Source organism: Nonomuraea sp. B19D2, assembly GCF_040137845.1.
GTDB lineage: Bacteria > Actinomycetota > Actinomycetes > Streptosporangiales > Streptosporangiaceae > Nonomuraea.
On the sequence record NZ_JBEFAK010000065.1, the window covers coordinates 1 to 47,448 of the forward strand.

Consider the following 47,448-nt stretch of genomic DNA (forward strand, 5'->3'; position numbering starts at 1 on the left):
GGACTACGGTGAGCACGGGTGTGCCTTCCCGACCGACGTTGGCGCGTCGGTCATGCTTGGTGGAATCACATGATCATCGGGAAGGTACACCCCTTTCCCGATGATCCACAGATCTCAAGCATTGCTCCCAGGCGACTTGGAACCGCGCTGCTACTTCGCTGATCGGCCACCCGTCGTCTACGTACAAGGCGAGCCACCTTGAGCCGGTGGCGCGGCGTAAGGGCGGCGTTGGGATGAGACATAGGTGTGCCCTCCTGGGCATAGTCGTTGCCCAGGAGGGCACAGTGTCGTGGCACTGGAAATCAGTGGCCCGTTGGGGAGTGGTTGCCTCAGCTTTGGGGTCCGGGCGAGACGTGAAGTACCTCGTAGTCCGTGGCCTCGCCACCGCTCTTGGACAGGTCGGTGCTCAATTCGGCCAGCAGCAGAGTCCATGTCGTGACGTCGACCGCAGCCACTCTCCGCACAGTCGACGGGCCGGTCGAGGCGAGGAAGTCGCTGGTGAGGTTTTCAATGACCTGTGCCGGGGCGACGCCGGCGGGCAGCGGTCGCGTTGCTATCCGCATCGATCGGGCTTGGTCGAGTCGACCGGGCCCCGTCGTGACGCCGACAATGGTCCAGTCCTGGATCGGACGTCGGCCGAAGTCACGCACGATCGCGGAGTATCCGGGTTCCCCCCAGCAGAATGCCCTCATCCCGTCGATGTCGTTCCAGACGTAGAACGGGGCGTACTCGTTGACCTCCGCGCCGTTGGCCTTCTCCCTGATCAGGTACGCCTTGAAGTCCAAGCCGTCGAACCGGTCGAGCAGATGGCCGGATCGGGCGACGCGGTCGCGAATGATCCGCATGTCGTAGTCGGCCGGCAACGGGACCGCGTACTGCATGGCATACATCAGTGGGCTTCCTCCGGGGTGGTTGGCTGGTAGTCGTTGTACGTGGCGTCTGAGACGGGTCCGCTCCACGTCACCGTGCTACCGTCGGCTGCTGCTTCCTGAGTGGCAACATGTGTCATGGGTCCCGACGGTCCGGCTCCGTGCCAGTGCAGGGCACCGGGCGGGATCCAGACCGCCTCTCCGGCTCTAACTTGAGGCATTGTCAAATGCTGTGGACGGCTAGGGCTGTGTCCGTGGCGAATGGGTGGCGTCGTAGTGGCGTCGGTTGCTGTTGATTTCTTGTCGGTGTGTGGTGGCCCATTCGGCAAGCGCGGCGACGGAGTCCAGCAGTGTTGCGCCAAGTGGGGTGAGCGCGTAGTCGACGCGCGGAGGAACGCTGGGGTGCACGGTCCGGGTGAGGAGGCCATCGCGCTCAAGTTGCCGCAGGGTCAGGGTGAGCATGCGCTGCGAGATCCCCGTGACCGCGCGATGCAGTTCACTGAAGCGGAGGGTTCGGTCGCGGAGCTGCCCGATGACCAGGATGCTCCACTTGTCGCCGATCAGGGCGAGGATCTGCAGCACCTGTCGGCATACCTCGTCATCCGGCTCGCGACCGCCCGCGTCTTCTGGCGCCGGTGGCGTGACGTCGCGGCGCTGCCCGGCTGGTGAGGTGCTCCTGGAGAGCGTCAAGGGTTACCTCCATGTACGTCACCGACATAAATGTGCCGTCTTGCCACCGACAGGGCAGTGACAAATCATGCTGCTGCGAACAAAGAGTAACTGCCAGGCGGGCAGGCTGCGGCTCTGCGCAGCGTGAACCGCTGTGATCGGAAGGGACGTTGTGGTGGCGAAGACGCTCGTTATTGTCGGTGCCGGCCCGGGGCTGGGGATGGGCGTGGCCCGGGCTTTCGGCAGGCACGGCTTCCAAGTGGGGCTGATCGCCCGGAGCAAGGACACGCTCGCCGCTCTGGTGGGTGATTTGACCGGGTTGGGCATCACCGCTGCGGCTTTTGGCGCCGATATCCGAGATCGTGACGCGCTGGCCGATGCTCTCACCAGGGCCGGGGAGGCGCTGGGACCGGTCGATGTCCTGGAGTACAGCCCCAGCCCGACGGGGCCGATCACCCACGCCGCACAGACCACGGTGACATCCGCCGCCGCGCAGTTCGAGCTGCATGTGCTGGGCGCGGTGACGGCCGTGGGACAGGTGCTCCCGCAGATGCGCGCCCGAGGCGAGGGGACACTGCTGCTGACCACCGGTGTGTCCTCCACGATTGCCGCGCCATTCCTGGCCAACGTGGGCCTGGCCATGGCCGGCTTACGCAACTGGGCGCACGCGCTGCACGCCGAACTTCGCCCGCAGGGGATTCACGCGGCAACGGTGACGATCGCCTCCGGCGTCATCCCGGGCGATGAGGTGGCCGACCCTGATGCCATCGGCGCCCGCTACTACAGCCTGTACCAGCAGCCAGACCGTGCGGAAGAGGTCATCGGTGACCTTGAGGCGTTCCGCGTCCTGGTCGCCGAGCGGGCCGACGGGCACGGCTGACCGGCTCCGTCGGCGGCAGGCTAGGCGGCGTGCTCGTCGGATCGTTCGACGAGCACGCCGCGTTCGAAGCGGGCTCCGGCGCGGACGAGGGCGACGAGGTGGGGCGCGTTCACGGCCCGCCAGCGGGCTTGGGCGGACTCGATGAGTTTGAAGACCATCGCCAGAGCAGCGGTGCGGGAGCCGGCGCCGCGGGTGACCTTGGTGCGCAGGCGGACGGTGGCGAAGGTTGACTCGATGGGGTTCGTGGTCCGCAGGTGGATCCAGTGCTCGGCGGGGAAGTCGAAGAACGCCAGTAGCTCGGCTTCATCGTCGGTGATCTTCTTGACCGCCTTGGGGAACTTCGCGGCGTAGAGCTGGGCGAACGTCTTGATTGCCTGCACCGCGTGGTCGCGGTCCTCGGCGTTGTAGATGTCTTGGATGGCCTTCTTCGCGCCCGGCTGCGCAGACTTCGGCATGGCATCGAGGACGTTGGCCGTTTTGTGTACCCAGCACCTCTGTTCGCGGGTGGCGGGGAACACCTGGGCCAGGGCTTTCCAGAAGCCCAGGGCGCCATCGCCGACCGCGAGGACGGGGGCGCGCATGCCCCGGCGGGCACAGTCGCGCATCAGGTCGGCCCAGGACTCGTTCGACTCGCGGTAGCCGTCCTTGAGTGCGATCAGTTCCTTGGAGCCGTCGGCACGGACCCCGATCAGTACCAGGACGCAGGCTTTGGCCTCCTCCAGGCGGACGTTGAGGTGGATGCCGTCGGCCCACACGTACACGTAGTCGACCTGCGCGAGGTCGCGGTCCATGAAGGCGGCGTGGTCGGCCTGCCACTGCGTCGTGAGCCGGGTGATCGTCGCCGGGGAGAGTCCGGCCGAGCTGCCCAGAAACTGCTCCAGGGCGGGGACGAAGTCGCCGGAGGACAGACCGTGCAGGTAGAGCAGCGGCAGCACCTCGCTGATTTTCGGGGACTTGCGGCACCAGGGCGGCAGGATCGCGGAGGAGAACCGCTTGCGCTCGCCGGTGGTGTCGTCGACGCGCTTGTCGTTCACCCGCGGCGCCTTCACCTCGACCTCGCCGGCTGCGGTGGTGACCTTCCGCGGCTGGTGATGGCCGTTGCGCACCACAAGACGACGGCCACTTTCGTCGCGCTGGTCGGCCAACTCGGCTATGTAGGCGTTGACTTCTGCCTCCAGTGCGGCGGCCAGCATCCTTCGTGCGCCCTCCCGGACGATCTCGTCGATCAAGGAGGAGCTGTCGTCGTTCACTACGCTGAGCACGGACATGCCTTCCCGGCCGGTGCCGCGAACACCGGTCTTGCTCGGTGACCTATCGATTAATCACTCGGGAAGGTACGTCCTCCCCGAGCCGATCCACAGGTCCTGAGCATTACTCCTCTAACTTCCGCGGCAGGCTGTTTTTCGAGCTGCACGCGAGCGATGCCAGAGGTCACGAACAGCAGTTGTCCGTGGGGATGTGAGTGCCAATGGGTGCGTGCACCGGCGGCGAACGTGACCTCGTACGCCGCCAGCCTCGAGGCATCATCCGGGAGGCGCAGAGCCTTCGCGCCGACGTCGCCCGTGAACCCGGCGAGGCCTGAGCCGCTCATGCCGCGGCTCGTTCCAGCAGGTCGACGGCCCCTTCCACCGCGGCGTCAAAGCGCGACGTATCGCCGTGAGCTCGGGCCAGCACATAGCCACCCTGCACGACCGCAGCGATGGTGCAGGCCAGCGTCGCCGGGTCGATGTCGGCACGCAGCTCATCCTTCTCGACGCCCTGCCGAATGACCCCCGCGATGGTCTCCACCAACCAGTCCAGCGTCTTAGTGACCGGCTCCAATAGCGTCGGGGACGCCAGTACGTCGGCGTCGTAAGTCATCCGGCCCATCCTGCAGCCCCGAAGACTGTCCCGCTGGCGACGCAGATAGCTCTCCAATCGCTCCACCGCGGTCCCCTGCCCCATCAGCAAGGACTCGGCGTCGTCGCGCATCCGTTGGGCGCTTTCTTCGAGTGCCGCGACCGCCAGGTCCTCCTTGCCGCGGAAGTGGTGGTACATGCTGCCCTGCCCGGCGGCGGCCGCGGCCTGGATGTCCTTCGGACTGGTCGCGGCGTAACCGCGCACCCACAGCAGCTCCTGCGTCGCGGATATCAAACGGTCCCGTGTTTCCATGCCCCTATCGTACATACTAGTAGGTACAGCTTCCAACTAATGTCCCGGGTCAGTACACCTAGCTGTCGGCCATCGACGACTTCTACGCCCGCCGCGGCCTCGGCAAACCTCACGCCCGGCGCGAACGCGACTCCCGCCGTACCACACCCCGCGCCCTGGACGAACGCCGCGCCCGCCGCTGCGTGCGCCGCGTCCAGCTCACCGCCGCCGCCCACGACAAGGCTCTGGCCCTGCTGCCCTACTTCGCCGGCCTGCGCATCGACGAAGTCGTCGGCCTCGATCTGGCCGACGTGCGTCTGTCGGCCCACAAGGGCGAGTTGCGCACCCTGTGCCAAGCCCTGCAGGACGTACGGACCGAAGGGGAAGTCACAGGTCGCTACCGCTAATTTCCGCACTCAGCCTCCAACTAGTCTTGAGGGCCTATCGCCCGATCTCAACGCAACAGTGGGACCCGGCACCGGGTCCCTGCCGGCTGTCTCACGATCGGCCGGGAGGAACCTCTCGGGTATGACGGCCTGCAAACGATGCTGGCCAGAGCACGTCAGTCACCGAGCCTGCTGGAAAAGGTGATGCCTCAGCGCATGCCTGCCGCATCGAGCAAGGTGACCACGGTGGGCGCGATGAGCCCCGTCAGGTTGTCCGCTCCGATCCCCGCACGGGCGCTGGCGCCGTCGAAGACCACGCTGAGCTGCCGGGCCAGCAGGTCCGGGTCGCTCGCCCCACCTTGCTCGGCCTCGGCACGGAAAAAGGCCATCAGGTTCCCCTTGACCCGGTGCGCCACCTGGCTCGCAGGGTGGCTCTGGTCCTTGAGCTCGATCTGCACAGCCAGGTACTGACAGCCTCGGAACTCGGGCGCACCCGCCTGCAACTCCACCTGCTCGAAGACGTGCAGGATCCGCTCGCGGGGTGAACGACCATCGCCCGCCCCAGGCAGGAGCCTCGCCACGAAGGCAGATGAGCGCTCCTCCAGACTCGCCGCCAGCAGTTCGTCCTTGCTCTCGAACAACTGGTACATGGAGCGCTTCGACACCCCCGCCGCCTTGCACAGCGCCTCGATGCCGATGCCGACACCGTTTCGGTAGGTGAGCGTGGCCGCCGCCTCCAGCAGCCGCTCTCGGGGACTTAGCCTCACTTCGGTCGTCATACTGCGAGGTTAACTCCATTCCGGCGAAATGAAAACCAATCGGTTTCCAGAGCGTGCCGCGGCGACATCCGGCGCCGCGCACAGCCGAGCGGACACCCCAAGTCCGCGCAGAGGCTCGGCGACGGCCTTGAGGGAAAGACCGTCGCCGAGCCCTGATGTGTGCACACCTCCCGCCCCCTCCAGGCGACACCCACCGGGACCACTCCGCACCATGACCCCGTCCGGGTGAGTCGCGTTCCGCTACGCCGGCACGGCGGTCTCCTCAGGCTCCGCCTCGGCGGGGATGCGGTGCAGCCCCTTGCGGTCGTACCAGCCCGTCACCCCGAACCCGAACAGCGCGGCCACCAGGAGACCGACGGCCATCATCACCCAGCCCCGAGTCAGGCCCGCGTCACCCTGGCCGTCGTAGTAGAGGATCGAGCGGACACCACCGGTGATCTGCCGCAGCAGCTCGAACTCCACGAGGAAGCGGTAGAAGCCGGGCAACGCCTCGATGGGGTGGTGGCACCGGCCGTCGGCACCGCCATCACGATAGAGACCAACGTGACCACCAGCATGCCGGGTGTGCCGAAACACGGCAAGAAGGGCGAGCGCACCGATCCCGCAGACCGCGATGGCGTACACCGAAGACAGCCACAGCAGCGGCAGGTGGGAGGCGTCCATGCCCATGACGCCGACCGCGCCCACCATGACCAGGGCGCCCATCAGCAGAGACAGACCGATCATGAGCGTGCAGCTGATGGCCAGGGTCTGCACCCGGGTCGCTCGGATCAGCGGGCGGTGCAGGCGCAGCGGGCCCATGTCGTTGTGGGTGTAGCCGAGGGCGTGGTCCACCTGGCCACTGATGACATTGGCGGCGAGCACGGCGCAAACCACGAGGACCAGCGCGTAGTAGAACGCGGTCAGGCCCAGGCCGCTGTGCGAGCCGAGCGGATGGCCGTCCGCAACCGTGACAGCGACCGGGGCGGCCAGCAGGATGCCTGCCGCGGCGGGCAGCTTCGCCTGCTCAGCCCCATTCTCCGCGGCCAGTGCCCTGCCCACGTGGCGCGAGGCGCTCTCGGCCGCCGCCGTCGAAGCCGCCCCGAGCCAGGCTGGAGCCCATACTGCCGGCGGACTGGTTGGTCAGCACCCTCAGCGTCGGGCGAACCGGGCTCTCGGCGCCTGCGGCGCTGGTCAGTGCGGTGATGGAGGAGGTGAAGTTGCCGGGTACGACGAGCGCGCCGTACAGCTTGCCCTCGCCGAGTTCCTCCGTCACCCCCTTCTCGTCCATCACCTTCCAGTCGATCCTGTCCCCGCTCGCGGTCGACTTCTTGATCGACTCGGTGATCCGCTCCCCGAGGTTGACGTGTTTGCCGCCGACGGTGGCTCCCTTGTCGGCGTTGACAAGGCCGACGGGCAGCTTCGTCAAGTGACCGGCCGGATCGATGTTGGCGCCGACGTAGAACACGGTGAACAGCAGCGCGAGTACGCCTGTGATGACGCCGTTGGCGATCCACAGAGGTTTGGCTTGCAGGACGCGGAAGGGGTGAATGCCACTCATGACGTACGTTTCTCTCGATCGGTGGACGCGGAGCGTTTGGCCGGGGGCTGCCAGCCGCCGGTGACTTCTTTGACGGGCTTGTGGGGGAAACGGCGCTGGGCGTATTCCTGCGCATGTGAACCCGGCAGGACGTAGAGGGTTTCCTTCTTGTCCTGGAGCGGTCGCAGCACGGTGTCCATGAAGGTCTTGCGGTCCTCCAGGTACGGGCCCAGGACGTCCTCGCCGCCGGGGCAGACGGCCAGGCAGTAGCCGGACTTGTAGCCGGGAGGTGAGGACAGGCTCTGCCACATGGAGGCACTCTCGGAATCGGTGACCCGGGAGCGGTAGTCGGCGGCGTCCTCGCTGTCGGCCACGGTCTGCGCCCAGTCGGTGAACCCGCTCATGAACTCGCGGTAGTTGTGCGTGGTGCAGGCCAGCGCGTCGAAGGTGCCGTCCTTGGCGATGGCGCCGACCGGGCAGGCGGCGACGCACAACTTGCAGTCGATGCAGGGGGTGTAGTCCAGCGCCTGCCCGTACGCGCTCAGCTCCGCGTCCACCAGGACGGTGGCCAGCAGGACGAAGCTGCCGAACTTCGGGTGGATGACGTTGCGGTTCAGGCCCATCACGCCGAGCCCGGCGGCCACCGCGACCGTCTTGTGCGCCACCACCCAGATCCGCTCGCTGGGGAAGCGGTCCATCTCCTGGGGGAAGCCGACGGACGGATTGAGGGCGCGGTAGCCGGCGTCCTGGAGCGCCTGGGTGACGCTGCGGGCGGCGCGGTTGGCCTGCTCGTCGGTCTGGTGGAACTCCTGGTTGGCCACGCTGCGGGCCGGGGAGCGGCAGTTGTCGCGGTTCATCCGGACCACCATCGCGATCAGGGTGCGGGTGCCGGGCAGCGCGGCCAGCGCGTGCTCGCGCTCGCCGGCCAGGTCGGGGTGGCCCAGGCTGACCGCGGCCGCGTCGTCCGCACCCGCCGCCAGGCACAGCTCGCGAAGCCAGGCCGCGTCGATCAGCGCTGGCGGGCTCACCGCACCGGCCCTGCGCCGGGCGAGTACAGCCCGTACCGACGGGTGGGCGGCCAGCTTCGCCGGAAGCCTGGGATCCGTCGGCCGGCCCTCGGCGTCACGCGCGGCAGTCATCCGATGCTCCTAGTGAGTCGGGTTCGGAGTCGCCCTCTCGGCGAAAAACCGATCAGTTTCACCGTAAACCGATCGGTTTCAACGCGCAAGCCCGAGCTGCGGACCGCCCCCGATCCGCCCCCTCTTCGAGGTGCGGCCAGCAGTCGGCACTCACGCCGGCCGCGTCGTCGGCGTCAGAGCGTCCGGTACCGATGTCCACCCCCTGGGGACCGCTTCAGTGGGGTGCCGATCCCCATATGTGGTGCGCATCCTGCTGGGAACGGCCGTCATGAGACTGCTGGACAGGGCGGGCCTGGTGGGCTCCGGGCCCGCTTCTACGACCGGTTCGGCATCAAGGAGACCGACATGCCGGCCGAAACCGACGAGCGGGCGCCAGTCGCCATGGGCTGAACCCTGCGAGCGGGGTGCCGGTGACGTAGGGGCACCCCGCCAGGGACTCACTCCGCCGACCGCTCTCTCCCACGCGGACGCGACGATGATGGCAGTGGTTCGATCACCATGTACGTCGAAAGCCCGACCAGCATCCTCTTCGACGGCGAAGGCATTCCTTGCCACCAGCCCTCCGCCTGCACCTCACCTCGACACCATGCCGAAGCGGCTCTCCGACACGGTCGGGGAAGCCGGCCTCAAGCTTCGATTCGGCCGCCCGACCCCGCTGATGCCCTCCTTGAGCTTGCGCCTGGAAACCGATCGGTTTACTGTGGCGGAAACCGATCAGTTTCCCATTCTGGGGAGGCAGCCATGACCGCATTGAAGGACGATATGCCCAGCCACGAGTCACGTCCCACGATCCACATTCCGGGGACCACCAGCCACACCATCGCCCCGCGCGTAGGACGCCACGGCCGCGAGGGAACGCTGCGTTACCTCAAGGCGGGCGCCGGTGCTCCCCTGGTCCTGCTGCACACCGTGCGCACCCAGGCCGAGCACTTCCGCCACCTCATCCCGCTGATCTCAGATCAGTACACCGTGTACGCCCTCGATCTGCCGGGGATGGGCTACTCCGAGATCGTGCCCGGCGCGTCGTACGACGAGCCGGCGATGCGCGCGGGCGTCAAGCGGCTCCTCACCGAACTTGACCTGCATGACGTGACGCTGGTCGGGGAGTCCATGGGGGCGGTGCTCGCCCTGACCACCGCAGCCGATCTGCCGGAGCGGGTACGGCGCATCGTCGCGGTCAACACCTACGACTTCCGTGGCGGGATCGCCAGGTCCAGTCTCCTGGCCCGTGTGGTGGTCAGCGGTGTCTTGACGCCGGGAGTGGGCCCCGTGATTGCGGGGGTGGAGCCCAAGGCCGCCCTCCGCAAGATCCTTCAGGGCGGCCTCGGCGACAAGAGCGCGCTGCGGGAGGATTATGTGGACGAGCTCCTCCAGGTGGGCGGCCGCCCCGGCTACCCGACCGTCGCCCGTGCCGTGTACCAGAGCCTGCCCAGCCTCATCGCGGCTCGCTCGCGCTACCCCGCGGTCAAGGCGTCCGTCCACCTCGTCTACGGGGAGAACGACTGGTCCCGACCCTCGGACCGGCAAGCCAACATGCAACTGCTGCCGGCCGCCGATTTCACGCAGGTGCCGAAGGCCGGTCACTTCATCGCCTTGGAACGGCCCGACGTGCTGGCCGACCTGTTGAACGCGGTGGCGTGACCGCCCCGAGAGTGCCGTGGCCACCCCTGTTCGGGTGTAGTGCGTAAGGGGGACCAGGTTCGACCATGTCGCGTGACAGCGTGCCACGCGAAGGAGCAATACGTGGCAGAGATCCAGATCGAGTTCGATGTTCCGGCTCAGATGCGTGACGGCACCGTGCTGCGCGCCGACGTCTACCGGCCCGGGGGTACGGGGCCGTGGCCGGTGTTGCTGAGCCGGCTGCCGTACGGGAAGCAGATGCCCATGGTGGTCGCCATCCTCGATCCCCTGACGGCGGCCAGGCGTGGCTTCATGGTGGTCATCCAGGACACCCGCGGCCGGTTCCGAGGGGGGTGGGAGTCGTTGACGTACGAAGAGAGCGACGGGTACGACACCGTGCGGTGGGCTGCTGCCCTTCCAGGCGCGAGCGGCTCCGTCGGCATGATCGGCGTCAGCTATTTCGGCAACACGCAGTGGATGGCGGCGCTGTCCAAGCCGCCGGAGCTGAAGGCGATCGCGCCGATGGTCATGTGGTCCGATCCGGACGACGGACTGTGGACGGCTGGCGGGCCACTCGGGCCGTGGTCGCGCTCTCCTCGGGTTCGTCTGTGGTGAGGTTGCGGTCCCGGTCTTCCACGACCCTGCCCGGCCCTCTCGCATCGTCCTCCCCGTGGTGGTTCCGGCCTGACAGGAAGCGGCGGGAGAGCCGGCCGATCCGTTGCGCCAGTGGGCAAGGACGCCGAAGCAGCCGCGTTGGCTCCGGCGGAGGGCGGCAGGCATTCCGCCGCCGGAGGCGATGTCTCCCCCCAGGGTGCCTGGCCGTCGGCGATCTCCGCGGTGAAGCCCTCCACCCGGGCCGCCCGTTGTGGAGTGGGCGCAGGGCGCCACTCCCGTCACAGCAGTTGCGGCCTTCAACGATCGGATCGCTCCCGCCGGTCCTGGCGAGCTGCCGCACGCAGCACATCGCAGTCCCGGACGACCTGGCGCTCATCGACGTCGACGACCTCCCCGTAACTTCGCTCGCCGTACCGGCCTTGACCACCATCGGGATGGACCTCACCGCAGCGGCCGGCAATCTCACCACCGGCATCCTCTTGACGGTCGGCGCTCCGGCCCCGGCAGCGCCGAGCCGACCCGGCGCGGGCGACATCCTCGCCCTCATCCAGCGCGAGACGACCTAGCCGCCGTTGTCGACGTTCCTGTCATGAGACGTAGCCGGTCGAAGTGAGCAGAACACGAGCGCCGTCGGCGGGATTCACCAGGCTGACGTCCTTGTATCCGCAAGGTTCTCCGGCACGGTTCGTGCAAGCGGCGCTACCCGGCGTGAGAGTGCGGAGCCTACTGCCCGCCGTACCCAGGAGCGTTGGACGCAGAGTGGCGTTGGCCGTGGTCGACCGCGCGGACGACCACCCGCGAACGCTGCCAGCGGGTCCACGATCTGATCGGCCAAGGTGTGGGCCTGACCGTGTTGGCCGGGCCATGGGGCGGCGCTGATCGTGCCCGCCTACAACTTGCCCGTCCTGAAATCCGCGCTGCTCTTGAGGACCGCGGAGTCTATGCTCCAGTTCTCCGGCTGGACTCTCTCCCAGAGACTTCCCTTGCCGAGCTCCCTTCCCAACTGGTCTTCGCGACGGAACCACTCCTCAGCGCTTCTGATCCTGTCGGGGTGAATTTCGTCGAGCAGAGCGTAGTCCCTGGTGATGATTCCGTGCTTCCACACATTCCAGAAACCCGTGAAATTGTCGCGGAAGCTCATGGTGCTTTTGTCGTTGGGATCGGCGTTGTATCCGGCGGGGTGATCAGCAATCCCCTTCAGGTCCGGGCTGTTCCAATATGTGTCCAGATCAGTGTCGATGTACTGGGCCGGATGCCCGGTGACCTTCTCGAATGCTGCAGCCATATCGGTGTAGGTCATGTGCTCGATGGCGACTTCGAGGTCCATGCCATTGGCCCGTTCCGGATGGTCGAAGAGCCAGCGGACATAGAATCCGCAGTCTTCGAGAGCCACATGCGGAACAGCTCCCTCGCCGAGCGGGACTCGCCACGTGACGACACCGTCTTCGACGGTGGGCGTCATGGGCGTGAGCGGTGAGATGACCATCTCGATGTAGGGACCTGACGTGAAGACCGCTGCTCCCATCCGGTCCCTGTTCTTTTCGTTCTGGAACAGCACCCATTCGGCCATGCGACCCTTGCCGTCATAGTGGCCGGTGCGGAACCTGGAGTCGTAGCCTGATTTCTTCAGGGCGTAGTCGAGGTTTCCATAGACGAAGAACTTGATTCCTTCTTCGATCGCTATCTCATAACTGCGGATGGCCCAGTAGGTCTCGGTCTTCTCGCCGGTGTTGAACCCGTCGATGTTGATGAACGCCCCGTCACAGCCGCGAAATCCTTCGCGCAGCACGTCCTCGTCGGCGAATGACCCTTCGAGGATGGAGACGTTGCCGAGCGCGAGGAGAGCCTGGGCCCGGGGGGAGGTGGCATCCCGGGTGAGGACCCGGACGGAGTACTTCTTGTCGGCGACGAGGGCGCGAACGATGGGTATTCCTTGAGCCCCTGTGCCGCCGATGACGAAGATGGTGGAGGTGGCATGAGCAGACATGGTTTTGACTCCGAGGTTGAGTACGCACGCGCCGGGCGCGGCCCGTTCGGGACTGATCTCTGCATCGGCTTGGCGATCAACGGCACCGACCGACTGACGCTGCGCCGATGCCCGTGGGTCATGAGACCTTGAAACCGATCGGTTTCCACCACGGTACACCGATCGGTTTCTTAGTGGCAAGCGCGTATCCATTCACGCCTGCCGTTGAGCTGGACCCTGGTTTGGGGTAGACGCGCCGGTTTCTGCTGAATGCAGGGATCTTGGGATGGGTCGTCGTAGTTTGAGCTCGTGTCCGGCCCCCAGGAGCTCAGCCGTGAGGAGCTGTTGGCTGCTCTGGACGAGCTGCGGGCCGCGGTCGCGGAGCGGGATGCCGTGATCAGGGTGTTGCTGGCTGAGGTCGAGCAGCTGAAGCGGCGTGCGGGGATGGATTCGTCCAACTCCTCGATGCCGCCGGGGTCTGACGGTCCGGCGTCTCGGGCGAAACGCGCCAAGAAGCCGAAGAAGCGCTCGCCCCGGCCGCGCGGTGGGCAGGCCGGGCACGAGGGGCATGCGCTGGCCTGGCGGAGCGATCCGGACCAGATCACCATCATCGCCCCCGACGCATGCGCCGGGTGCGCCTCCACGCTGGTCGGCCGGGAGGGGGAGGGTCGAGGTGATGTACGGGGCCGCCTCGCTGCCGTGCGTGACCATGACCACGGTGGTTCCCCCGGCGGCAATGGCGGCGAACAGCTCCAGCACCTCGATCGCGGTCGCCGAGTCCAGGTTGCCGGTCGGCTCGTCGGCTACCAGCAGCAGCGGGTCGTTGGCCAGCGCGCGGGCGATGGTGGCGCGCTGTTGCTGGCCGCCGGACAGGGCGGCGGCAGCTTGTCGGCCTGCTCGGCGATGCCGACCCGCTCCAGCAGCGCCAGCGCCCTGGGGCGGCGCTCGGCGTGCGGATAGGTGTCGCAGAAGTCCATGGGGAGCATGACGTTCTCGACGACGGTCAGCGTGGGAGCAACTGGAAGAACTGGAACACCACGCCGACGTTGCACCCGCGCCAGACCGCCAGCGCGTGCTGGCCCAGATCATGTACGGCGGCCCCGGCGACGCGCACCTCGCCGCTGGCACGATGTTCGATATCAAGAAGCCGGGTCAATCGACGAAACCGCAGTTCAGTACGGTAGTGAACAGATCGGCGAAAGTGTTCAGATCCCGTAGACGGCCTGCACGCCGGGCACGACGAAACGCAGGTACATGTCCGCCATCTGCTCGGCCGTGTACGGGAGGTCGTCGTCCAGCCGCCACACCAGCAAACCGAGCAGCGAGCTCGGCAAGAACTCCATGGTCACGTCCACCGGCACCGCGCCATCCCGGTGCGGCAGGAACTCCGGCATCCGCCGGGCCATGACCTCCTTGATCCTCCGGCGCAGACCGGTCCTCATCACCTCCGCGCCCCGCTTACCTGCCACCGCCTTGTACAGGTCACGCTGCCGGTCGGCGTGCTGGAACGCGGCCAGGACCGGATTCGGCTCGGCGCGGCTGGCGAAATGGCGCTCCATGTGCTCCTCGAGCGCCGTCGCCAGTTCCTCCAGGTTGCCGAGCAGGAGGTCGTCCTTGTCGGTGTAGTGCGCGTAAAGGTGGAGCGGCCAACGTCCGCGCGGTCGATGACGTCCTGGACGGTGATCCGGTCGTAGCCCTTCTCCAGGATCAGCTCCACCAGGGCGCGGCGGAGCAGTTGCCTGGTCCGCCGCACCCTGCGGTCGGTCGCGGCTGCCGGCATCGAAGCCCTCCAGGATTCCGAACATGATATTCAGCACCAAATGCCGTGTTCATGAATCCGTCGGTTCCGCCGCCGGCAAGACCCTTACGGGATGAGCGCCGGCCGCCCGCCCCTTGATCAGCCGCGCACGCAATCGCTGCAGTCGCGCGGCACACTCACCGCGGCGGGGGCTCCCTTGGTGTGGCCGGCGCTCTCCAGCTACTGCTGGCCTTGGTCATATCCGGTTGTATCGGAGCCTTCCGTACCTGCGGCTTGGCGGCCGCGGTGTCCCGCTTGAGCAGCCCGAAGCCGGGCGAGATCTCGCTGGAGGTCCCCTCGAAGGCCAGCGCGTTGATCTGGGAACGGTTCATGCCGTAGTAGATCGCACGGCGGACGGCCGCGTCGGTTTGCGGCCCGTCGCAGACCAGTGCGGCGTTGCTGCAGGTGTCCAGGACGATCTGGTTCAGCGGGGTGATCACCACCCCAGTAGGTGGGGTTGGCGGCGTAGGTGAAGGCCTGCGACTTGAACTCCGCCAGCCTGTAGGGCCCGGTGCCCACCGGGTGGCTGATCGCCTCGGTCGCCGGGCCGGGCCGGGTCGTCGAAGTCCTTCCACTTGTGCTCGGGCACGATCTACACCCGGCTGAGCCCGCACGCCGTGCCTATCAGCGCCACCGCAGCCAATGCGGCCGGGACGCGCGCCCCGTACCACTTCGTCTTCCATGTCATCGCCGCGACCTCCAATCGGTGTTGGTAGTGCTGACTGCGATCGTGTTGGCGTGGCGCAGGACCCGGGCGCCGGCCAGCGTGTCGGGGTGGCGCAGCGTCGTCGCGGTGTGGACGTGAAAGGTGAATGTCTCCCCGGCCGCGAGCGAAACGAGCATGTCGTCGACGATCGCGTCAGGGGCGACCTTGTCCGCCAGGACCACGATGTCGCGCGTGTACGAGGCGGCATGCACATCGATGCGGTAGCCACCGGTGACGCGGTCGACGGTCGCGGTCAGGGGCACCGGTTGGTAGGCGAGGTCGCGGTCCTCGGCGAAGAAGTGGTGGGTCTGGGCGTCTGCGGTGGTCACGACCAGCACCTCGCTGCTCACGTCGACAGGTTTGAGCAAGTCGTCGGGCAGGTCGAGCCGGGCGGTCGACCGCGGTGCGACGGTGAGGGAGAACTCACCGATGGCACGGATCCGGCCGGCGAAGGACTGTCTCGTCGCGACGATCTCCGCGGTCCACGGTTCGTCGAGGTCGTTCACGGCGATCAGCGTGGGACGGCCATCGCGGGGCTGCACGGTCAGCAGTCGGGGGGAGAAAGCGTGCTTGATCGCGTAGTAGAGGGGTTTGGGTCGCTCCTCGCTGTCTACGGCTGACCATGAGATGGCCGGCCAGCAGTCGTTGAGCTGCCATACGAGGGCGCCGGCGGTTCGTGGCCACCAGGAACGGAAGTGTTCGATACCGAGTGCGACCGCGCGGGCCTGGTTGAGCTGTGTCGCCCAGTGCCAGTCTTCGAAGTCCGCCGGAACGGGCAGGTGAGGGGCAAGGCCGCGATGGAGGTTCCCGTTGCCGTCATGAGCCTTCTGGTGGTGCAGGAAGCCGGGAGAGGTCGGTGTGATGGGCTCGTCGTGGATCCACCGGGTGAGCGTGGCCCAGGTCGGTGGTGCCTGGAAGCCGAACTCGGCGCAGAAACGGGGGATGTGGTCGCGGTAGTGGGTGTAGTCGACCGCGTTCCACACGTCCCACTCGTGTCGGGTGCCGTGGTCCGGGTCGTTCGGCGGCAGGTCACCCGGGCTGTATGGGCTGCCGGGTGCGTACGGACGCGTGGGGTCCAGCTCGGCGAGGATCTTGGGCACCAGATCGGTGTAGTAGCCGAGCCCCCAGCTTCGTCCCTGTAAGTCTTCCTGCCAGCCCCAGTCGTGGTAGGCGGGCAGGTTTTCGTTGTTACCGTTCCACAGCACGAGCGACGGGTGAGTGACGAGTCGGGTGATGTTTTCCCGCGCCTCGGCCTCGACCTCGCTGCGCAGGGGTTCCTCTTCCGCGTAGAAGGCGCAGGCGAAGGGAAAGTCTTGCCACACCAGCACGCCGCGCTCGTCGCAGACGTCGTAGAAGTCGTCGGTCTCGTAGATGCCGCCGCCCCAGATCCGCAGCATGTTCATGTTCGCCTTGACTGCCTGGTCGACGCGGCGCGCGATCCGTTCGCGGGTGACCCTGGTGAGGAAGTGGTCGTCCGGAATCCAGTTCGCGCCCTTGGCGTAGATCCGTTTGCCGTTGACGACGAAGGTGAACGGGGTACCGATCTCGTCAGGGTCGGTGTCGACGGTGACCGTGCGGAACCCCACGCGGCGCTGGACGACATCCGCCGGGTCTTCGCCGGACAGCACGGTCACGGTCAACTCGTACAGCGGCTGTTCGCCGTACCCGACCGGCCACCACAGTCGCGCGTACGGCACCGCCACGGTGACCGTCGCGGTGTCGCCGGTCACGGTCACCCGTTCCTCGCGTCCGTCCACCGTGGCCACCACGGTGTACGCTCGGTCGTCGGCACGGTCCAGTTCCACGTTCACGTCGACCCTGCCCGTGCCGTCCGCTTGAACGGTCACGAGGGGACGCACCCGCGCAAGCCGCACCGTGTCCCAGCGTTCCAGCCGTACCGGCTTCCACAATCCGGCGGTCTGCAAGTCTGGACCCCAGTCCCAGCCGAAAGAGCACGCCATCTTGCGTATCGCGTTGTACGGGTGAGGGTAGGCCCGCTGCCGCCGGCCGAGGCGGCCCTCCGTCTCTTCGGCATAGGTGAGCGCGGACTTCAGCGTCACGGCGAGGTCGTTGCGCCCCTCGCGCAGCACCTCGCGGACGTCGAATCGGTAGCTGCGGTGCATATTGGCGGTGTGGCCCAGGACGTGGCCGTTCAACTCGACGATGCCGACCGTGTCGATGCCGTCGAAGACCAGCTCCACCCGCTCGCCCGGGCGAGGCGCCTGAGCCTGGAACGTTGTCGAGTACCGCCAGTCGACACGATGTGCCCAGGTCAGGTCGGCCTCAGTGCGATCCAGGTACGGGTCGGCGATGACACCCGCGGCCATCAGGTCCAGGTGTGCGCTGCCCGGCACCTGGGCCGGCAGGAGGCGTCCGGCGAGGAAGTCGGGCACCGGCCCGCCCACGGCAGCCAGGTGCCATCCGTCGTGGACCGTGGTACGCATCATCGGAACTGCTCCGATCGGTCGGCGGCGTCGGACCTCACACAGAGGTTATAGTCACGTAATAAACTTAATTAAGTCAACACTGCCGGGCTGCATTCGATCGCGTCGTCGGAGAGCACCATTTGGTGGCGTGGTTTGACCTGGCCGATCTTCGCGCCGACCAAGCCACTGAGCTCTGCTTAGACTTCAGTGCAAGTTGCGCCAGCCCTGGCTGCACTTTCGTAGACGTCCGAACAAAGCGGGAGTTCCGCCTGGGGGCCACAGGCGCGGCGCCTCATCGGAGCAGATGCGTTCGGTAGGCCATCGCGATGGCGGCGAAGACGTGCTGATACTCCAGGTGCGCGGCGCGGGCCTCATGCCCGTCGACCGCTGAACACCCTGCTCCGTCGAAGGCCACGACAAGCCGCGTCCGTGCATCCCGGCGACGTCACACGGCGGTTGCGTCCGCCGCCTCGCCCTCGGGAGACGGTGGTTGGGCGTTGTCCGTCGGACGGCCGTGGCCGAGGGTCAACTCGCTTTGCAGGACGAGGACCGCCCCACCGATCGCCGCGGCGTCCGATCCGCTGACCGATGGCACGACCCGCACCCGGTGAGCCCGCCGCGCGAAGGTGCGGCGGTCCACCTCCTCCTGGATCACCGACTGGTAGATCGAGCCGGCGACCGCGAAACTCGGCCCGGCGAGGACCACCGTGTCGAGGTCGAACAGCGTGGCCATGGTGACCGCGGCGCAACCCAGATAGCGGGCCGACCGTTCGACCAGGCCCCGGGCGGCCGGGTCACCGGCGTTCGCCGCGGCCGCGAGCCGCGCGAACTCGGTGAGGAAGTCGTCTCCCGTCGGGTCGAGCGCCAGCCGCTGGCCAAGCCCGGGCGTCGTCAGCGCCTGCCTGACCACCGCCGCCGGGCCGGCGTAGTTCTCCAGACAACCACGGTTGCCACAAGGACACTCGTCCCCGTTGACGTCGAGGGAAATGTGGCCGATCTCCACGCTGTTCGAAGAGCTGCCGCGATACACCTCGCCTGCGATCACCACGCCACCGCCGATCCCGGTGGCCATGTAGATGCAGCCGTAGGTGCTGCGTGGCTCCACCGCCCCCATCCAGTACTCACCGATCGCGGCCGCCGCCGCGTCGTTGTCCAACAGGACCGGCAGACCGAGGCTCTCGGCGAGACGGTCCGCGATCGGATAGCCGAACCACTCCTCGGTGGGCTGAGGGGTCAGCAACACGCCAGCCTGCCGATCCTGCGGCCCATAGCTGACCAAGCCGACTCCCAGCACCTTGTCGCGATCGACGGCCGCCGTGTCGAGCAGCGCGTTCACCTGCGTGGCCACCGACGACAGACCGCGCTCCGGCGGCATCGAGGACACTCCGCTGAACGACATCCTCGCGATCTGCCGGCCGGCCAGATCGACCACGACGATCACGCACGTATTGCGTTCCAGCTGCACCCCGACGCTGTAGCGGGCTGAGGGATTGAGCTGGACGAGCATTGGTCGCTTGCCACCCGTCGACGCCCCTAGCCCCGCCTCGACGACCAGACCGTCGACCATGAGCTCACGCACGACCTCGGAGATCGTCGGTGCCGTCAAACCGGTCGCCCCCACGAGCTCCACTCGGCTGATCGCCCGCGCCGCGCGGATCAAGTCGAGCACCATTCCGCGGGTCTTCGTCCGAGTTGCCCAGATGGGGCTCGTCACCGTGCCACCTCCCACACCCTGATGTACAAAAGCTACCTTATTTTCATCGATCCGCCGGACGAGCAGCTCCGCGTCCAAGCCCTTGAGCTGGGGCCCTCTCCCGACCTCCAGGTGCTCTTCTTCCTGGATATAGCTTCGCGATTGACTTTTATAACTTAGCTAACTAAGCATCTGGAGCAGCTGTCCGCATCTATCTCAAGTAGAGGGATCAGATGAAACATCGTCATGCGCTGCTCACGTTCGGCGCCGTCGGAGTCCTGGCACTAGGCAGCATGGCAGCGACCACGCTCCCCTCATCGGCTGCCAGCACTGGCTGCTCCGTCACGTACACCGTCCAGAGCCAATGGCCCAGCGGGTTCACCGCCAACGTGGCCATCACCAACCTCGGCTCCGCCGTCGAGGGGTGGACCTTAACGTTCGACTTCCCCAACGCCGATCAGAACGTCACCCAAGGCTGGAGCGCCACCTGGACGCAGTCCGGGGCTCACGTATCCGCCGCCAGCCTGAATTGGAACGGGTCACTGAACACCGGCGCGTCCACCTCCATCGGCTTCGCCGGAGCATGGAAGGGCACCAACCCGGTACCCACCTCGTTCGCGCTCAACGGCACAACCTGCACCGGCTCGGTAACCACGCCGACCCCCACCACAACCACCAGTCCCTCCCCCAACCCCAGTGGTCCAGCACCACGCCTTCGAGTGTCCGGCAACAAGATCGTCACATCGGACGGCAAGCCTTACCGTCTGCTCGGCGTGGACCGCTCAAGCGGCGAATACGCCTGCGTGCAAGGCAAGGGCCAATGGGACAGTGGCCCGGTCGACCAAGCCTCGGTCGATGCCATGAAGAGCTGGAACATCCACGCGGTGCGCCTGCCGTTGAACGAAGAGTGCTGGCTCGGCGTCAACGGCTCGCCCAGCGGCGCCACCTACCAGCAGGGCGTGAAGGCCTACGTCAACCTGCTGGTCGCCAACGGCATCACCCCGATCCTCGACCTGCACTGGACCTCGGGCGCCTACAGCAACGGGCCGGACTGGCACTGCAAGGACGCCACCGCGACGTGCCAGAAGCCGATGCCGGACGCGCAGTACGCCCCCCAGTTCTGGACCAGCGTCGCGAACACCTTCAAGGGCAACGACTCTGTCGTCCTCGATCTGTTCAACGAGCCGTACCCGGAGATCGGCAGCGACTGGAACAAGACCCTGGGCTGGCAGTGCCTGCGAGACGGCGGCACCTGCACCGGCATTCCCTATGAGGTGGCCGGCATGCAGGATCTGGTCGACGCGGTCCGGGCAACCGGCGCGACCAACGTCCTCATGGTGGGCGGCCTGGAGTGGGCCAACGACATGCGCGAGTGGCTGGCATACAAGCCGAACGACCCGCTGAACAACATCGCCGCGTCCTGGCACGCGTACAGCTTCAACGCCTGCGCCACCGCGTCCTGCTGGGACACCCAAATCGCCCCGCTCGCCCAGCAGGTACCCGTGGTGATCGGCGAGTTCGGCCAGGACAGCTGCGGCTACGACTACATGGACACGCTGATGGACTGGGCCGCCGCACACGGCCTGTCCCACCTGGCATGGACCTGGAACCCGTGGGGCTGCAGCACCGGCGGCGTCCTTATCAAGGACTGGAACGGTACCCCTGAACCCGGCGTCGGCGAAGGCTACAAGGCCCACTTGCTCACGCAGAACCCCTACACAACCCCGTAACCAACCACCCCAGAACACCTAGCAGCGCGGACGCCGTCGGGCTGACATTCGACGACGGACCCGACTGCCGTCGCGTCGTCGTCCCCGCCGCCCGGCCGCGGTGCCTGCACGGCCACGATTTCGCAGGCCGGCAGTGGAGCGACCGCTTCATCCTGCCGGTGACGGTCTCGGGCACGAACTCGTCACGGTCACCGTGACCTCGCCACAGAGATCATCGCGACACGTCAGCAGATGACGTCGGCCAGTGCCAGGATCTTCGCGTAACCGCGCGGGTCCAGCCTGGTCGAGACGTACCAGGCGGTTCCCGATCCCACCTGGTGCCGGGTGATCGCCGGGCGGCCGTCCGCGTACGTCGCGGTCGCCGTGGCGCCCGCCAGCAGGACGGTCTCGCTCCAGAAGTCGCCGGTCGTCCCGTCGGACAGCGTCACGGGGCTGGTCAGCGGCTGGAACTCCGTGACCCGGACACCGAGGACGTCGCGCAGGGCGCCGGGGTAGCCGCCCAGCCGGACGCGGGTGTCAGGATCGACGACGCCGCTGAAGTACGACACGATCAAGGTGCCGCCGCCTTCGACGTACCCGGCGAGGTTGGCGGCGGCCTCGTCGGAGATCAGGTAGAGGGACGGCACCAGGACAACCCGATAGGACGAAATGTCGTGAGAGGGGTGGACGAAGTCGGCGGCCATGTCGTGCTGCCACAGCACCCGGTGCGCCCGCTCCACCGACACACGAAAGTCCAGCCCGGTGGCCGGCAGGGCGGGGTTCTGGAGCGCCCAGTGTGCCTCATCGTCCCAGAGGATGGCCACCTCGGCGGCCTCGGCGGGCCGTGCCGGAGGAAGCGCGCTGAGCGTCCGGCCCAGTTCCGCGACCTCGCGGAAGACACGGCTGTCGGCGCCCGCGTGCGGGACCATGCCCTGGTACCACTGCTCCGCCCCGCCGCGTGAGGCCCGCCACTGGAAGTGCAGCACCCCGGCGGCCCCGCGGGAGGCGTATGCGAGGCTGCGCCGGACGTGCTCTCCCGGCTCCAGTGCGACTGTCCGCTCGGGGGTGTACATGGCCGCGACGCCCTGCTCCATCAGCATCCACGGCTTCCCGCGCGCCCAGGAGCGGGCGAGGTCAGCGGCGAAGGCGATCTGGGCGAGGCCGCCGTCGCCGGGTTCGTCGGTGTAGTGGTCGATCGCCACGAGATCGACCTCGGCTGACCATTTCCAGTGGTCCAGGGGCGTCCATCCGGCCATGACGTAGTTGGTGGTTACCGGCTGGTCCCCGTGAACGCGCAGGATGTCACGCTGCTCGCGGTAGTCGGCGAGCAGCGCGTCGGAGCAGAACCGGCGGTAGTCCAGCAACTGGGCGGGGTTCGCCCGATACTGGGTGGCCCGCGGCGGCAGGATCTGCTCCCATGACGAGTAGTGCTGGCTCCAGAATGCCGTGGTCCACCTGTCGTTGAGCGCGTCGAGAGACTTGTGCCGGTCACGCAGCCAGGTGCGGAAGGCCGTCGCACAGTGATCGCAGTGGCAGATCGTGCCGTACTCGTTGTGCACGTGCCACATGGCCGTCGCCGGGTGCGCGCCGTACCGCTCGGCCAGCGCCGTCACGATGCGGCGCGAGGCCGCCCGGTACGCGGGAGCGTTGACGCAGTACGTGTCCCGGCTGCCATGGGCGAGCCGGACCCCGTCGGCACGCACCGGCATCGCGTCCGGGTAGCCCAGGGTGAACCAGGGCGGCGGAGACGCGGTCGGGGTCGCCAGGTTGACCTGGATGTCGTTGTCGTGCAGCAGATCGAGCACGCGATCGAGCCAGCCGAAGTCGTAGACCCCCTCCGACGGCTCAAGCCGCGACCAGGAGAAAACCCCCACGGTGGCGAGATTGACACGCGCCTGGCGCATCAGCTCGACATCCTCCCGCCAGACGTCCTCGGGCCACTGTTCGGGGTTGTAGTCTCCGCCGAAGAACATGCTTTCCTCCATTGGGGGGCGTCTGGGGGTGTCGCGGGCCGCGCCGGCTAGTCGCTGCCGGTGACGAAGCCCTGGATGGCGACCACCGCGCCGCCACGGGCCCATTCGCGAAAGTCGTCCGCCTCGATGATCACCTCGGCCGAGTTCGTCACGCCGCGCCGGTTGGCGCTGAGGGCCCGGTCGAGGTCGTCCTTCGCGACGCGGGTCAGTTCAACGCCTTCGCCGGCCACGATCACCCTCTTGACCATGGAGAACGTCGCGATGTGGGCGATGAGCCTGCCGAGAGCGTCCGCTGCCTCGCCGACGACGCCGAGGCACACCTTGTCTCCTCCCGCGGCCAGGCGCATCACCTCCTCGTACGTCACCGGCCGCCGTAGTCCTTGTCCGGCGGCGGTCACGATCGACTCGCTGGACAAGTACGCGGCGGCGCATCCGCGGTGGCCCTCCGGGCACATCGGTCCGCCGCCGTTCAGCACCAGGTGGGCGAACATGCCGAGGTCCGCCTCGGTCGCGGCCACCAGGTGGTCGTGCACGACGAGGGCGTAGCCGATCCCCGCCCCGATCGAGACGAGCGCGAAGTCGCACAACCCGCGGGCCGCCCCGAACCAGTGATGCTGGTGGGCCAGCGCCGCCACGTCGTTCTTGACCACACACGGGACTCCGAGCGCCTGCTCGAGCAGGAGCTTGAGCGGCACCTGCCGCCAGCCGAGGAACCCCGAGTCGACCAGCCGCTCGCCGCCGAGCTGAACCGCGGCGCGGGCGTCGCCGGCGAGCGTGACACCGGCGCCGACGGGTGGTTTCTCGCCGCCGGACAGCTCGTCCAGCAGCCGCCTGGCCTGGCGGCACACGGCCTCAGGAGCGTGGTCGGAGATCGGCTCGTCGCGGGCCGCGACGATCTGGGCGCGCAGGTCGGTGACGACGGCATGGACGTGGTCCGCGGTCAGCTTGACACCGAAGAAGCGGTGCTCGCCCGCGGCCACGTCCAGGGGGCGAGTGGGGCGGCCGTTGACCGGGTCATGCACCACGTCGCCTTCGACGAGGAGCCCGGCGTCGACCATGGGCTTGGTCAGTCTCGTCAGGCTGCCGGTCGACAGGCGCAAGGTCCTGGCCAGCGCGGTCCGGGACGCGGGGCCGTGGATGATGAGCTCCTTGACGATGGAGCGTGCCGCGTCGGGCAGGTCGTCCCAAATGCCGGACCAGCTTCCGGACTCAACCTCCATCAGCCTCACCTCCCCCGTTGGCTTTGCCACGAAACTAGCATGTCCGTGGAGTAACTGCATCTTCACATTGAAGTCACCGAAAAGTGCGATAAGTAGTGACACATCTCACATCCTGTCTCTAAGTTGGCTTTGTTACAAAGCCACATCGCTTCGCAGTGAAGGAGGCACGGATGCGTATCTCGAGGCTCGGCGGCTCCATCGCGGCGCTCGGCACGGCCGCCGTCCTGGCGGCCTGCTCGTCGGGCACGCCCGCGAGCCCCGGCACCCCGGCGGCGAACGCCGGGCCGGTGACGCTGGAGTTCTGGTGCTGGGGCTCCGCCCAGAAGGCCAACGTCGAGGCGTTCAACAAGGCCCACCCGAACATCCAGGTCAAGCACACCGACGTGGGAGGTGGGACCGACACGGCGACCAAGCTGCTCACGGCGAACCGGGCAGGCAACGGCCCCGACGCCGCCTGCATGGAATACGAAACCCTGCCTTCCATGATCGTGGCAGGGGCGCTGGCCGACATCTCCGCTTACACCGGCGACATCAAGGACGCCTTCAGCCCGGAAGTGTGGGATCTGACCAGTTTCGACGGCGCCGTCTACGGAGTGCCGCAGGACGTGGGCCCGATGGTCCTGGTCTACAACAAGAAGCGTTTCCAGGAACTGAAGATCGAGCCGCCCGCCACCTGGCAGGACTTCGCGAACGTCGCGGCGGACGTGCGCAAGAAGGACCCCGAGGCCTACCTCGCGACCTTCGCGCCGGCGGAGTTCGGCAACTTCGCCGGGCTCGCCCAGCAGGCCGGCGCCTCCTGGTGGAAGGTCCAGGACCAGACGTGGACGGTGGGCATCGCCGACCAGGCCTCCCTTGAGGTGGCCGACTTTTGGCAGGGGCTCATCGACAAGGATCTCGTCAAGGCCGAGCCGCTACTCACCCCCGAGTGGAACAACAAGCTGAACAAGGGCAAGATCCTCACCTGGCCGGCCGCCCTGTGGGCGCCGGGCGTGCTGTACGGAATCGCGGAGAAGCAGGCGGGCGACTGGGCCATCGCGCCTCTCCCCCAGTGGAAGGCGGGCGACGACCGGGTGGCCTTCCAGGGCGGCTCCGCGTTGACCGTCACCAAGAGCTCCAAGCACCCCGAGGCCGCGGCGACGTTCGCCAAGTGGATGAACACCAACAAGACGGCGTACGACCGCCAGATCGAGCTGGGTGAGTACCCGGCGTCGCTCGCCGGTCAGCAGGCCGCGAGCAGCAGTGCGCCGCCCAAGCTGACGGCAAACCAGAAGGACTACTGGGACATCGCCACGAAGGCGGCCCAGCGCACGATCCCGCACATCAGCTGGGGTCCGAACGTCAACACCGCCAAGAGCGCCTACCAGGACGCCGTCTCCGCCGCGATCAAGAACCGCACCCCGCTGAGGGACGCGCTGAAGAAGACGCACAACCTCGTGGTGGAGGACATGAAGACCACCGGCTTCAAGGTCGCGGGTCCATGACCGCCACGACCAGGGCCGAGCGCAGATCCCGGGCGCCGTATCTGTTCGTGGCGCCCGCTGTGCTCCTCTTCCTGGCCTTTCTTGCGATCCCCATCGGCTACGCGATCTACCTCAGCGCGCGCGGCCTTCGGCTGACCGGCAAGGGCATCTTCGGTACGCGCGAGGAGGTCTTCGTCGGGCTCGACAACTACCTCAAGACTCTCACCGACCCCGAGTTCTTCGCCGGCTTCGGCAGGCTCGCCCTCTACGGCCTGATCAGCGTGCCGCTCACGCTCGGGCTGGCGCTGCTGTTCGCGCTGCTCCTCGACCACGCCGGTTCGCGGGCCAAGAGGTTCTCGCGCACGGCGATCTTCATCCCGTACGCCGTCCCGGGCGTGACGGCCTCGCTTCTGTGGGGCTTCATGTACCTGCCCTCGACCAGCCCGTTCAGCTACCTGACCCGGGAGCTCGGACTGGGTGAGATCCCGTTTCTGGGGGCGGGTGGCATCTACCCGTCCCTGGCCAACATCGCGGTGTGGGGCGGCGTCGGCTTCAACATGATCATTATCTTCACTTCGCTGCGCGGCATCCCGTCGGAGCTGTACGACGCGGCACGCATCGACGGAGCCTCCGAATGGCAGATCGCCTGGCGGATCAAGATCCCGCTGGTGGCGCCCGCGCTCGTGCTCACCGGACTGTTCGCGCTCATCGGAACGCTGCAGGTGTACGGCGAGCCGACCACCGTGAGGCCGATGACCACGGAGATCTCTCAGGATTGGGTGCCCTTGATGCACATCTACCGCAACGCCTTCATCCGGGACGACCTGCCGCTGGCCTCGGCCGCCTCGGTCCTGCTGGCAGCAGGCACCCTTGTGGTCTCGGTCGTGCTCCTGAAGGTCACCCAGAAGCGCGCCTTCGGAGGCATGCAGTGAGTGCCACCGGCCACGTGCTCCCGCACCGGCGCGCCCAGATCCTTCCCACCCTCGTCCTGCTCATCGGCTCGATCTACTGCCTGGTGCCCGTCGCGTGGGTGCTCGTGGCTTCGACCAAGTCGAGCGGCGAACTCTTCTCGACGTTCACCTTCGCCCCAGGAACGGGCCTGCTGGACAACCTGCGCGACCTGTTCACCTACGGGAACGGCCTCTACCTGCGGTGGACGGCCAACAGCGTCCTGTACGCGGTCGCCGGCTCCGCGGTCTCGACCCTGATCTCGACGCTGGCCGGGTACGCCATGGCCAAGTACGAGTTCCGCGGCCGCAACATCCTGTTCTACGCCGTCCTGGCCGGCGTCCTCGTGCCCGGCATGACGCTGGCCATCCCGCAATACCTGATCATGTCCGAGATGGACCTGGTGGGCGGCTACTGGTCCGTCCTGCTGCCGGGCCTCATCTCGCCGTTCGGCATCTACCTGGCAAGGGTGTACGCGATGGCGTCCGTCCCGGACGCGACGATGGAGGCGGCCAGGATCGATGGGGCGGGCGAGTATCGCATCTTCGGCTCGATCGGGTTGCCCATGATGATCCCCGGCATGGTGACGATCTTCCTGCTGCAGTTCGTCGGAACCTGGAACAACTTCCTGCTGCCGTACGTCATGCTGTCGGACGAGACCAAGTTCCCGATCACCGTGGGCCTGTACACCCTGCTCAGCAAGGGCTCGGGCCAGCCCGTCCTGTACGGCATCGCCATCGTGGGCGCCGCCGTGTCGGTGATCCCGCTCATCGCCCTGCTGCTGTTCCTGCAGCGCTTCTGGCGACTCGACCTGCTCAGCGGAGGGTTGAAGGGCTGACGCCGCATACGACCTCCGCTCCGCCTCACAGAAAGCCGTTCATGCAGATCCTGCACTTCAGAGCCGCCGGCGTGTCCGTGGTCATCGAGTGCCCGTCCGACGCCCTGCCCGCGATCCTGCACTGGGGGCCTGACCTGGGCGTGCTCGACGACGAGTCTCTTGCTCACCTCGCGGCCGAGCTTCGCCCCCGGCCGGACATGACCGTCGACGTGCCCGTACGGACTTCTCTGGTACCAGAAGCCCGTACCGGCTGGATGGGAATGCCCGGGTTGTCCGGCCACCACCAGGGACAGAACTGGTCCCCCGCATTCACCAGCGTCACCTACCAGCAGACCGGGCAGACCCTCACCGCCACCGCCCGAGACGAGTATGCCCGTCTCACCCTCACGATCATCATCGAACTCGACCACTCGGGCCTCCTCCGCGCAAGGGCGGACCTGCGCAACCAGCACAAGCTGCCCTACACCCTGGACACGCTCAACCTCGCCTTCGCCGTCTCCGGCACGCCCACCTACCTGCTCGACCAGGCCGGACGATGGGCCAAGGAACGCATCCCCCAGCGGCGCCCCCTCACCGTCGGCACTCACCTGCGCGAGAACCGCCGCGGCCGGACCGGCGCCGACGCCGCCACCGTCCTGCTCGCAGGCACCTCCGACCTCGGCTTCCAGCGCGGCGAGGCATGGGGCCTGCACGTCGGCTTCAGCGGCAATCACCGCCACTACGCCGAACGCACCTCCACCGGCCGCACCATGCTGGGCGGCGGCGAACTGCTGCTGCCCGGCGAGATCATCCTGCCGCCCGGCGAGACCTATCGGACCCCGTGGCTCTACGCCACCTACGGCCGCGGCCTCGACCAGGCAGCCCGCCGCTTCCACGACCACCTGCGCGACCGCCCCTCCCACCCGTCCTCACCCCGGCCCGTCGTGCTCAACACCTGGGAGGCCGTCTACTTCGACCACGACCTGGACCGCCTGCTGGACCTCGCCGACCGCGCCGCCCGGGTCGGGGTCGAGCGGTTCGTGCTCGACGACGGCTGGTTCAACGGCCGCCGCGACGACAGGTCCGGACTCGGAGACTGGTACGTCGACCCGGACCTCTGGCCCGACGGACTGCATCCGCTGGTCAAACGGGTCAAGGAGCTTGGCATGCAGTTCGGGCTCTGGCTCGAACCCGAGATGATCAACCCGGACTCCGACCTGGCCCGCGCCCACCCCGGCTGGATCCTGCGGACCGGCGACCGCCTGCCACCGCCCGCCAGGCACCAGCAGGTCCTGGACCTGACCAACCCCGACGCCTACGCCTACATCAAGGAACGGCTGCTCGCCCTGATCAGCGAATACGACCTCGACTTCATCAAATGGGACCACAACCGCGACCTCGTGGACGCCGGATCCACCATCCGGGCCGGCCGGGCCTCCGTCCACGCCCAGACCCACGCCGTCTACCGGCTGTTCGATGAGATCCGGACCGGACATCCGCGCCTGGAGATCGAGTCGTGCTCCGGCGGCGGGGGCCGCGTAGACCTCGGCATCCTGCAGCGCACCGACCGCGTCTGGGCCAGCGACTGCATCGACCCGGCCGAACGCCGGCAGATCATGCGCTGGACCGGACAGCTGCTGCCGCCCGAGGTGATCGGCAGCCACATCGGCGCCGACCGCTCCCACACCACCGGCCGCCGGCACGACCTGCCCTTCCGCGCCGCGACCGCGTTCTTCGGCCACTACGGGATCGAATGGAACCTCACCACGCTCGCCGACGGCGAACTCGACGACGTGGCCGCCTGGATCGCCCTGCACAAACAGCACCGCCACCTGCTCCACACCGGCGTCATGGTCCGCATCGACGACGCCCCCGAGAGCGTGCAGGCCCATGGCGTCGTCGCCGCGGACGCCACCGAGGCCATCTACGAGATCGCCATGCTGGACCGCCCATCCACCTGGCCACCGGGCCGCGTCCGGCTGCCCGGCCTCGACCCGGCGACCGTCTACTCGGTGCGTCCGCTCATGCCCGTGACCGCGCACGGGACGGCCCCGGCCTGGACGAGCGGCGGCTTCGCCCTGCCCGGCTCGGCGCTCGCCGTCTCGGGTATCGCCGTGCCGCCCCTGTTTCCCGACGAATCCGTGCTGGTCCACGTCATCGCCACAAGCCAGACATGACACTTGAAGGACCCCCCACATGATCGGTGTGCTTGCGGACGGCGCCACGCGCTGGTCGTTGTGGAGTGCCAGGAGGTCGCCGATCAGGGGTGGCGATCTTCTGGTACCTCTCGTCGTCGGCGATTGCCCTGTCAACGAACACCCTAAGCACCTGGGATGTCTTTGGGGCTCATCGCACGGACCCGAGCGGAGGGCCTTTCCGGCCAAATCCACCCCCTGTTGTTGCAACAACAGGGGGCAAGTAAGTCGCAATGAGTATGCGCTGAGCTCACCTTTAAGGCAACTGAAAGATCCTTTCCTAACGTAGCTCGCATGAGATTCAGCCCATTCCTGGCGGCCATCGCCGCCGCCATGCTTCTCGCCCCCTCCCCTGCCATGGCCACGGCCAAGGCCGCGGCCCCTGCCGCCACCGAGGAGTCCGACCGCGAGATCGTCTTAGCTCAACTCGACTACACGACCGGGCTGTCGGTGACCTTCACCGACAGCGTCCCGTCCGACGAGGTCGGGATGGTCCAGACCGGAATGATCGGTCGCGCCCCCCTCATCGCCCGTGACGACGAGGACACCCTCCTGGAGACCTATCTGGAGATCACCCCGCCCGACGTCGCGGTCCCCCGGCGTCTCGTCGAGGCCCACGGCGCCGACCTGCCCGCCGAGCTGCAGCGGCGCAGGATCACCAGCGAGCCGGTCACGGCGGGTGGCCTGACCGCCCCGGCGAGCGCGGTCCGCTCCGGCACGTCGACCTGCACCTGGTCGCCCTTCGGCTGGACGCTCTGGCACGACGACGGCGTGCCAGGCCTGCCGGCCAAGTCGTACAGCACGTTCGACTTCGGCGGCTTCAAGCAGAGCATCGCCGAGAGCTACGTCGCCAACTGCACCCCGCAGAGCTCGTCGAGCAACCTCTGGGCCCGGCACCGGATCTACTACAGGAACATCCTCGGCAACTTCGTGAAGCACTTCGAGGGCCTGGTGCCGCCGGGGCACCACCAGGCCGTGGTGAAGTCGGGCGCGATCAAGCGGCACCGCACGGTCTCCTACGACGACGCCTGGAACGCCGACCCGTCCTGCGGCGGCGGCACCTGCGTCTACGCCCGTGAGGGCCGTTTCCGCAGCTAGAAGCTCGGCGGCCGCTTCTCGCGCAGCGCGCGCACGCCCTCCTGCACGTCAGGCCCGGAGAACCCGAGGAACGGGAGCGGTTCTGGGCGCGGACCTTCGTGCTGGGCGGCTCATGCCTGCTGGGCGCGCTGGTGGCGGCCGCCGCGCACGGTCAAATGAGCGGCCCCTGGCCGGCGTTCATCATCGGCGTGGGCGCCGAGGCCGGCATCCGCGGCATGGGGGGTCAGAGAGATTTGGAACGAGATCCGGCGTTAGTGGCGTTCTCGCAGGTCGATAGGCCCGCCGCTCCCGAGCGTGGCCCCGGGCCCCAAGGTAGCCCGACGTAACCCGGGGTCGAGGAACGACGGGACAGCCATTAGCGGTACGGGATGTTCGAGCATGTCAGGACGGGTGTGCACGACCAACGGCGTTGAGTTGGCGTCGGCCCGAACGTGGCGGGAGAGGCTGGCGCGATAACGCGACCTTGAGTGTTTCCGCGGGTCACCGTGACCATCTGCACCATGATCCATCTCACCGCTAATGGCTGTCCTCTCGTTCCTCGACCCCGGGTACGGCATGGAGCGCGACCCGATCTTCGCCCTTGAGTGCCACTGGCACACCAAGGATCAGCTGCTCATTCGCCCGCAGCGCCCCCGGCGCACGTAGGGCCCCTCTCCTGCACGACCGGAACCCCCAGGCCCCCGCGCGGGCCGGGGGTTCCACTTTTTCAACGTCGTTTGAGGCGTGTGAGGGCCGTCCCGGAAACGGGTGACGACAGGCGGGCAGGGTTCGATCCTCGGTCGCAGGGTTGAACCCTGGTGAGGGTGTCTAGCCTGCCCGTTTCCCGCCGCCCCGTTCGGCCTTACGCCCTCGCGGCCGCCAGAGGCCGGCGACGGCGCCCGCTCTTCGCCCCGAGGCAGTGCCGTCCGTGAGCGTGAACAACGGCGGCCATGGCCAGGCCTCGGCTCTGCCAGTCGTTGCGGACCATGTACGGGAACTTGAGACCACGAGCAGCCCATGGCAGGCTCATGCCGCATGATCGATGAATTCGCGAAAGACAACCTGCACGAGAGACTGCGGCGGGACCGTAAGGCGCTGCTCTGGAAACTCGACGGCTTGTCCGAATACGACGCCCGCCGACCTTTGACAGCGACCGGGACCAACCTCCTCGGCCTGGTCAAACACGTGGCCACCGTCGAGGCCAGGTACTTCGGCGAGGTCTTCGACCGCCCTTCCCCGGAACCGCTGCCCCGGTGGCAGGACTCCGACGGCAGCGATCTGTGGGCGACCGAGGACGAGACCCGCGATCAGATCATCGGGTTCTACCGGCGCACGTGGGAACACTCGGACGCGACGATCAACGAGCTTCCCCTCGACGCCCCCGGCCACGTGCCGTGGTGGCCGGAGTCAACGCCAGCCTGGCACACGAACCTGTTCGCCATCATGGTCCATGTCCTCGGCGAGTCCACCCGGCATGCCGGGCACGCCGATATCCTGCGCGAGGGCCTCGACGGCCGGACCGGGTTGCGCGCCGAATACGAGAAGCAGATCGACGAGGAAGCCCGTACAGCTTACCGCGCGAAGATCGAGCAGGCCGCCAGGTCGGCCGCACCAATCAAGGCTTAGTTAGACATACCAGGCAGCCTGACATCAGCTCCCCTACCGGCGCTTGCGATTTCCGAGCACCCCGGCCACCTGATATGCCCGCGTCACCCGATGTGGGCGTTCAGTCCACGCCTTCGTCGTCCTCGTCCGGCTCGGGCGCGTCCGGGTCGCGCAGCGGGCGCAGGGCGCCGGCGGCGGGGGTCGAGGCGGTGAAGCTGTAGCGGCCGAGCAGGTTCGGGTTGCGGTGCTTGAGCGGAGCCAGACGGGCGATGTCCTCCTCCCGAAGATCGTGGCCTTCGGCACGGAGCTGTTCGACGGCGGCGTCGATGTACTTCGTCGTCCAGAGCACGATGGCGTTGAGGACCAGGCCGCGCGGGTGCGGCCGTTGAGCAGGCAAGGGAGCAACCGGGCGGCGCCGGCATCCCGGTAGACGGTCTCCAGCACGAAGTCCTCCCCGCGCCTGGCCATGGTGGCGGGTCTTGGCGTGGGTGCCCTTGGTCTTCACCCGAGCCTTCCGGGCGGTCGGCAGCGTCCCGTGAACTCAATTCCTGACTCGTGTGAAAGACGGGCGACACTACTTCCTTGAAAAGGCCCAACCACATGCCGCTCAGCACGACCCTGTCTGACGCCGACCTGATCGAACGGTCGTGGCGAGATCCAGAGGATTTCGCCTTGCTGTTCGACCGGCACGCAGGACACATCCACCGTTATGTGGCCCGCCGGCTCGGCGACGACACGGCCGACGACGTCGTCTCCGAGACGTTCCTCGCCGCGTTCAGGCAGCGCCGCGACTACGACACCGCCCGTCCGGAGGCCCTTCCCTGGTTGTACGGCTTCGCGACCAACTTCATCCGCCGGCATCAGCGCGCCGAGATACACCGCTATAAGGCGTACTCGAAAGTGGGCGTGCTTCCCGACGCCGACGACGCCGCGGAACAAGCTCTTGAGCGGGCGAGCGCGCACGCCGTACGCCGCCCTCTCGCCCAGGCGCTCGCCTCGCTCAAGGGCCGCGACCGTGACGTCCTCTTACTCGTGGCCTGGGCCGACCTCACCTACGAGGAGGTCGCCAACGCCCTGTCCATCCCGATCGGAACAGTCCGTTCCCGCCTCAACCGTGCGCGGGCCATCGTCCGCGACACCCTCGGCAGCACCAACCCCACGACGGAGCAGACCTCATGAACGAACGGACCGACCTGACCGAACTGCGCGACCTGTTCGCCGACAAGCCGCACCCCACGGCGGACCGTCTCGCCCCCGCCCGTACCGCCCTCCTGACCGAGGCCCGCACGAAGCGGCGGGCCCTGGCCAGGCCGGCCGGTCTGCGGCGGGTGATGCTGGCGGGCGGCCTGGTCGCGGCGATGACCGCAGGGGTGATCGCCGTCCAGACGTTCAACTCCTCCGCGCCCGCGAGCGCCGCTGAGGTCCTGAGGCGGGCGGCCGAGGCCGCGACCGCCACCCCGTGGCCGGACCCCCGCGACGACCAGTACCTCCACTACGAGCGGATCGCGGAGACGCGCAGCGAGAAGGGGGTTCCCAACGTCGGTCCGCGCCACATCACGGGCGAGGCCTGGGAGTCCGTCGACGGCTCCCGCCCAGGACTCCTCTGGCACAAGCCGCCGAAATCCAGGCCACAGAGCCCCGAGTACAAGGAACTCCTGACCCGGTGCCCCGAACGTGGCGCGGGGCGCCCCGCCTACGCCGACCTCCGAAAGTGGCCGACCGACCAGGAGCAGCTCCGGCACAAGCTGGCCGAACGCGGCAACGAGATCGTCCTTAACAAGGACACAGCGACCCAGACCTGGAACGGCGTCCTCAACATCCTCGGCAGCCCGGTCCCACCCAAGCAGCAGGCGGCCATCTTCAAGATCGCCGCGACCCTGCCAGGCATCGAGACGGAAGAACTCAAGGACGCCACCGGCAAAACGGGCATCGCCGTGACCCGAGTGGACAACCGAGGCCCCGGCGGCGCTATCTCCCGCGAATCCCTCATCTTCGACAAGACCTCCTACGTCCTCCTGGGCGGCCAGGAACTCGTGCCGGGGCACGGACGTGAACTCTGGTCCATCACCCGTCCGCAGATCACCGACGTACTCCCGGCCTGGTCCAAGTCCGTGAAGCGGAGAGGCTGCCTCTGAGCCTGCATCCACCGGACGACAGGCGGGCCGCGCCGGCCGCCCGCCTGCCATGATCCAGCAACCGGGCGGCCGGCGCCGCGCCCCAGCACCACCCCGAGTGGAACGCCTCGTGCAAGATCAGCGACGGAATCGGCACCATGGCCCTGTGTTCTCTGGTGCAAAAGCACCGCTCGGGCATCTCCAGGCCGACGGCCGCATGATCGTGGTGATGTTCCGTAAGGGGATCCCCCACCGGAAAACCCGCCAGCCGAGACAAGGCCCCAGGTCGAGGTGTTCCGTAAGACTGTTCCACGCAATGTTCCGGTGACGGGGGCTATACGGAACACGTGGGCACGTGAACGGAACCCGCGTCGGCTACGCCCGCTGCTCCACCGACGAACAAGACGTCATCATCCAGACCGAGCAGCTCCTGGCGCCCTCGGCGTCCCCGAGGATCGCATCTACATCGACCGCGGCTTCTCCGGAACCACCCGCCGCAACCGCGCCGGCCTCGAACAGGCCCTCGCCGCCGTCTGGGACGGGACGGTCTTCACCGTCACCAAGTTCGATCGGTTCGCCCGCAACATGGCCGAGGCCAACGAGACCCTGACCGGCCTGTCCGGCCGTGGCGTCCTGTTCGGACTGAGCGCCTCCGTCTACGACTGGAACGACAGGATCCCGCCTGATCGCGATGATCAGACGGGATCCCGTCAACCTCGGTCCAGCCGTTTCAAGAACGGCCCCCATATCCCCATGAGGGGATCCGTTGAGGGTGAAGCGGGCGAAGGTCGCCAGCCCTCTGGTCAGTACTCGATCCACGCTGCGAACCTGTCGAACATAAATTATGGTTGAAACATTGCAAAACGAACGCGCCCGATGTTCAATCTGCTTGTGGGGAACGGGAACACAGACCGGCTGAGGCAGGTCACCGACGCGGTGCGAGAAGCGGGCAGCCTCAGCGTCGCTGAGCTGGCTGCGCTGACCGGGGCGTCGGAGATGACGATTCGACGCGACCTGGAGACGCTCGCTGAGCAAGGTGTCCTGAAGAGGTACCGCGGCGGGGCCAGAAGCCTGCTGGTGCGCGGCGAGAAGCCTCCTTTCGCCATGCGGGCACACGAAGGACTGGAGACCAAACAGCGGATCGCCGCCGAGGTCGCCGAGCTGATCACTGACGGGGAGTCGGTGGTGGTCGACAGCGGCACCACCTGCCTGGAAGTGGCCCGCGCACTGCGCGGCCGGCGTCTGACCGTGATGCCGCTGTCGCTGCACGCGGTGAACGCGCTCGCCGACCCGCCAGAGCCGCTGACGCTGCTGGTGCCCGGTGGCCGGCCCCGCCCGCGCGAAGGGGCCTTTGTCGGCCCGCTGACCCGCGCCTCCCTGGGGGCCTTGCGCTTCGACACTGCCGTCATCAGCTGTTGCGGCCTGAGCGTGGCACACGGGCTGACCGTCCACGACCTGGACGACGCCGACGTCAAACGCGCGGCGATCGCCTCAGCCCGCCGAATCATCGTCGTCGCCAAGGCCGCCAAACTCCACCGCACCACCCTCGCCTTCGTCGCACCGGTGACCGCCTTGCATGTGGTGGTCACCGACGCATCCGCCCGCGACGACGAGGTCCAGGCCATCGCGGCTGCGGGCGTGACTGTACGGACGGCGTGACGTATGCCCGACACCCGGCTCTTGGACCTGCCTGTTCGGTGTACAAATCCCCCATCGGGCGGAATCGGCTGGCCCGCACGGCGGGCGTCGACGGTGCAGCCGAGACCACGTTCCGGAACGTCTACTGGCGGCTACGCCTGCGCGACCAGGGATGGGCCATCGGCCCCGACTGCTGGCGGCAGGTAGCCCACGCGTTGGGCGCCGCCTTCGGTAGCCGCCAGACCGCCGACTCATCGCAGCCGACACCGCCAGCTGGAGCACCGTCGACGACACCATCCGTCTACCTCATCAGCAGACTCGCCTCATCCGGGCTATCGCCTTGAACTGCTGCCCAACATCCCAGACGAACTCGTCGCCCACCACGACGACCACCACCCTTGGCTCGACCACTTCGAGCCACGTGCCTTTCGCCTCGGCCACCGTGCATCCCTCCCTCACGACCGCGGTCAAAGCGGCGGCGGTTCAGCACCACTCCCCCCAGCGGGGCGGGCCCCTACATGAGAGGGACTGATCCCTTGGTTCCTACACTCCCTGTCCGGCACGGGCGGAACACGCAAGTGAGCTTCATGGCCATGATCATGGGACTGACCTGCGGATACGACGCCACCGCCATGGCCGGCGCGCTACTACTGGTCACGGACCACTTCGCGCTCACGACGACTCAGCAGGGCTCGCTGTACGCCGCTCCGGCCGCTGGATGGATCGTCGGCGCGCTGCTGGGCAGCAGGCTCGTCAACACACTTGGCCGTCGTACGGCCCTGCTCGGGCTGACGCTCCTGTACATAGCAGCCACCTTCCTGGCCGTTACGTCGGGCAACCTGGTATGGCTGGACTCGAGTCGCTTCGTCCAGGGCACTGCAATAGGCATCGCCATCGTGGCGACCCCGATCTTCATCGCTGAATCAGCCTCGACGCGAGCTCGCGGACGCATCGCAGTCCTGTACCAGGTGGCAACCTCTTTCGGGTGTGCGATGGGCTACATCTGCAGTTACTTCCTCACGGGCAGTGAGCAGTGGCGTCTGATGCTCGCCATTCCCGGCGCCCTCGCCCTCGCCAGCGCCGTGACGCTGATACGGCTCCCCGAGACCGACCGCTGGCGTCAACTCCGGGAGGAGCGGGGGGCCGGCTCGACGGTCGGGTCCCCGCGTCCCATGGGCATTCTGCGCACCATGCTCAGCTCCCGATACCGGACGCTGACGTTCTTCGTCGTCACGCTGGGCTTCTTCGTCCAGGCCACGGGCATCAACGCGATGGTGTTCTTCAGCCCGCGGATCTTTCAGCACATGGGCTATGTCGATACCTTCGGATTGCTGGTTCTGCCCGGTTTCGTGCAACTCGCGGGCGCTGTCGCAGCGCTCGCCTGCGCGCTGACGATCGATCGGTTCGGCAGACGGCCCGCCCTGCTCACCGGCACCGCCCTCATGGGCCTGGGACACGCGCTGATGGTGCTCGCGTTCGCCACTGGCTCTCCCGAGGTCGTGGGTTTCCTCGGCCTCATCGTCTTCACCATCGGCTTCAACTCCGGCTTCGGAGCGCTGGTGTGGATCTTCGCTGCCGAAGGCTTCCCAGATCACCTCCGTGGCGCCGGAGCGTCGGTGATGCTCCTGACGAACCTCACGACGAATCTGTTCATCGCCCAGTTCTTCCTCGACCTGCTCAACGCCGCCGGCGGGACGCTGACCTATCTCATCCTCCTGGCCATCACCACCCTGGCCTGGCTCTTCGTGCACTTCCTGGCTCCGGAGACGAAGGGCCGTTCCCTGGACGAAGTCCAGTCCTACTGGGAAAGCGGTAGGAACTGGCCTGCCACCGGCGACACGCCCGCCTCGCGCACATGACCATCGACGCGATCCCGTCGCCGAACAAGCAGGCAGACCCATGAGTGCCGTCTCCCGAGAAGAAGAGATGGATCGGCGGTGCTCGCCGACGATGGAGTCGACCAGGGCGAACTGCATCTCCAAGTCGTGGTGGTAGCCGGACCAGGGCTCGGTGCCGTCTTCACGTCGCAGCGCGAGCGGGAGGGCTTTTCATCGGGGTAGATGGGTTGTCGTCGCTCATCGGGTGCCTGGCCGTGGCCGGCTCCGCGTCGGGCTGTCGGCCTCGGCCGGCATCACGCCTCGGCCATGGTCTTCACCATGGATCGCAACAGATCCGGGTCCCGGTCTCGATCTGCTTCGCCGGCCACTGCTCGGGCGTCACACTGGGTTTGCGCCCATCGTCTGGTTCCCTTCGAACGTGATCTTCGCTATTCGAAAGGATCACGCGATGGCCGTCGTTACTCCCGTGGACGCTAGCCTCGCGTTCCGCATGATCTCGCTCCGCCCCCAGGCCCTCGCGCAACAAAGGAGATCAGCTGAGCGCGTGCGGGATGCGGTCGAGCACGGGGTGGCTGGCCAGGCCGTAGGCGTAGAAGTCGACGGCCTGCGCGCCGGCCGCCCGGGCGCCGCGTACCTTGGCGGTCAGCCGGTCAGCCGAGTCGCTGTCGGGGTAGCCGGGGCGCAGCACCGCGCGCACCTCCCGGTCCTTGCCCACCGAACGCAGGTAGGCGCCCACGTCGTCGGTCACCCGGGCGGCGTCGCGCGCGTAGGCGAGCACGGCGAAGGAGGACACGAGGTTGCTCAGCGCGACCGGGTCGACGCCCAGTTGCCAGGCGTCGTGCGCGGCCAGCAAAGGCGAGGGCAGACCGTCCCGGTAGCCCTTCACCGCGCCTGTCGGGTCGACGAAGACCAGCTTGGACCCCTCGCTCGCCACCGCGTCCGCCACCTGCGAGACCAGCGAGGTCACGGTCTCGCAGCGAGCGCGCGCGTAGCCGACAACGTCCGGCCCCGCGTAGGCGGTCAGGGCGGCCCTGGTCACCACACCCTCGGCCGGCGGGTCGCCATCGAGGACACCGCCGACGATCCGCGCGCACTCCTCGCGCGCCATGTCCGCGTTAACGCCGAGATCGGATGCCCGCGCCATGCAGAAGTCGCAGAAGCACAGGGCCATCAGGTAGGCGTCCATCGGCCCGAGCGGCACGAAGGACCGCTCGGCCTTGAGCGGCCGGTAGTGCAGCCCCTCGGCGACGACGCTGTCCACCCCGAGCCTGGCCACCGACCTGGCCAGCGCCACGGCGTACTGGCGCACGTCGGGGTGGGCGGGGCACAGGTCGGTCGGGTAGCCGCGGTCGCCGAAGCAGTTGCGCACGGTGACGTCGGGGTGCTGGGCGCCGAGCGTGCCGTTGCGCAGGAACACCGTCCGGCCATGCAGCTTCAGGCCGCGCGCCCGGCAGGCGTCGAGCAGGCCGTCGAAGGCGTCGGTGTAGCCGGTCGGCGGCACCAGGCGCAGCTCGGCGAACAGGTCATCCGGCAGGTCGAAGTGCGCCCCGTCGTGCCGCAGGGTCAGCTTGGACAGCCCGTGCGGGGTGACGTCGCGGGACCCGTGATGGACGGCACCGACCGTGATCCCGGCCACGCCGTATCCCCGCACGCGGTCGAGCACCTTCTCGACGCCCTCACCGCGCAGGTCCTCGACGAGGACGTATAGCGAACTATCCACGCTCTGACATTACGCGCTCTTGTGCGCGACGAAGTCGATCTCCACAAGGATGCCGAGCAGATCGGAGCCCACCGTGGTCAAGACCGGATAGGGGTTGAAGTAGGACCTGCAGACCTCGTCGAAGCCGACGAAGTCGTGATCGAGGTGCTGCAGATAGACGGTCAATTTCACCACCTCGTCGAAGCCCAGGCCGTGGACGGCCAGGATGGCGCCGAGATTGTCCAGACGCGCCGACCGGAGGGGCGGCCCCCGAGGCCGCCAAACGCGCCTGCCTGGGACTAACCGAACTGGCCGCCGCCGCCTGGCCGTACGCGAAAGCCACCCAGGCATCCACCGATCACCAGTGGTCGGACTTCTCACCCGGCCTGGCCGACACCATCCGCGAGCACTTCCCCGAGCTGCCCCCGGCCCCCGTCGCCCTCGCCCTGCGCATGTGGGGCCGCATGCACGGCCTGATCTCCCTGGAGGTCTACGGCCACCTCGGCGCCCAGACCGGCGACCCCGCCAAGCTCTACCACGCCGAGCTGCTCGACCTGATCAGATCCCTGGGGCTCGACGTGGAGCATGCGCACCACCTGGGGATGCCGCGAACCTCGACCTGAGCCTTCGGACGATGTGCCGCACAAGAAGATGTAGCGCGCTACAGATAACGCTCTATCCTCTGTGGCACCGCTGATCACGACCTGCGGTAACGAATGCGGGCCGCTACGTGAAGGGGCCCTGTTATCTGCGGCAAGGAGGATGCCGTGCCCGCCTGGGCCGAGCGGCTGGCCGCGCCTGACAGCCAGACCCTCGCCCGCGCCAAGACCCGCCGCCGCGGCCAGGCACGCGAGGACTTCGTGCTTGAGACCGTCTACTGGGACGCCGGCGCCGCCCGCCTGCTCAAAGCCCGCAGCCGCGGCCCGGTCTTTACTGTCCTATGGCCAGGCCCGCGCCCTGCTGGACGAGCACACCGCGCTGAACGGTCCCAGCACGGGCTGGGACCTGCACGAATTCCGCCATTCGGCGCTGACCCACCTGGGCGAGGCGGGCGCGAGCCTGCTGATGCTGATGGCCAAATCCCGGCACAAGAAACCGGAGAACCTGCGGCGCTACTTCAAGCCCACACTGGACGCCATCGCCGAGATCACCAGCCTGCTCACCCCTCGCACCAGCGGCTGACCTGCCTCGACTTACTCAACCAAGATCGCGATTGTGGATTTTAGGCTTACCTTGGCTACCCCCCGTATAGCCCCCTCATACATCGACATGAGCCCCAACTTCCCCTGCAGCCACGTCTCTGCGCTATGAGGGGAGACTCACATCAGTGGGCGGTGAAGCCACCATCGACGGGGAGAGCTGTTCCGGTGACGAAGCTGGCGCCGGGGCTGCACAGCCACAGGACGGCTGCTGCGACCTCGTCCGCTCTCCCCAGTCGGCCGATGGGCTGTTCCTTGAGGATCCCGGCCATGGCCTCAGCCTGGTTCTCGACCATGTCGGCGACCATCGGGGTGTCGATGACGCCGGGGCATACGGCGTTGATGCGGATGCCCCGGGGCGCGTACTCGACTGCGGCGCTGCGGGTCAGGCCGATGACGCCGTGCTTGGAGGCGTGGTAGGCCGCACGCTCGGGCAGCCCGACGAGCCCGCCCAGGGATGAGCAGTTGACGATGGCGCCGCTGCCCTGCTCTCGCATCTGTCGCAGTTCGTGCTTCATCGCCGCCCAGACGCCGCGCAGGTTGACGGCGTTGACCCGGTCGAAGGAGTCGGCCGTCTCGTCGGCCGCGTCGGTCGGCGGCACCTGGATGCCGGCGTTGTTGAACGCCATGTCCAGGCGGCCGTACTCCGTCGCCGCGCGCCGCACTGCCGCTTCCACTTGCTGTTCGTCGGTGACGTCGCAGACGACACCGATCGCCCGCCGCCCGCGGCCGATGATCTCCTCGGCTGCGTTGTGGACGGCATCGTGGTCGAGGTCGGCCAGAACCACGGCGGCGCCGGAGTCGGCGAAGGCACTGGCGGCGGCCAGGCCCATGCCGGAGGCGGCGCCGGTGACCAGGGCCACCTGCCCGGAGAAGTCGTAGGTGGGACTCACTTTTGGGTGCTCCTTCATCATCACGGGGTGACGTAAGTGGGTGGTCGTATCGACGGGTGGTTGGTCAGGGCCGAGGGGTGAGGCGCTCGCACTGGCCGTGCGGCGGGCCCGTCCCGCGGTCGCGGACAGTTCCCGAACCCTGTCCGGGGTGGCTGTCCACTTACCGCCGATATCGAGGAAACAGCAGGTCACGGGCGTGTGCCAGGTACTGTCGTGCCAGGTATTGGCAAAACCCCCAGCCGGCCCACGGCTGTCTCAGCCAGGCCGCCCCAACCGCGATCATGTTTCATGAGTTGTTGCAAACGACTGGACGTCTGAAACACCCTCACGAAACAGTCCGGGGTCGCGAGCGACGACTTCAAGCGCGTGGAATCGCACGACTGCCCGATGTCCACCTGCACCGCCCCCGCGGACTCCCCGTGCCGGACCGGCAAGGGCAAGGTGGCCATCCAATACCACACCGCCCGCTTCCGCCTCGTGCCCCAACTCGCCAAAGCACTCAGCGTGCCGGCTCCCGCCGTACGCAAGCCGGGCTCGGTGTGGACCGAGCTGCCCCGGCCGGTGACCGCCGACGCCGAACCGGTCGGGCACGTCCGCCTCGGCTACGCCCGCGCCTCGACCACCCGGCAGTCCCTGGACGCCCAGCTCGACTCCCTCGCCGAGGCCGGGGTCACCCGGGTCTTCTCGGAGAAGATCTCCCCCGCGCCACCAGACGCCCGGAACTGGAGGCTGCGGTGAAGCTCGCCGGAGAGATCCGCTCTTCCGGCGTCGCCGTCACCCTCGTCGTCCACGAACACAAATGGCTCGGCCGCGGCATCGAACTCGCCATGCTCGCCGAGGAACTCAAGGCCGGCGACGTCGGGCTGGAGTTCCTCTTCATGCTGTCCATGGCCCTCCACCTGCGCGACCAGGAGATGAGCCGGCGCGACATCGCCAAGCGGCTCGTCATCACCACCGGCACGAAGAAGGGCCGGCATCCCTCGCCCGCCACCGTCATGCGGATGCTGCGCGGACACGACGAGCAGGCCGCTGCGGCGGCTCGCGCGTGATTACCCCGCTACTTTGCGGCTGGTGTCTGAGCCAGGACTCCGGGGCCTGATGGGGCACGTCACCCAGGAGCGTTACGACCAGCTCGTATCCGAGGCGTATCCGAGGGGCGGGAACTGGTCGAGACCCAGACTCGGTGTCAGTTCGAGTGCAAGGTGCCGCCGACGCCTCCGCCCGCCTCCAGGACGCGCGCGGAGACACCGAGGGTGCGGAGGCGGTACAGCATGTACAGGCCGGCGAAGCCCGCGCCGATGATGATCACCTCGTGGCCGGCCTGGTGCGGCATGGCGCCTCCATGGGCACCAGAACGTCCTCTCTAGAAAGACACGCCTCACACCAGGATGAGAATGGCCGCGACCGCCACCATCACCGCGGCGGTGAGGCCGTGGACGCCGAACGCCACCGCCCGCGGACCCCCGTTCCTGAGCACGACGACCATGTCGCCCAGCGGGGCGAACACACTGGCGAGAATCAGCCAACCGAGCATGTGCTGGTTTCCCGTCACGAGGGCCGGGAGCACGACGAGCCCGGCCGTGATGTCCCGTACGCCCTTGACGGTCAGGTACGCGTTCATGGACACGGGAACCCCGAAGCCCTCCGCCGACGCGACCGGCTGCAGCAGGAAGCGGATGCCGATGAGGATGATCCCGATGGCGATCAGTCCGGCGAGCCAGGTGGCGATGGTGACCATGTCGTCTCCTTCAATCGTTGCTAGAAGTGTTAGCGACGCTAGCGCTAACGGCGCTCATCTGTCTAGCGGTGCTAGCATCTGGAGGGTGTCCATACAGCAGCGCAGAGAACGCGAACGCGCCCAGCGTCACGACCTGATCGTCAAGACCGCCCGCAAGCTGGCCGAGTCCGAGGGCTGGGACGCCGTGACCACCCGCCGCCTGGCCGACGAGATCGAGTACAGCCAGCCGGTCCTGTACAGCCACTTCGCCGGCAAGGACGCCATCGTCGCGGCGGTGGCGCTGGAGGGCTTCACGGAACTGGCCGTACGCCTGCGCGCCGCGACCCGGACGGGCGAGCCGCGGGCCGCGCTGGAGGGGCTGGCCAGGGCCTACATGGCGTTCGCCGAGGAGAACCCCGCGCTGTACGACGCCATGTTCACGATGGCCGTGGACCTGCCGTTCGGCCAGGACGACACCCCGGAGCCGCTCCGGGACGGCTTCCAGGCGCTTTTGTCCGGGGTCGCGCAGTTCGCCGACGGCCGCGACCCGGCGATCCTGACGGAGGTCGCCTGGAGCGCCCTGCACGGGCTGATCGTCCTGTCCCGCGGCGGCCGACTCCCCGCCTCAGGCCGCGAGGCCCGCCTGACGCTGCTGCTCGACCAGCTCAGCGCCACCCGCTGACCCAGCCACGTATGGTCAGTCGTTCCACACGGCGGCGACCTGGGACGCGACCTCCAGGCCGTGCCGGCGGCCAGAGCGCGGCGGGCGGGGTCCAGGAGTGAGCTGACCGAGCGGCGGCCTGTCACCGCGCGGAACTGCTCCGCGTCCGGCTCCACCAGCACCACCCGGGCCTCGTCGCAACGGCCTCTCAGGTTCGTGGCTCACCAATTGCTCGATGTGCCCGGGTTATTGCTCAAGCGAAGGAGCTCGATCCGGTGCCGGCGAGGGGGCGCGCTCGGGTGCCTGGTCGTCGGCTGGCGCCACCGACCTGGGTGCGCTGTTTCACCGGGGGCCTCTCGGCAGGGAGGAGGGTGGACACTGACGACGGTAGCCGGGGTGGCATCAACCGCCGTGTGCCCGAGGTCGCGGTCACCGGGTTCACCCACGCCGAAGAAGCCTCATCCCGGACGTCCCCGAGTTCGCATCCGACGCGAACGTCAGCAGCGGCCGCCCCTGCCGACCACCTCGGCAACACGCGAAGCCCCGCAGGTCGGAGACTACTCACCTCGCAAGATCCGTCTCACCGTTCATGGCTGTCCGCAGGTTCCTCAACCCCGACCTCGGCGCGGTCCATGTCCGCTGTACTCCGGCCTCGGGACTGGTAGGAGTCGTTGATCAAGTGGTCTGTATTCGAGCTAGTCGCGCTGAGGACGTTCACCGTGAGTGGCCATTCGGGGCGTAGCGGTTCCAGGTGTCCCCCGCGTCAGCAGCGGCTCGGGTGTGGTGTTGTCGTGGAAGCCGATGGCCCTGGCCATGACGGGTGTGGGGCCTGGAGGACACGTGCAGCTTTGATCTGACCGGGGCGCCCCTACCCCGAAAGCTGACGTGACAGAGGAAGCGCTGGTCAACATGACGGGATGAGCACCGCCGGCTCAGCCACCGCCCCGGGCATTGTCTGGACCGCGCGCCGGGCGCGGGGCTTGAGCAGCGCGGCCATCGCCTCCAAAAAGCCTTGGCGCGTGCCACCGTCGCGATGATGAAGTGGCACGGTGATCAACCACGATGAGGGCGCTGTCCGACCGTTAACACTCGCTTGGGTGAGTCGGCACCTGGAGGTCGGCGAACGGATCGTCAAAACCGAGGCGCTGCACGGCGGTATCACTGCCGAGATGCGGAGGCTGACCATCGGCACGCGGGACGGAGGCACCCGTGACCTGGTGCTGCGGAGCTTCGTCGACCCGTTCTACGTGAGGGGCGCCCAGGACGGACTGAACGGGGAGGCCAGCGCTCTGTCCCTGCTCACGGGGACCGGCGTGCCGGCTCCTGGGCTGGTCGCGGTGGATCCGACCGCCGCGCATTGCGAGTATCCATCGCTCTTGATGACACATCTGACGGGCCGGACGGTCCTCGACGATGAGGGATTGGAAACGCGCGTCCCTCTGCTGGCCCGTCAACTCGTGGCGATCCATGCGCTGCGGCCCGCCGAGCGGCCCCGGAAGTATGTGACGCTGACGACCGCCGACACCGTCGTGGTTCCGAAGGGCGCCGACGCGGCGGCATGGGCCGCGGCGATCGACGTGATCCGCAAGCCCGCGCCGTCCTATGAAGGGCGATTCCTGCACCGGGACTTCCAACCCGGCAACGTGCTGTTCGACGTGCCGCCCTCAACGCCGACGGGTGCCCGGATCACCGGCGTCGTCGATTGGGCAGGGACTTGTTGGGGCCCGGCAGACCTCGATGTCGCACACTGCTCCACCAATCTCGCGCTGCTGCACGGACCGGTGTGGGGCCTGCGGTTCGCTGAGGCGTACGAGGAGGCTGGCGGGGTGCTGGCCGCGGCCGCGAGCGAGCGGCTGTACTGGCAGGTGCGGGACGGGCTGGCCTGCTCAGAAGAAGTACAGTTAGTGTCGCAGCCATGGCGGGAGGCAGGCAGGACAGAGCTGACGACGCGAGCCGTGGAGGAGCGACTGGATGCCTATGTCACCGCCCTGATGGACGCGCTGGGCTGAGCCCAGGAGATCCAGGTGCAGCCCCGATTTAATCGTTCGACCGCTCGATCAGAAGTGAATGGCAATCTCTGGAAAACGTCTACTGCCACAGGCTTGGCGGGGCGGGTGGTGTTGGTCTGTGACCGTGCTCGGCCACCAAGGCGGCCGTGCACAACCCAGTCCCCGCCCTTGCGGTGGATCTCGCGCTCCGGGGCATCCCGTCAAGTCGATCAGGGGCAGATGGTAGGAGTCGCTGCTCAAGAGGTCTGTAATCGAGCCAGTCACGCTGAGGACGTTCACTGTGAGTGGTCGTTCGGGGCGTAGCGGTTCCAGGTCCCGCCTGCGTCGGCGGCGACTCGGGTGGTGGTCTTGTCGTGGAAGCCGAGGGCTCTGGCGATGACCGGTGCGGGGGCCTGAAGGACGAGTTGGCGGAGTGCTGCTGGTCGTGCGGTGCCGGTGAGGAATCCGGCGAGGCGTAGGTGTTCGCGGAGCGTGCCGGGGTTGGCGGGTTGATCAGCTCGGCGGCCGGGGAAGAGCCAGCGGGCACCGGGGTTGGTGGCGGTGTTCAGATGGGGCCGTTCGTCGGCCAGCTGGAGTAGAAGGCTTGCGAAGGGCTCGGGGACCGATGTGGGCGGGTCTCCGAGTCGAACGTGGAGCTCGCCGTCAAGTGAGATCAGGTCGTCGAGCGTGAGGCGAACGATCCGTGTGATCGGTTGGGCGAAGAGGAGCATGAGGCAGGCCGAGGCGCGGGTGGGGAGGGCGAGTCTCTCGTCGCTGAGCGCGCGTCGGAGGAGTTCCAGGCGGCGGCGCTGAGACAAGGGCGGCGTCTTGGGCGTGGCCGGAGTCGGGATCCGGAGCTTGGGCATGCGGCTGTCGCTGATGGCCCAGCGCAGGAAGACCCGCAGGGTGTTGTGCTGGTGCTGCGAGTGGGTGGCGTGCCAGGCGTCGAGGAGGCTCTGCGTGCAGGACCCGAGGCGGTGGGCGGAGTCGTCGAGCCAGGTCAGGAAGCTGTGGGCGGTCTTGAACTGTTCGCCGGCGGCCCTGCGGGAGCCGGAGGTGAGAGGCTTGGTCGCAGCGCGGGCGCGCATGCGGGGCAGTTGATGCCAGGTGGCGAAGGCACGCAGCACCCGCAGGTGGGGATCGTCGGCGAGTTCGGCGTAGCGGTGGGCGAGCCAGGTCTCATGGTGAAGGAGCTGCTTGTCGATCAAGGGCAGTGCCCCGCTGGCCATGAGCAGGTCGCGCAGGTGGGCGACGGTTCTCCAGTTCGGAAGCTGGTGGAGGGCTTCGTGAGTGAGCGAAAGCGTGCCATCTGCGAGATTGCTGAGGAGGTCCCGAACGTAGGGGCGCCGCAACCACTGAGCTGCCCCGGGTTGGTTGGAGGCTCCCAAGACTGGAAGGCTGGGAGTCGTGCCCGCACCGAGGAAGTACCCCCAAGAGCTGCGTGAACGCGCCATCAAGATGGTGTTCGACCTGCGTGAGGAGAACGGAGGCAAGGCCGAGGA

The 47,448-nt window shown here is 67.7% G+C and carries 47 protein-coding genes and 5 pseudogenes; 25 read left to right on the top strand and 27 right to left on the bottom strand.

Features of this window, described 5'->3' with window-relative positions:
• Positions 1 to 103 precede the first annotated feature (103 nt).
• The 3 genes and pseudogenes from ABN273_RS53495 to ABN273_RS53505 form a co-directional block, all read right to left on the bottom strand.
• Positions 104 to 242, bottom strand: a pseudogene (locus ABN273_RS53495) (IS481 family transposase); the annotation flags it as partial.
• 87 nt (positions 243 to 329) lie between these two features.
• Positions 330 to 890, bottom strand: a complete 561-nt coding sequence (locus ABN273_RS53500; RefSeq protein ID WP_349457451.1) for a DUF4865 family protein — start codon at positions 888 to 890, stop codon at positions 330 to 332.
• Positions 891 to 1,109: 219 nt separating this feature from the next.
• Positions 1,110 to 1,559 (bottom strand): winged helix-turn-helix transcriptional regulator, encoded by a 450-nt coding sequence (locus ABN273_RS53505; RefSeq protein ID WP_349457452.1) that lies wholly within the window; start codon positions 1,557 to 1,559, stop codon positions 1,110 to 1,112.
• A 154-nt stretch (positions 1,560 to 1,713) separates the two neighbouring features.
• Here ABN273_RS53505 and ABN273_RS53510 point away from each other — a divergent pair, with 154 nt between their 5' ends.
• The gene (locus tag ABN273_RS53510; RefSeq protein ID WP_349457453.1) at positions 1,714 to 2,418 is read left to right on the top strand and encodes an SDR family NAD(P)-dependent oxidoreductase; all 705 of its coding nucleotides are present in this window, start codon (positions 1,714 to 1,716) and stop codon (positions 2,416 to 2,418) included.
• Here the strand turns inward: ABN273_RS53510 and ABN273_RS53515 are convergent.
• A pseudogene (locus ABN273_RS53515) lies at positions 2,357 to 3,680 on the bottom strand (IS256 family transposase). The gene ABN273_RS53510 and the pseudogene ABN273_RS53515 overlap by 62 nt on opposite strands.
• Positions 3,681 to 4,005: 325 nt before the next feature.
• On the bottom strand, positions 4,006 to 4,569 hold the full coding sequence (locus tag ABN273_RS53520) for a TetR/AcrR family transcriptional regulator (RefSeq protein WP_349457454.1): 564 nt from the start codon (positions 4,567 to 4,569) through the stop codon (positions 4,006 to 4,008).
• 182 nt (positions 4,570 to 4,751) lie between these two features.
• Between ABN273_RS53520 and ABN273_RS53525 the strand changes: the two genes are divergently transcribed.
• Positions 4,752 to 4,955, top strand: coding sequence for a hypothetical protein (locus ABN273_RS53525; RefSeq protein ID WP_349457455.1), 204 nt, complete (start codon positions 4,752 to 4,754; stop codon positions 4,953 to 4,955).
• A gap of 188 nt (positions 4,956 to 5,143) precedes the next feature.
• On the opposite strand, the gene ABN273_RS53530 is transcribed toward ABN273_RS53525, so the two are convergent.
• From ABN273_RS53530 to ABN273_RS53545, 4 genes are all read right to left on the bottom strand, one after another.
• Positions 5,144 to 5,713 carry a TetR/AcrR family transcriptional regulator gene (locus ABN273_RS53530; protein WP_349457456.1) on the bottom strand — a complete coding sequence of 190 codons (570 nt, stop codon included), beginning with the start codon at positions 5,711 to 5,713 and terminating at the stop codon, positions 5,144 to 5,146.
• Between the two features lie 240 nt (positions 5,714 to 5,953).
• Positions 5,954 to 6,754 carry a DUF3533 domain-containing protein gene (locus tag ABN273_RS53535; protein WP_349457457.1) on the bottom strand — a complete coding sequence of 267 codons (801 nt, stop codon included), beginning with the start codon at positions 6,752 to 6,754 and terminating at the stop codon, positions 5,954 to 5,956.
• A complete protein-coding gene (locus ABN273_RS53540) occupies positions 6,720 to 7,253 on the bottom strand; it encodes a YhgE/Pip domain-containing protein (protein WP_349457458.1) in 534 nt (177 codons plus the stop codon). Before ABN273_RS53540 ends, ABN273_RS53535 begins: the two co-directional genes overlap by 35 nt.
• Positions 7,250 to 8,371, bottom strand: coding sequence for a 4Fe-4S binding protein (locus ABN273_RS53545; protein ID WP_349457459.1), 1,122 nt, complete (start codon positions 8,369 to 8,371; stop codon positions 7,250 to 7,252). The genes ABN273_RS53540 and ABN273_RS53545 overlap by 4 nt, the downstream gene beginning before the upstream one ends.
• A 741-nt stretch (positions 8,372 to 9,112) precedes the next feature.
• Between ABN273_RS53545 and ABN273_RS53550 the strand changes: the two genes are divergently transcribed.
• From ABN273_RS53550 to ABN273_RS53560, 3 genes are all read left to right on the top strand, one after another.
• Positions 9,113 to 10,012 carry an alpha/beta fold hydrolase gene (locus tag ABN273_RS53550; RefSeq protein WP_349457460.1) on the top strand — a complete coding sequence of 300 codons (900 nt, stop codon included), beginning with the start codon at positions 9,113 to 9,115 and terminating at the stop codon, positions 10,010 to 10,012.
• 102 nt (positions 10,013 to 10,114) lie between these two features.
• A complete protein-coding gene (locus tag ABN273_RS53555) occupies positions 10,115 to 10,606 on the top strand; it encodes a CocE/NonD family hydrolase (protein ID WP_349457461.1) in 492 nt (163 codons plus the stop codon).
• A gap of 287 nt (positions 10,607 to 10,893) precedes the next feature.
• Positions 10,894 to 11,172 (top strand): substrate-binding domain-containing protein, encoded by a 279-nt coding sequence (locus ABN273_RS53560; RefSeq protein WP_349457462.1) that lies wholly within the window; start codon positions 10,894 to 10,896, stop codon positions 11,170 to 11,172.
• 323 nt (positions 11,173 to 11,495) lie between these two features.
• On the opposite strand, the gene ABN273_RS53565 is transcribed toward ABN273_RS53560, so the two are convergent.
• Positions 11,496 to 12,593 (bottom strand): NmrA family NAD(P)-binding protein, encoded by a 1,098-nt coding sequence (locus tag ABN273_RS53565; protein WP_349457463.1) that lies wholly within the window; start codon positions 12,591 to 12,593, stop codon positions 11,496 to 11,498.
• Between the two features lie 288 nt (positions 12,594 to 12,881).
• On the opposite strand from ABN273_RS53565, the pseudogene ABN273_RS60040 reads away from it, so the two are divergent.
• A pseudogene (locus tag ABN273_RS60040) lies at positions 12,882 to 13,133 on the top strand (DUF6444 domain-containing protein); the annotation flags it as partial.
• Positions 13,134 to 13,415: 282 nt separating this feature from the next.
• On the opposite strand, the pseudogene ABN273_RS60045 reads toward ABN273_RS60040, so the two are convergent.
• From ABN273_RS60045 to ABN273_RS53595, 7 genes and pseudogenes are all read right to left on the bottom strand, one after another.
• A pseudogene (locus ABN273_RS60045) lies at positions 13,416 to 13,541 on the bottom strand (hypothetical protein); the annotation flags it as partial.
• 34 nt (positions 13,542 to 13,575) lie between these two features.
• Positions 13,576 to 13,728 carry a hypothetical protein gene (locus ABN273_RS53575; protein ID WP_349457465.1) on the bottom strand — a complete coding sequence of 51 codons (153 nt, stop codon included), beginning with the start codon at positions 13,726 to 13,728 and terminating at the stop codon, positions 13,576 to 13,578.
• Positions 13,729 to 13,777: 49 nt separating this feature from the next.
• Positions 13,778 to 14,017, bottom strand: a complete 240-nt coding sequence (locus tag ABN273_RS60050) for a hypothetical protein (RefSeq protein ID WP_502911306.1) — start codon at positions 14,015 to 14,017, stop codon at positions 13,778 to 13,780.
• The gene (locus ABN273_RS60055) at positions 14,014 to 14,352 is read right to left on the bottom strand and encodes a TetR family transcriptional regulator (protein WP_502911307.1); all 339 of its coding nucleotides are present in this window, start codon (positions 14,350 to 14,352) and stop codon (positions 14,014 to 14,016) included. Before ABN273_RS60055 ends, ABN273_RS60050 begins: the two co-directional genes overlap by 4 nt.
• Before the next feature lie 155 nt (positions 14,353 to 14,507).
• Positions 14,508 to 14,810 carry a hypothetical protein gene (locus ABN273_RS53585; RefSeq protein ID WP_349457467.1) on the bottom strand — a complete coding sequence of 101 codons (303 nt, stop codon included), beginning with the start codon at positions 14,808 to 14,810 and terminating at the stop codon, positions 14,508 to 14,510.
• 244 nt (positions 14,811 to 15,054) lie between these two features.
• Complete coding sequence (locus tag ABN273_RS53590) at positions 15,055 to 17,523, bottom strand: glycoside hydrolase family 2 protein (protein ID WP_349457468.1); 2,469 nt, start codon at positions 17,521 to 17,523, stop codon at positions 15,055 to 15,057.
• A 424-nt stretch (positions 17,524 to 17,947) separates the two neighbouring features.
• A complete protein-coding gene (locus tag ABN273_RS53595; RefSeq protein ID WP_349457469.1) occupies positions 17,948 to 19,294 on the bottom strand; it encodes an ROK family protein in 1,347 nt (448 codons plus the stop codon).
• 194 nt (positions 19,295 to 19,488) lie between these two features.
• Here ABN273_RS53595 and ABN273_RS53600 point away from each other — a divergent pair, with 194 nt between their 5' ends.
• Complete coding sequence (locus ABN273_RS53600; RefSeq protein ID WP_349457497.1) at positions 19,489 to 20,925, top strand: cellulase family glycosylhydrolase; 1,437 nt, start codon at positions 19,489 to 19,491, stop codon at positions 20,923 to 20,925.
• Positions 20,926 to 21,149: 224 nt separating this feature from the next.
• On the opposite strand, the gene ABN273_RS53605 is transcribed toward ABN273_RS53600, so the two are convergent.
• Positions 21,150 to 22,877 carry a beta-galactosidase gene (locus ABN273_RS53605; RefSeq protein WP_349457470.1) on the bottom strand — a complete coding sequence of 576 codons (1,728 nt, stop codon included), beginning with the start codon at positions 22,875 to 22,877 and terminating at the stop codon, positions 21,150 to 21,152.
• Positions 22,878 to 22,924: 47 nt separating this feature from the next.
• Positions 22,925 to 24,097, bottom strand: a complete 1,173-nt coding sequence (locus tag ABN273_RS53610) for an ROK family protein (RefSeq protein WP_349457472.1) — start codon at positions 24,095 to 24,097, stop codon at positions 22,925 to 22,927.
• Between the two features lie 170 nt (positions 24,098 to 24,267).
• On the opposite strand from ABN273_RS53610, the gene ABN273_RS53615 reads away from it, so the two are divergent.
• The 7 genes from ABN273_RS53615 (at position 24,268) to ABN273_RS53645 (ending at position 32,220) form a co-directional block, all read left to right on the top strand.
• Positions 24,268 to 25,578: an ABC transporter substrate-binding protein gene (locus tag ABN273_RS53615; RefSeq protein ID WP_349457473.1), complete on the top strand. Its 1,311-nt coding sequence runs from the start codon at positions 24,268 to 24,270 to the stop codon at positions 25,576 to 25,578.
• Positions 25,575 to 26,489 carry a carbohydrate ABC transporter permease gene (locus tag ABN273_RS53620; protein WP_349457474.1) on the top strand — a complete coding sequence of 305 codons (915 nt, stop codon included), beginning with the start codon at positions 25,575 to 25,577 and terminating at the stop codon, positions 26,487 to 26,489. Before ABN273_RS53615 ends, ABN273_RS53620 begins: the two co-directional genes overlap by 4 nt.
• Entirely contained in the window at positions 26,486 to 27,343 is an 858-nt protein-coding gene (locus tag ABN273_RS53625) for a carbohydrate ABC transporter permease (RefSeq protein ID WP_349457475.1), read from the top strand. Before ABN273_RS53620 ends, ABN273_RS53625 begins: the two co-directional genes overlap by 4 nt.
• A 41-nt stretch (positions 27,344 to 27,384) precedes the next feature.
• Positions 27,385 to 29,499, top strand: coding sequence for an alpha-galactosidase (locus ABN273_RS53630; protein WP_349457476.1), 2,115 nt, complete (start codon positions 27,385 to 27,387; stop codon positions 29,497 to 29,499).
• Between the two features lie 312 nt (positions 29,500 to 29,811).
• Positions 29,812 to 30,615 carry a hypothetical protein gene (locus tag ABN273_RS53635; protein ID WP_349457477.1) on the top strand — a complete coding sequence of 268 codons (804 nt, stop codon included), beginning with the start codon at positions 29,812 to 29,814 and terminating at the stop codon, positions 30,613 to 30,615.
• A gap of 519 nt (positions 30,616 to 31,134) precedes the next feature.
• Positions 31,135 to 31,260, top strand: a complete 126-nt coding sequence (locus tag ABN273_RS53640) for a hypothetical protein (protein WP_349457478.1) — start codon at positions 31,135 to 31,137, stop codon at positions 31,258 to 31,260.
• Positions 31,261 to 31,629: 369 nt separating this feature from the next.
• Positions 31,630 to 32,220, top strand: coding sequence for a DinB family protein (locus ABN273_RS53645; RefSeq protein ID WP_349457479.1), 591 nt, complete (start codon positions 31,630 to 31,632; stop codon positions 32,218 to 32,220).
• A 100-nt stretch (positions 32,221 to 32,320) separates the two neighbouring features.
• Here ABN273_RS53645 and ABN273_RS53650 read toward each other — a convergent pair whose 3' ends face one another.
• Complete coding sequence (locus ABN273_RS53650; protein WP_349457480.1) at positions 32,321 to 32,596, bottom strand: Tn3 family transposase; 276 nt, start codon at positions 32,594 to 32,596, stop codon at positions 32,321 to 32,323.
• 185 nt (positions 32,597 to 32,781) lie between these two features.
• On the opposite strand from ABN273_RS53650, the gene ABN273_RS53655 reads away from it, so the two are divergent.
• The 4 genes from ABN273_RS53655 to ABN273_RS53670 all read left to right on the top strand — a co-directional run bounded on the left by ABN273_RS53655 (position 32,782) and on the right by ABN273_RS53670 (position 35,972).
• Positions 32,782 to 33,378 carry an RNA polymerase sigma factor gene (locus ABN273_RS53655; RefSeq protein ID WP_349457481.1) on the top strand — a complete coding sequence of 199 codons (597 nt, stop codon included), beginning with the start codon at positions 32,782 to 32,784 and terminating at the stop codon, positions 33,376 to 33,378.
• Positions 33,375 to 34,334: a CU044_5270 family protein gene (locus ABN273_RS53660; protein WP_349457482.1), complete on the top strand. Its 960-nt coding sequence runs from the start codon at positions 33,375 to 33,377 to the stop codon at positions 34,332 to 34,334. Before ABN273_RS53655 ends, ABN273_RS53660 begins: the two co-directional genes overlap by 4 nt.
• Before the next feature lie 303 nt (positions 34,335 to 34,637).
• Positions 34,638 to 35,165: a recombinase family protein gene (locus tag ABN273_RS53665; RefSeq protein WP_349457483.1), complete on the top strand. Its 528-nt coding sequence runs from the start codon at positions 34,638 to 34,640 to the stop codon at positions 35,163 to 35,165.
• Between the two features lie 24 nt (positions 35,166 to 35,189).
• Entirely contained in the window at positions 35,190 to 35,972 is a 783-nt protein-coding gene (locus ABN273_RS53670; RefSeq protein ID WP_349457484.1) for a DeoR/GlpR family DNA-binding transcription regulator, read from the top strand.
• Between the two features lie 288 nt (positions 35,973 to 36,260).
• On the opposite strand, the gene ABN273_RS53675 is transcribed toward ABN273_RS53670, so the two are convergent.
• The gene (locus tag ABN273_RS53675) at positions 36,261 to 36,392 is read right to left on the bottom strand and encodes a hypothetical protein (RefSeq protein WP_349457485.1); all 132 of its coding nucleotides are present in this window, start codon (positions 36,390 to 36,392) and stop codon (positions 36,261 to 36,263) included.
• Positions 36,393 to 36,538: 146 nt separating this feature from the next.
• Here ABN273_RS53675 and ABN273_RS53680 point away from each other — a divergent pair, with 146 nt between their 5' ends.
• A complete protein-coding gene (locus ABN273_RS53680; protein ID WP_349457486.1) occupies positions 36,539 to 37,810 on the top strand; it encodes an MFS transporter in 1,272 nt (423 codons plus the stop codon).
• Positions 37,811 to 38,321: 511 nt separating this feature from the next.
• Here the strand turns inward: ABN273_RS53680 and ABN273_RS53685 are convergent.
• Both ABN273_RS53685 and ABN273_RS53690 read right to left on the bottom strand, forming a co-directional pair.
• Positions 38,322 to 39,509, bottom strand: a complete 1,188-nt coding sequence (locus ABN273_RS53685) for a hypothetical protein (RefSeq protein WP_349457487.1) — start codon at positions 39,507 to 39,509, stop codon at positions 38,322 to 38,324.
• Between the two features lie 9 nt (positions 39,510 to 39,518).
• Positions 39,519 to 39,734, bottom strand: a complete 216-nt coding sequence (locus tag ABN273_RS53690) for a RidA family protein (RefSeq protein ID WP_349457498.1) — start codon at positions 39,732 to 39,734, stop codon at positions 39,519 to 39,521.
• On the opposite strand from ABN273_RS53690, the gene ABN273_RS53695 reads away from it, so the two are divergent.
• On the top strand, positions 39,674 to 40,111 hold the full coding sequence (locus ABN273_RS53695; RefSeq protein ID WP_349457499.1) for a TetR-like C-terminal domain-containing protein: 438 nt from the start codon (positions 39,674 to 39,676) through the stop codon (positions 40,109 to 40,111). The genes ABN273_RS53690 and ABN273_RS53695 overlap by 61 nt on opposite strands.
• A 241-nt stretch (positions 40,112 to 40,352) precedes the next feature.
• Positions 40,353 to 40,670 carry a site-specific integrase gene (locus ABN273_RS53700; RefSeq protein ID WP_349457488.1) on the top strand — a complete coding sequence of 106 codons (318 nt, stop codon included), beginning with the start codon at positions 40,353 to 40,355 and terminating at the stop codon, positions 40,668 to 40,670.
• Between the two features lie 142 nt (positions 40,671 to 40,812).
• Here ABN273_RS53700 and ABN273_RS53705 read toward each other — a convergent pair whose 3' ends face one another.
• Positions 40,813 to 41,580, bottom strand: a complete 768-nt coding sequence (locus ABN273_RS53705; protein ID WP_349457489.1) for a glucose 1-dehydrogenase — start codon at positions 41,578 to 41,580, stop codon at positions 40,813 to 40,815.
• A 363-nt stretch (positions 41,581 to 41,943) separates the two neighbouring features.
• On the opposite strand from ABN273_RS53705, the pseudogene ABN273_RS53710 reads away from it, so the two are divergent.
• Both ABN273_RS53710 and ABN273_RS53715 read left to right on the top strand, forming a co-directional pair.
• Positions 41,944 to 42,318: pseudogene (locus ABN273_RS53710) on the top strand (zinc finger domain-containing protein); the annotation flags it as partial.
• A complete protein-coding gene (locus tag ABN273_RS53715) occupies positions 42,315 to 42,629 on the top strand; it encodes a hypothetical protein (protein WP_349457491.1) in 315 nt (104 codons plus the stop codon). The pseudogene ABN273_RS53710 and the gene ABN273_RS53715, both read left to right, overlap by 4 nt.
• Before the next feature lie 137 nt (positions 42,630 to 42,766).
• Here the strand turns inward: ABN273_RS53715 and ABN273_RS53720 are convergent, their stop codons facing one another.
• Together ABN273_RS53720 and ABN273_RS53725 are read right to left on the bottom strand one after the other, a co-directional pair.
• Entirely contained in the window at positions 42,767 to 42,913 is a 147-nt protein-coding gene (locus ABN273_RS53720; protein WP_349457492.1) for an NAD(P)-binding protein, read from the bottom strand.
• A 45-nt stretch (positions 42,914 to 42,958) separates the two neighbouring features.
• Positions 42,959 to 43,318, bottom strand: a complete 360-nt coding sequence (locus tag ABN273_RS53725) for a DUF4267 domain-containing protein (RefSeq protein WP_349457493.1) — start codon at positions 43,316 to 43,318, stop codon at positions 42,959 to 42,961.
• 85 nt (positions 43,319 to 43,403) lie between these two features.
• Between ABN273_RS53725 and ABN273_RS53730 the strand changes: the two genes are divergently transcribed.
• Together ABN273_RS53730 and ABN273_RS53735 are read left to right on the top strand one after the other, a co-directional pair.
• Positions 43,404 to 43,979, top strand: a complete 576-nt coding sequence (locus ABN273_RS53730; RefSeq protein ID WP_349457494.1) for a TetR/AcrR family transcriptional regulator — start codon at positions 43,404 to 43,406, stop codon at positions 43,977 to 43,979.
• 1,076 nt (positions 43,980 to 45,055) lie between these two features.
• Entirely contained in the window at positions 45,056 to 45,967 is a 912-nt protein-coding gene (locus tag ABN273_RS53735) for a phosphotransferase family protein (protein ID WP_349457495.1), read from the top strand.
• Between the two features lie 275 nt (positions 45,968 to 46,242).
• Here ABN273_RS53735 and ABN273_RS53740 read toward each other — a convergent pair whose 3' ends face one another.
• Entirely contained in the window at positions 46,243 to 47,334 is a 1,092-nt protein-coding gene (locus tag ABN273_RS53740; protein ID WP_349457496.1) for a site-specific integrase, read from the bottom strand.
• Positions 47,335 to 47,448: the final 114 nt, after the last annotated feature.

Excerpts from the sequence above, each read along its gene's own strand:
- ABN273_RS53630 (WP_349457476.1), top strand. The coding sequence starts at position 27,385 with ATGCAGATCCTGCACTTCAGAGCCGCCGGCGTGTCCGTGGTCATCGAG.
- ABN273_RS53590 (WP_349457468.1), bottom strand. The coding sequence starts at position 17,523 with ATGATGCGTACCACGGTCCACGACGGATGGCACCTGGCTGCCGTGGGC.
- ABN273_RS53615 (WP_349457473.1), top strand. The coding sequence starts at position 24,268 with ATGCGTATCTCGAGGCTCGGCGGCTCCATCGCGGCGCTCGGCACGGCC.
- ABN273_RS53720 (WP_349457492.1), bottom strand. The coding sequence starts at position 42,913 with ATGCCGCACCAGGCCGGCCACGAGGTGATCATCATCGGCGCGGGCTTC.
- ABN273_RS53635 (WP_349457477.1), top strand. The coding sequence starts at position 29,812 with ATGAGATTCAGCCCATTCCTGGCGGCCATCGCCGCCGCCATGCTTCTC.
- ABN273_RS53620 (WP_349457474.1), top strand. The coding sequence starts at position 25,575 with ATGACCGCCACGACCAGGGCCGAGCGCAGATCCCGGGCGCCGTATCTG.
- ABN273_RS53530 (WP_349457456.1), bottom strand. The coding sequence starts at position 5,713 with ATGACGACCGAAGTGAGGCTAAGTCCCCGAGAGCGGCTGCTGGAGGCG.
- ABN273_RS53725 (WP_349457493.1), bottom strand. The coding sequence starts at position 43,318 with ATGGTCACCATCGCCACCTGGCTCGCCGGACTGATCGCCATCGGGATC.
- ABN273_RS53640 (WP_349457478.1), top strand. The coding sequence starts at position 31,135 with ATGGCTGTCCTCTCGTTCCTCGACCCCGGGTACGGCATGGAGCGCGAC.
- ABN273_RS53645 (WP_349457479.1), top strand. The coding sequence starts at position 31,630 with ATGATCGATGAATTCGCGAAAGACAACCTGCACGAGAGACTGCGGCGG.
- ABN273_RS53500 (WP_349457451.1), bottom strand. The coding sequence starts at position 890 with ATGTATGCCATGCAGTACGCGGTCCCGTTGCCGGCCGACTACGACATG.
- ABN273_RS53550 (WP_349457460.1), top strand. The coding sequence starts at position 9,113 with ATGACCGCATTGAAGGACGATATGCCCAGCCACGAGTCACGTCCCACG.
- ABN273_RS53600 (WP_349457497.1), top strand. The coding sequence starts at position 19,489 with ATGGCAGCGACCACGCTCCCCTCATCGGCTGCCAGCACTGGCTGCTCC.
- ABN273_RS53520 (WP_349457454.1), bottom strand. The coding sequence starts at position 4,569 with ATGGAAACACGGGACCGTTTGATATCCGCGACGCAGGAGCTGCTGTGG.
- ABN273_RS53605 (WP_349457470.1), bottom strand. The coding sequence starts at position 22,877 with ATGTTCTTCGGCGGAGACTACAACCCCGAACAGTGGCCCGAGGACGTC.
- ABN273_RS53680 (WP_349457486.1), top strand. The coding sequence starts at position 36,539 with ATGGCCATGATCATGGGACTGACCTGCGGATACGACGCCACCGCCATG.
- ABN273_RS53660 (WP_349457482.1), top strand. The coding sequence starts at position 33,375 with ATGAACGAACGGACCGACCTGACCGAACTGCGCGACCTGTTCGCCGAC.
- ABN273_RS53545 (WP_349457459.1), bottom strand. The coding sequence starts at position 8,371 with ATGACTGCCGCGCGTGACGCCGAGGGCCGGCCGACGGATCCCAGGCTT.
- ABN273_RS53540 (WP_349457458.1), bottom strand. The coding sequence starts at position 7,253 with ATGAGTGGCATTCACCCCTTCCGCGTCCTGCAAGCCAAACCTCTGTGG.
- ABN273_RS53670 (WP_349457484.1), top strand. The coding sequence starts at position 35,190 with ATGTTCAATCTGCTTGTGGGGAACGGGAACACAGACCGGCTGAGGCAG.
- ABN273_RS60055 (WP_502911307.1), bottom strand. The coding sequence starts at position 14,352 with ATGCCGGCAGCCGCGACCGACCGCAGGGTGCGGCGGACCAGGCAACTG.
- ABN273_RS53565 (WP_349457463.1), bottom strand. The coding sequence starts at position 12,593 with ATGTCTGCTCATGCCACCTCCACCATCTTCGTCATCGGCGGCACAGGG.
- ABN273_RS53610 (WP_349457472.1), bottom strand. The coding sequence starts at position 24,097 with ATGGAGGTTGAGTCCGGAAGCTGGTCCGGCATTTGGGACGACCTGCCC.